The following is a 55035-nucleotide window of genomic DNA, read 5'->3' as shown; positions in this document are numbered from 1 at the left end:
TGCGTCCACCTCGGTCATCCAGATCATCCCGCGCACCCGGCGCGGGGTGGAGCTGTTCCTGCTCCTGATCGCCGTCGGGATCTCGGTCGGCGCCTATGTGAACATCGGCATCACCGCCCAGGGCGGTGTCCCGGCCAGCACCGGTTGGTACGCCGCCGGGATCGGCCTGCTCGCGTTGATCGCCCACCTCGTGCTGCGCTTCCGGGCGCCGTACGCGGACCCGGTGATCCTGCCGTGCGCAGTCCTGCTGAACGGGCTCGGCGTGGCGATGATTCACCGGATCGACCTCGGGCTGACCTCGATCGGCCGGACCAAGGGCGTTCCGTTCGCACCACAGCAGATCACCTGGACGGCGGTCGGCGTGCTGCTGTTCGTCGCAGTGATCATCGTGATCCGCGACCACCGCCGGCTGCAGGCCTTCACCTACACCCTCGGCCTGGTCGGCCTGGTGCTGCTCATCCTGCCGCTGATCCCGGGCATCGGCGCGAACGTCAACGGCGCCTCGATCTGGATCCGGGTCGCCGGGATGTCGTTCCAGCCGGGTGAGTTCGCCAAGGTCTGCCTGGTCATCTTCTTCGCCGGCTACCTGGTCGTGAAGCGCGACGTGCTCACCCTGGCCGGCCGCCGGTTCCTCGGTCTCGACCTGCCGCGGGCCCGCGACCTCGGGCCGATCCTGATCGCCTGGCTGGTCAGCCTGGGCGTCCTGGTCTTCGAGAGCGACCTCGGTTCCTCGCTGCTGTTCTTCGGCCTGTTCCTGTTCCTGCTGTACGTCGCGACCGAGCGGGCCGGCTGGCTGATCATCGGCGGCCTGCTGTTCGTGGCCGGCGCGTACTTCGCCTACCAGACCTTCGGGCACGTCACCAAGCGGATCAACGACTGGCTGGACCCGTTCTCGATCGACGGCGGCCAGATCGCGGTCGGCCTGATGGGCCAGGCCTGGGGCGGCGTCCTCGGCCGCGGCCTCGGTCAGGGCCAGCCGCACCTGACCCTGTACGCGAACAGCGACATGATCATCTCCTCGATGGCCGAGGAGCTCGGCCTGACCGGACTGATCGCGATCCTGCTCGTCTACACGCTGATCATCGAGCGCGGTCTGCGGACCGCGCTCGGCTGCCGGGACATCTTCGGCAAGCTGGTCGCGACCGGTCTGGCGATGTCGTTCTCGCTGCAGGTCTTCGTGATCGTCGGTGGCGTCACCGGCCTGATCCCGCTGACCGGTCTGGCCACCCCGTTCATGGCCCTGGGCGGTACGTCGCTGGTCGCGAACTGGGCGATCATCGCCCTGCTGCTGCGGATCAGCGACCAGGCCCGCCGCCCCCAGACTCCAGCCGCCCCAGTGTCCGACGAAACGATCGCGATGGCGGTGCAGAAGCAGTGAATGCGGCAATCCGAAAACTAGCGGTGGCAGCGATGGTGCTGATGCTCGCCCTGATGGCGAACTCGACGTACCTGCAGGCCTTCCGGTCCAACGAGCTCAACGGCCGCAACGACAACAAGCGGGTCCGGGACTCCCAGTTCTCGGTCGACCGCGGCCCGATCCTGATCGGGAACACCGCGATCGCGTCGAGCAAGCCGTCCGACGACCGGTTCAAGTACCAGCGCACCTACGCCAACGGACCGGTCTACGCCCCGGTCACCGGGTACTACTCCTACCTGTTCGGCCGGGCCGGCATCGAGCTCAACCAGAACTCGGAGCTGAACGGTTCGGACCCGTCGCTGGCGTTCCGCCGGATCATCGACGTGATCAGCAACCGTCCGCAGCAGGGCGCCAGCGTGAGTCTGACGCTGAACGCGGCTGCCCAGCAGGCGGCGTACAAGGGACTGGCCGGCAAGACCGGTGCCGTGGTCGCGATCGAGCCGAAGACCGGCAAGGTCCTGGCGCTGGCGACCACGCCGTCGTACGACCCGAACCAGCTGGCCGGGCACGACCTGAGCAAGGTCTCGGAGACCTGGAAGAAGCTCAGCGACGATCCCGCCAAGCCGACTCTGAACCGGGCTGCCCGCGAGACCTACCCGCCCGGCTCGACGTTCAAGCTCGTCACCGCCGCGGCCGCGCTCTCCAGCGGCAAGTACACGCCGGAGACCAAGGTCAACTCACCGGCCGAGCTGCCGCTCCCGCAGACCACTACCCCGTTGGTGAACGAGGACCGGAAGAACTGCGGCGGCAGCAACAACGCGACCCTGACGATCGCGCTGCGCTACTCGTGCAACACCGCCTTCGGCAGCGTCGGCCTCGACATCGGCGCGGACGCACTGCGCGAGCAGGCCGCGAAGTTCGGCTTCGGCGAGCGTCAGCTGCCGGAGCTGTCCGGCGTCGCCAGCGCGTTCCCCGGCGACCCGAACCCGCCGCAGACCGCGCAGTCCGCGATCGGCCAGTTCGACGTCCGCGCGACGCCGCTGCAGATGGCGATGGTCGCCGCCGGGATCGCGAACAAGGGCGAGGTGATGAAGCCCTACCTGGTCCAGAGTGTGAAGACCGCGAACCTGAAGACGGTCTCCGAGACCAAGCCGGAGTCGCTGCACCAGGCCGTGACGCCGGAGGTCGCCGCGCAGCTGACCGGCATGATGATCGACGTCGTCAAGAACGGCACCGGTAAGAAGGGCCAGATCGACGGCATCGAGGTCGCCGGCAAGACCGGTACGGCGCAGACCTCGCCCGAGCGCCCGCCGTTCGCCTGGTTCACGGCGTTCGCACCGGCCAACGACCCGCAGATCGCGGTCGCGGTGATGATCGAGTCGGCCGACGTCGCGCGCAACGACATCGCCGGTGGCGCGCTGGCCGCACCGATCTCGAAAGCGGTGATGGAGGCGGTGCTCCAGCGATGAGCACCATACGGAATGATGCGTGCACAGAGCGTCTTTCCAACGGGGATCCACTGGTGGCGGCCGCTACCGTGGGCAAATTGAGTGTGTTTCCGGACAGGTTGGAAGGCTGAGGTCATGACATCGCAGGCACGTCTCGTCGGCGGCCGGTACGAAGAAGGCGAACCGCTCGGCCGCGGCGGCATGGCCGAAGTGCGCCGGGGGATCGACAACCGGCTCGGCCGAGCCGTCGCGATCAAACGGCTGCGGGTCGACCTGGCCAGCGACTCGACCTTCCAGGCGAGATTCCGGCGGGAGGCCCAGTCGGCCGCCTCGCTGAACCACCCGACCATCGTCTCGGTCTACGACACCGGCGAGGAGCCGGACCCGAACGGTTCCGGCATCACCATCCCGTACATCGTGATGGAGCTGGTGACCGGCAAGACCCTGCGTGACCTGATCCGCGAGGGCCGCAAGATCATGCCCGAGCGCGCCCTGGAGATCACCTCCGGTGTGCTCGAGGCGCTCGACTACAGCCACCGGGCCGGCATCGTGCACCGCGACATCAAACCCGGCAACGTGATGCTGACCCCCCAGGGTCAGGTCAAGGTGATGGACTTCGGTATCGCCCGCGCGGTCGCCGACACGACGTCGGACATGACCCAGACCGCGGCCGTCATCGGTACGGCGCAGTACCTGTCGCCCGAGCAGGCCCGCGGTGAGACCGTGGACGCCCGCTCCGACCTGTACTCGACCGGCTGCCTGCTCTACGAACTGCTCGTCGGCCGGCCGCCGTTCGTCGGTGAGTCGCCGGTGTCGGTGGCCTACCAGCACGTCCGGGAGCAGCCGCTGCCGCCGTCGTCGTTCGACCCCGACATCCCGCCGGAGGTCGACGCCGTCGTCCTCAAGGCGCTGGTGAAGAACCGCGACGAGCGCTACCAGAGCGCGAACGAGATGCGTCAGGACCTGCACCGCGTGCTCGCCGGCCAGCAGGTGACCGCGCCGATGGCCGCGGTCGCCGAGACCCGCGCGATGGCTCCGACCAGGGTCGCGCCGGCCGCGGCGACCCAGGCGTTCCGGCAGACCAGCGACGACCTGCTGCCGCCCGGTGGTGGTGACGACGAGGTCGCGGACGCCCGGGCCCGCCGCAACCGCGGGCTGGCCTACTTCCTGCTCGGCCTGGCGATCGTCGCGATCGCGATCGGTGGCTACGCGCTGATCAACCACCAGAACAAGCAGAACGACAACCCCGGCGCCGGCTCATCCAACACCCCGGCGGCGAACAAGGTCGCCGTACCGGACGTCAGCGGGCTGACCACCGCGCAGGCCACCGCGAAGCTGGCGGAGGTCAAGTTGGTGTTCGCGCAGGGTGACTCGGTCCCCAGCTCGACCGTCGACAAGGGCAAGGCCATCTCGTCCACGCCGGCCGCCGGTGTGGAGGCCGAAGAGGGCTCGACCGTCACGGTGGTGTTCTCCACCGGTGCGCAGTCCTTCGCGGTGCCGGACGTGATCGGTTTGTCCGAGGGCAAGGCCCGCTCCAAGATCGAGAGCGCGCCCGGTGATCTCAAGGTCGCGGACAAGAATGTCGAGCAGGACTCCGACAAGCCGGCCGGCACCGTGCTCGACATCAGCCCGGACCCGGGCAAGCGGTACGCATCCGGTACGACGTTCACGCTGACCGTGTCCAGCGGCAAGGTGATGGTCGAGGTACCGAACCTGCTGACCGCGTCGGCTGACGACGCGATCGCCCAACTGAAGGCCAAAGGCTTCGTCCCCGGCCAGAAGTACGGCGAGGACCCGAACTCGCCCGACGGCACCGTGCTCGCGCAGAGCGTCGAGGGTGGCAAGACGGCACCGAAGGGCAGCACGATCACGCTGACCATCAACCGGCTGCCCGAGGGTGACCCGAGCGGTGATCCCAGCGGCGACCCGTCCGGTGACCCGAGCAACCCGACGAACACGCCGATCATCGGCGGCTGACCCAGCCCGGAACATGACGAAGGCCTCGCCACTACGGCGAGGCCTTCGGTCTGTTCGGGGTCAGCTGACGAGCGGGGCCATGCCGGCCGAGCGCTCGACCGCCTCGGGGTCGCCGCACATCTCAAGCCAGTTGGCGAGCATCCGGTGGCCGCCCTCGGTGAGCACGGACTCCGGGTGGAACTGGACGCCCTCGACCGGCAGGTCGCGGTGCCGGGCGGCCATGATCACACCGGCCTCGGTCCGAGCGGTCACCTGCAGCTCATCGGGCACGGTGTCCTGCTCGATGGCCAGCGAGTGGTACCGGGTCGCGGTGAACGGCGACGGCAGCCCGCTCAGCACGCCGGCGCCCTCGTGGAACACCTGGCTGGTCTTGCCGTGCAGCAGCTCATCCGCGCGGCCGACGACACCGCCGTACGCGACGCCGATCGCCTGCAGCCCGAGGCAGACGCCGAAGATCGGCACCTGGCCGCCGGCCTCCTTGACGATGTCCACACAGGCACCGGCCTCTTCCGGGGTCCCGGGACCGGGGGAGAGCAGCACCCCGTCGTACGCCGTGACCTGGTCAGGGGTGACCTCGTCGTTGCGCAGCACAATGGTCTCGGCCTGCAACTGCTGCAGGTACTGCACGAGGTTGTAGACGAACGAGTCGTAGTTGTCGACGACGAGGATCCGCGGCATGCGGTCCATTCTGACAGGCTCAGCGGCCGCCCGTGGCCGTCGGGCTCACGGTCGGTGTCCGGTCGAACCCGGGCACGGCCGCGCTCTGCAGGTCCAGGGTGCCTTCGTAGGCCGGCATCGCGATCGCCGACTCGGACTTCACGTCGTACCCGAGCTGGAACTTCACCACGTAATCCTGCAGGTTCTCGATGTACTTCGAGTCGTCCAGCGCCTGCTGCAGCTTCCGCCGGTCACCGATCGCCGTGATCTTGTACGGCGGGAGATACGGAACGCCGTGGAGGACGACCGAGTTGCCGACGCACTTGATCCCGGTCGTCGAGATGACCCGGTGGTTCTGAATCGAGAGCGCCTCCGCGCCACCGGCCCAGAGCGCGTTCACCACGGCCTGGATGTCCTGCTGGTGGATGACCAGCCAGTCGGCGTCGACATCCGGATTGTCCCGGACCACTTCCTTCGGCGCGTCCTTGAGCGTCACGGTCAGCCCGGGCCCGGTCACCGGCGTGATACCGACCGCGTCGGAGAGGTTCTTGAGCCGCTGGGCCACCTTCGGATCGATCGAACCCTGCTGCGCCTGCAGCTTCTCGATGTCCTGGGTGAGCGTCGCGTGCTGGCGGACCAGGGCCGCGCTGCGGCGGCTCTGCTCCTCCACCAGCCCGGCCAGGGTGGTGTTCCGGCTGGGGCGCAGATCGGTCCCGCGGGCGCTGGTGGCACTGGTCGCGAACAGCAGACCGGCGCACAGCAGGGCCAACGGCACCCCCGCCCGCCACAGCGAAATCCGTTTCAACTTACGCACCAGTCACCTCCAGATCGCTCTCTGCACTACGCTAACCCGGGACCGGACCCGACAGGTCCGTGCCTCCTGGCCCTCAACAGGTGTCGCGGGGCGACGTAGCTTGAACGATAGCGGTGTCCAGGTGCGTGCATCGGGGTGCTTGGTCAGTGGCCTCGATGCGGAGCATCGTGGGCGCTGGACAAGTGCCGCGAGGTGCGTGCCTGGGCGCCGGTAGCGTCAAGTTACGTCGCTCCGTGACACCTAAGTCAGCTTATGCGTCCTTACAAGGAGTTCAGCCGTGCCCGAGTCGAGCAGCCGTAACAAGAAGAAGACCGAGAAGGTCAAGACCGAGAAGACGCCGAAGCAGCCGCGCACGCAGAGCCGGGTGTGGGTGGCTCCGCTGATGCTGGCTTCCTGGCTGCTCGGCCTCGCCTGGCTGGTCGTCTTCTACGTCGCCGGCCAGGACGTGCCGCTGATGAAGGACCTCGGCAACTGGAACCTGCTGGTCGGCATGGGCCTGATCGCGCTGGGCTTCGTCGTCTCCACCCAGTGGGTCTGACCTCCTCCTGAATCACGAACCTCAGCCGGTGACCGAGCGCACCGTGCCGAGGTTCGTGGCGAACTGACTGAACACGGGCGCGAACTGCGCCCAGCTCGGCGGAGTCTCCGGGTTGAACGCGAAGACCTGCTTCGCCCGTACGGCGGGCAGCCGGGCGAACGTCGGGTACTTGGCCGCGTCGGTGAGATACGGCTCGGTGTTGCGCCCGTCGTACAGGATGACGTCGGCGGGGTACTTGTCGGCGAGCTCCCAGGACACGCTCTCCCAGGTCGGCTTGGCCGGGTCGACCTTGGGGACGACGAACCCGACGCCGAGCTTCTGCAACTGGGACAGCCCCATGAACGCGGCCGGGTTGCCGAAGTAGAGGCCGTCGGCACCCCCGGACAGGAACAGGACCTTGAGTCCCTTCTGCCGCGTGGCCTGGTCGGTGACCGCCTTCGACGCGGCGTCGAACTCCTCCTTGGCCTTGACCACCGGCGCGGCCTTCAGGTCGGCGCCGAGCGCGGCCGCGAGCGCGGCGTACCGGTCGATCACGGTGTCGACGGAGTGCAGCTGGTGCTCGATGCCGAGCGACGGGCAGATCGCCGCGATCGCGGCGGACGATTCCTTCGGCACGTACCAGAGCTCCGTCTTGAGGTAGGTCGGCGCGATCAGCAGGTCGGGCTTCAGCGCGGCGAACTTCTCCAGGCCGAACTCGCCGTACGTCTCGCTGATCGAGGTCACCTTGGTGACGTCGACGTCGCCGGCCAGGTCGGAGGCGGTGCCGTCGGGCTTCTTGGACTGGCCGAACGTGCCGACCGGGCGCAGGCCGAGGTCCCACAACGCGGCGGCGGACGAGAGCTGGGCGACCAGCGCCGCCGGGCGGGACGGCCGGGTGATCTTCACCCCGCGGTCGTCGGTGAACTCCCACGGGCCGGTCGCCGCCGGCGGCTGGTCCTTCGAGTTCGAGCAGGCGGTGAGCACGACGGCTCCCGCTCCGAGCAACAGGCTGCGCCGGGAAAGCGCCATCGGGCCACTCCTTCACAGGGGAAAATAAGGCAAGCCTTACCTTAGATCACATCCGTTTGTCGGAGTTATCCACACCCGTATCCCCAGCTGTGCACACCGTTTTGGCCGACTTATCCCCAGGTTGAACCCAGGTTTTCCACCGTTTCCACCGCAAACTGGCCGAAATCTGTGGATAAAACGCGTTTGGGCGTCGACTGTTTCCACACCGTTCATCTCGATCTGGCGCTCTACGTACAGCTATGCGTATAGTTGTACTTATGCCGAACAAGACGATCTATGTGTCGGACGACGACCTGGCGCTCTACAAGCGCGCGCAGGAACTGGCCGGCAACCTGTCCTCGGCGATCTCGATCGCCCTGCGCAAGTACGTCGAGCTGGAGGAAGGCCGGCTCGCGGGGTACGACGAGATCACCGTCCGGGTCGGTCGCGGCTCCGGACGTAAACAACGGTTCTCCGGAGTGCTGCTCGCCGAGGGTGGCCGATCCAGCAGTTCCGGTTACGAGGCCTTCAAGGTGTACCGCAGCCGGACCGGAAAGTTCGTGCTGCACGCCGATCGCAGTGCGCAGTACACGCAGAGCGGTGACGACGAGAAGTACCTGACCGGCTGGCGCTCCTGGGTCGGCAACTGGAGCACCGACCAGTCCTGGAGCATGGCCCAGGGCGAAGCAACCCTCGAGGTCGTCGACACCGTCGAGGAGCTACGAGACCTGATCCCCGAGGACCTCTACGCGCTGGTCGAGATGGCCGCCGACCAGCCCGCGGTGGAGGACCTCGACATCTAGTCCCCACACCCCCACGCCGATACCTCCCCGGTAGCTCGGCTGATCCCGCACACCCTCTTTCACCCACACCACACCCAGGGCGGCGCCAGCCTGCCCGGAAACAGGAACAGTCATGCCCGCAGCGATCGAAGCCCTCGGACTGCACAAGTCCTACGGCGACAAGCTCGTCCTCGACGGTATCGACCTGACCGTTGCCCAAGGCACCATCTTCGCCCTGCTCGGGCCGAACGGCGCCGGCAAGACGACGGCGGTCCAGATCCTGTCCACCCTGATCACCGCCGACGCCGGCCAGATCCGGGTGGCCGGACACGACCTGTACGCCGATGCGGACGCCGTCCGCGCCGCGATCGGGGTCACCGGCCAGTTCTCCGCGGTCGACGGTCTGCTGACCGGCCGGGAGAACCTGATCATGATGGCCGACCTGTACCACCTCGGCCGCGTGGCCGGGCGGGAGCGGGCGGACCAGCTGCTCGAGCAGTTCGACCTGGTCGACGCCGGATCGAAGCTCGCGATGACGTACTCCGGCGGCATGAAGCGCCGGCTCGACCTGGCGATGACGCTGGTCGGCCGTCCGCAGATCATCTTCCTCGACGAGCCGACCACGGGTCTCGATCCGCGCAGCCGGCACAGCATGTGGACGATGATCCGGGAGCTCGTCGCCGGTGGCGTCACCGTCATGCTCACCACGCAGTACCTGGAAGAGGCCGACCAGCTGGCCGACAGGATCGCCGTACTGGATCACGGTCGCCTGGTCGCGCAGGGAACGCCGGAGGAGCTCAAGCGGCTCGTGCCCGGCGGACACGTCCAGCTCCGGTTCAACTCGCCGGACGACTTCACTCGCGCTGGTCAGGCGCTGCCGACCGCGCTACCCAACCAGGACGCGCTGACGCTGCAGGTGCCGAACGACGGCAGCGTGCACGCGCTGCGCGATCTGCTGGCCCGGATCGAGAACGCCGCGGTCGACGTCAGCGAACTCACCGTCCACACCCCCGACCTCGACGACGTGTTCTTCGCCGTCACCCACTCCGAAGAGAAGGTAGCCCGCTGATGAGCACCACGTCGTACGCCCTGGCCGACACCGGCACCATGCTGCGCCGCAACCTGCGGCACTCGCTGCGCTATCCGTCGCTCGCGATCGGTGCCGTCGGAATGCCGATCATCATGCTGCTGCTGTTCGGACTCGTCTTCGGCGACACCTTCTCGGCCGGGATCGGCGGTGGCGGGTTCGACTACCTCAACTTCCTCACGCCGGGTCTGCTGCTGATGTCGATCGCGTCCGGGACGATGTCACCTGCGATCGGCGCGGCTGTGGACATGACCGAGGGCATCGTCGCCCGCTTCCGCACGATGGCGATCTACCGGCCGTCCGTGCTGGCCGGGCACGTGCTGGGCAACGTCGTACTGACCACCATCAGCCTGGCCTTCGTGATCGGCTTCGCGATCCTGATCGGGTTCCGCCCGAACGCCTCGCTGGTGGACTGGCTGCTGGCCGCCGGGTTGCTGATCCTGGTGACCATCGCGCTCACCTGGTTCGCGATCGCGCTCGGCCTGATCAGCAAGACCGCCGAGGGTGCGAGCAACATCGTGCTGCCGATCAGCTTCGTGCTGCCCTTCCTCAGCAACACCTTCCTGCCGCTGGAGTCGATGCCGAGTGGCATCCGGTGGTTCGCCGAGTACCAGCCGTTCACACCGATCATCGAGACGCTGCGGCACCTGCTCGTCGGTGCGCCGGCCTCCGCGGGCTCGGGCTGGCTCGCGATCGCGTGGTGTGTCGCGATCACGATCGTCGGCTACTTCTGGGCGCAGAAGAGCTACAACAAGGGCACGGCGGCCTGAGGTCAGGAGGGTGCGCCGAGTTGGTTGGCCCGGGTGCGGACGTGGGCGGGGACCAGCAGGTCGCAGTCGGAGTTGGTGATCGGCTCGTCGGCGACGACCCGGAGCGGGACGACGCCGGTCCAGTGCGGCAGGTCCACGTCCTCGGGTTCGTCGTTCGCCTCACCGGAGCGCGTCTTCACGGACGCTTCGGTGAGGTCGAGCGCGAGGACCGACGTCTTGGCCAGCTCCTTGCGGTTCGGCGCCCTCGTGCCGGAGGAGCGGCCAGGGACCAGGTGGTCGACGATCCGGTTCAGGCCGTGCAGCTTCTCGTCAGGGTCGGTGATCAGCCGCGGTACGCCGAAGATCACCGCCGACCGGTAGTTGACCGAGTGATGGAACGCGGAGCGGGCGAGCACCAGCCCGTCCGCATGAGTGACCGTCACGCACACCGTCTGGTCGGGCGCGGCAACCACGCTGCGCGCCGCCACTGAGCCGTGCAGGTACAACGTCCCATCCGGTCCGCGGTCGAGGTCCACGCCGTACGCGGTCGGTAGGACCAGCGGTACGCCGTCGACCACGACTCCGAGGTGGCAGAACATCCCCTCGGCCAGCACGTCGTACAGGGCCTCTCGCTCCGTCGCGGCACGCTCCTTGCTCCGGCGCAGTGAGGTGCGGGCAGTCGGCTGCAGCGGCGTCGTCGTGGTCATGTGTCCAGCGTGACGGCCGGAGTGGCATGCTGGCACGGTCCATTCCCGCGCGAATCGAGTAGTCCATTCGTGGAGAGTTCACTCCCGCTCGTCATCGACCGCAGTGCTGGAGCGGCGCTGCATCTGCAGCTGGCCGAGCAGTTTCGGGCGGCGGTGGTGGACGGCCGCCTGCAGGCTGGGCACCGGCTGCCGTCGACGCGGGAGTTGGCGCGACAGCTCTCGGTGTCGCGGGCGGTGGCGCAGTCGGCGTACGACCAACTGCATGCGGAGGGCTGGATCGAGGGGCGGACCGGGGCGGGCACCTTCGTCACGGATGTCGCGCCACTGCGGCCGGCCGAGCCTCGCCGTACGACGGTCCGCCCGGCGCCTTCCTCTGAGCTGCTCACGCTGCGTCCCGGCATCCCGTTCATCGACCCGACGCCGGATCCGGGTTGGCGGCGCGCCTGGCGTGACGTCTCCGCCCAGTCGCCACCTCGTGGGTACGACGATGCTGCCGGCCTCCCCGCATTACGGAGCGCGCTGGCCGAGCATGTGGGCCGGGTGCGCGGGATCGCGTGCGGACCGGAGAACATCCTGATCACGAACGGAACCGTGCACGGGTTGCGGCTGCTGCTCGCGGTGACGCGGCAGCCGGGGGACCGGATCGCGATCGAGGACCCGGGGTATCTGAACGCGGTCGCCGCCGCGGAAGACCACCGGCTCGAGATCGTCGACGTACCGGTCGATCGGGACGGGCTGCAGGTGTCGGCGCTCACCGACGATCTGCCCGCGGTCTATGTGACGCCGTCGCACCAGTATCCGCTCGGCGGCCGACTACCCGTTGCCCGACGCAACGAGTTGATCCGGTGGGCACGCCGTACCGGCGCGATGCTGATCGAGGACGACTACGACAGCGAGTTCCGCTTCGACGTCGCCCCACTGCCGGCGCTCGCGCAGCTCGACCTGGATCGCGTCGTCCACCTCGGCACGCTCTCCAAGACACTCAGCCCGGCACTCCGCCTCGGCTGGCTCGTCGCCTCCGAAACCACCGTCGACCGCCTCGCCACCTTCCGCGCGAACTCCGGCGACTGGCCCGGCTGGCCGATGCAGGCCGCCCTCCTCGCCATGCTCCGCGACGGCTACCTCGACCACGCCATCCGCAAACACAGACGCCGGTACGCCGAACGCCGTACCCGCATGTGTTCCGCCCTCGAGCCGTACGGCCGAGTCATCGGCCAAGACGCCGGTCTGCACATCACGCTGCTCCTGCCCCACCACGTCGACGACCGCAAAGTCTCTGCCCAGGCTCGCGAAGCCGGTGTCGCCGTAGCGCCGCTCTCCGACTACCGCCGCTCCGTCCCAGGCCCGCCCGGCCTCGTCATCGGCTACGCCACCCCCACCACCGAAGACCTCCACAAAGCCCTCTCGATCCTGACCGAAGTCCTCAACCGCTAGCGTCCGAAAACACGCCGACCACGTACTGCAAACCTTCGGACGCTAACGGCTTGTGGTGCCCCTGCGACCTGTCACTCTCACTGCATGAATCGACGCCCAGCACTCGCGCTCATCGCGCTCACTGTTCCCCTCTTGATGCCTCAGGCCGCTCACGCCGCAGTTGCGGAGCCGTGTCTGCAGCACCCGTTGCCGACGATCGCCGGGCTGCAGTGGCAGCACCCGGACGCGGCCGCACCGGCTGGGCGTTTCCTGGTGGGGCGCGGCTTCCGGGCCGGTGTAGGTGACACGCTGGTGCGCTGGCACGACGGCGTACCCGCCGAGGTCGGTATCACCGATCCTGACGGGCTGACCGTCGACGATGTGAGTGACGACGGTCAGATCGTGTTCAATCGGCTGTCCCCGTCGATCAGCTTCCGCTACCGCGACGGCTCCGCGGAACAGCTCCCGGTCGCCTCCGGGTGGGCGATCGCGCAGGCCGGCAAGATCGACAACGCACACGGCGTGATCATCGGCCGCGTCCTCGACGCCGGCCAGTCGACGCAGCGCGCGGTCAAGTGGACCGCAACGAACCAGGTCCAACTGCTCGCCGCCCCGGCCGGGTTCACGGAGTCGATCGCCTCCGACATCGCCGACGACGGCACGATCGTCGGCTCGGTGATCAACCCCGCGGCGAACCCCGAGGACCCCTCAGACATTCGCGCGGCCTACTGGCGCCCGGACGGCACCGTCGTCGTACTGCCGAAAGCATCCACCGCCACCAGCACCAACGCGACCTCCATCAGCAACGGCGTCATCTACGGCCTCCAGGACAGCCAGCCCGTCAGCTGGCCGCTTGGCTCCACCGAACCCCCGGCACCGACCCCAGCACCCCCGATCGACACCAACGCCAACGGCACCGCCCTCTACCCCGACCGAGTCGTCCAGCCCGCCAAGGGCGAGCGCCTCCTCGAAACCAAAGACGACACCATGCCCGGCAGCAACCACGCCCTAGGCCTCACCACCGACGACCAGGTCCTCGGCTGGATCGACGACGCCAACCTAACGCCCACCCGCTGGGACTGCAGCTAGGACCTACGCCGACCGAGCTCCCCGGAACTGGTCGAGATTGAGCTCGACCTCCATCCCGTTGAGGACGGCCACAATCCGGGGCTGCTCGGCCCCCGTCGCGTGCAAGTAGTCGGCCAGCGTGGACAGCAGCATGTCGTGATGCCGCTCCAGACGGGAAACCACCGCCTGGCCGACACCAAGCTTCGCCGCCAACTGAACCTGCGTCAGATCGCTGGCCCGCCGGATCATCGCGAGGTTCTCGGCGTACAGCCGATCCATCTCGCGCATCTCGTCCCGGATCTTGGCGACATCTGCCGCGATCTCCGGATCGGCGAGCACCTCGTTCAGATAGTCGTTGCCACGCTCAAAGCCAGCTGGGGCAGTCTCGTCGGTCATGCCTGTCCCCTCATCTTTTCTCGTTTCCATTGGTCGATGAGCCCATCGGCTCGTGCCCCGACGGAGTTGTAGAACACATCGCCGATCCGGGCCTTGTCACCTGCGAACACCGCAACGACCACCGTGTCCGAACCTGGTGGGAACCAGCAGATGAGGCGGATGGCGATGCCTGCGTGATACGGATGTGACACTCTCCAGAGCGGGTAGCGTTTGGACTGCCGAACCCACCGAAGTGCCGCTGTTTCGGTGTCGGGGGTGGGCACTTCCTCGAGTTCTTGGAGAACAGCGAGCTCTGCGGAGACCAGACGGACTGCCTGTTTCGCACGTTCATCCCCCTTCGCCGCTCGAGCCTTAAGGTCACGGAACCATATGCCGAAATCGGCCGGCCAATCGATCTGCACCGGCCTACTATGACAGGAATACCATATGGTGACCAAATCATATCGGTAACGCCTGTGGATAACCAGGGACTCCCTGAATCGTTACTCGCACACTATGGGTCGGCCACCCGACCAGGTGAGTTGGGTGATGTGCATGCTGCGGTCCAGCAGAGCCAGTCGCGGAAGGGGGAAGCGTCGATGGAGCCGCCCTCGTCCGCTTGGCTGATCAGGGGACTTGGAGATTTGTCGACATAGGGACCTTCGGGTTCGCGGCGGCGGCGACTCCGTGTCACTTGCTTTCGTAGAACCGCAGGTAGTCGAACGTCGCCACCGGCGGCGGGTTCGCGCCGGTGAACTCGCCGTGGGCGAAGAGACCGAGCTTCGCCGGCGCCGACAGCACCCACGACGCACCCCAGGTCCAGTGCTTGCCGTCAACGCTCGTGCCCGCCTGGTAGACGTGCTCACCAGCCGCGTTCTTGTGGTACGCCAGCCGCATCCACTGCGTCGGCGCCGACCGCCCGATCGCGGCACCGCCGTAGCTCGTCGCACCGTCCGACGCCCGCGCCACCAACTCACGCCCGTACTCGATCTGCCGCGTCTTCCAGATCGCCACGTTCCCGAGCCGCGCGAAGTCGTTGTCGTTCAGGTACGCGATCATCCCGGCCTGCTGGTAATTGCGAACATCCCCTGACCCCGTATCGAGGTGCAGCTTCGTCTCCGCGATCCACCTGTCCCCAGCAGGCGTGTTGTGGAACAGCAACCCCGCGTTGTTTCCAGAGCCGACCAGGTCCGCGTTCTCCAGCGGCCACGACAACTTGCCATCGGCAACGACTGTCTTCGCATCCGGACGCACCCATGACCAGTCCGCACCCAGCGGCCCATCAAAGTCATCCCGAGCCAGCAGCTTCCCGGTCTCCGGTACGGCGGCCAACCGTCGTACCGGCGTTGCCACCGAACGCACGGTCAGGTTGTCGATCTCGGCCGAACCAAGCCACCGCACTGGCGCTGCACTCAGCTTCAACCCCGGTACGACGAGCTGTGCCTCGGCGTACACGTCTCCGAGCCCGGCGTCGTTCACCCGCGCGGTCACCGTGGAGCCCGACACCTGGACGACCAGCTTGTTCCATTGCGAGCGGTCGAAGTCGGCCGGCAACGCAGCAGACGCCGTACGACGTCCTGCCACGACCGTCACCTTGCCCTGAGCCACGGTTGCCACAACCTGGTGACCACCGAGCGCCGTGCTGAACGAGGAGCCCAACCGAACGTCAGCCTCCACCCGCACCGAACCAGCCGCAGCGGACTTGCGGGTCTGCGCGACTCCGGAGATGGCAGCGGTCGGACCACCGAGCGCATCGCCTGGGCGCCTCGACGCCAGCGACAGACCGCCGGCCGGGTCAGTCGAGTTGATATCCAAACCCGATCCGGTGACAGGTGCCGGGACCGGAGCCTCGGACGGACCAGCACCCGCGCGAGTCCGCGGCCAGCCGTCGATCCAGTCGATGGTGTCGATCAGCATCGGCCGCCGGTTAATCCCGAACGGGTCGGTCAGCCAGGCCTGGTTGCGATCGATGGCGTGGTAGACGATGTGGTCCTGACCGGCCGCGTCGGTGATGAACGCGTGGTGACCAGGGCCGATCCACTTGTTGCCGTTCTGCGTGATGACCGTCGTACCGCCCACCCGCGACTCCGTCATCGCGACCCCGTCGGCATCCAGGAAAGGCCCGCGAGGGGAGCGAGACCGGCCGGCGAAGACCGAGTAGCCGGTAGTCGGGCCGGCGCAGCAGTTCATCGACGACGCCATCAGGTAGTAGTAGCCATCGCGGTAGACGACGTACGAGCCTTCGTAGCGGTCGCCGATCGTCACCTGCGTTGGTTCTCCGACCGCGTGCATTCCGTCCGCGGACAGTTCGGTGACCGAGATGCCGCCATAGAAGCCGCCGTAGTACATGTACCGCTTGCCGTCGGCCGCGGTCAGGAGCGCCGGGTCGATGGTGTTGTACCAGCCACCGTTCCCGTCCGACTTCGGCGTGACCACTGGACCGTCACCAGCGGTCCACGGCCCGGCCGGCGTCGGCGCAGTGGCCACGCCGATCGCGAAGTCGCTGCCGGGGTTGGCCTGAGTGTCCGTGACGGTGAAGTACATGACGTACTTGCCGTCGAAGTACCGGATGTCCGGTGCCCAGAAGAACGAGCCCGGTGCCGCCCAGGACGGCTTGGTCTGGTCGTTGAAGACCGTGCCCAGGTACTCCCAGGAGCTGAAGTCCTTGGTCCGGGCCATGTGCATCAGCCCGAACGGGCCGTTGGCAACGAGTGGGTCCGAGGTGGCGTAGGCGTACCAGTAGCCGTCCCGGCCCTGGATGATCGACGGATCGGCGAAGGTGTCGGCGAAGCTCGACGAGATCGCGTTGGTGGTGGTCGGCGCGGGCGGCGCCGCGCTGGCGGCCGTCGTACCGGCTGCTACCGCGGCGACAGCGAGTGCTGCCGCCAGAAGGCGTTTGGGAGGCACGGGCAGGGTCCCCTCTCGGATCACACGGTGAGCTGAATCAGATGCCACGAAGCCGGTGGCAGCGTGGCCGTGCAGACGCCGTCGACGATCTCGGTCCCCTCGATCACCCGGGGTACCACCCGGTCCGGATCGTCGGCCGTGTTCACGGCAGTGCGGTCGTCGTCGTACAGGGCGAGATGCTGAGCGACCTTCAGGCTGCCGACCGGGATCTCCAGGTCGACCTTGTCGGTCTCGCTCCGGTTCACCACGAAGATGGCGATCTCGCCGGTCTTCTCGTCGTACGTCGCTGTGCTCCAGAGCGCGGGGACGCGCCCGAACGCGGTCGTGTCGATCTCGGGTCCGTCGCTGATCGCGGTCTGCAGCACGGTCGGACCGGCGTACTTCGCGGTCAGAGCGAACGGGTGGAAGATGCTCTGCCGCCAGGAGCGGCCGCCGGCCTCGGTGCGGATCGGGCCGATCACGTTGACCAGTTGCGCAAGGCAAGCGATCTTCACCCGGTCCGCGTGCCGGAGCAGCGTGATCAGCAGGCTGCCGACCACGACCGCGTCGTCGACCGTGTAGGTGTCCTCGATCAGCGGGCCGACCTCCCGGATGCCGAGGCCGAGCTCACCGGGGAAGTCCTGCTGGCGCCAGACGTTCCACTCGTCGAAGGAGAGCGTGATCTCCTTCTGGCTGCGCTTGAGCGCCTTGACGTGGTCGGTGGTCGCGATCACCGACGAGATCATCCGGTCCATGTCCTCGGCCGCGGCCAGGAAGGTGGTCTGGTCGCCATCGCGGGGTTCGTAGTACGCGTGCAGGCTGATGTGGTCGACCAGCTCGTAGGTGCGCTCGAGGACGATCCGCTCCCATTCGCCGAACGTCGGCATCCCGGAGTTGCTGGACCCACAGGCGACCAGCTCGAGATCAGGGTCGACGCGGCGCATCGCGTTCGCGGTCTCCTCGGCCAGTCGCGCGTACTCGTCGGCGGTCTTGTGACCGATCTGCCAGGGGCCGTCCATCTCGTTGCCCAAGCACCAGACCTTGATCCCGTACGGCGCCTCGTGGCCGTTGGCGACCCGGCGGTCGGGGAGCTCGGTCCCGGCCGGCAGGTTGGTGTACGACAGCAGCTCGACGGCCTCCTTGATGCCGCGGGTACCGAGGTTGACCGCCCAGACGGGCTCGACCTCGGCCTTGCGGGCCCAGGCGACGAACTCGTCGGTGCCGAACTGGTTCGGCTCGATCGCCCGCCAGGCCAGGTCCAGCCGGCGCGGCCGCTGGTCCTTGGGACCGACGCCGTCCTCCCAGTCGTAGTTCGAGACGAAGTTGCCGCCGGGATAGCGAACGGCGGTCACGCCGAGCTCGCGGACCAGATCGAGCACGTCACCGCGGAACCCGTCCGCGTCGGCGGCCGGGTGACCGGGCTCGTAGATCCCGGTGTACACACAGCGGCCCATGTGTTCGACGAACGACCCGAACAACCGCCGGTCCACCGCGCCGACGACGAACGCCGGATCCACCACCAGCCGGGCCATGAAACCTCCAGTCAAGAGAGCATTACAACGTTTACCGTGGATTCTTACAACGATTGACATCCGCGGTAAAGGGCTCACCGTGCGCGAGCGTGGCACACTCGGGCGACAGGTCGGTGACAGGAGGTTCGGATGGCGACCAGGCTGAGCGATGTGGCGGCGCGGGCCGGTGTGTCGGTGAAGACGGTGTCGAACGTGATCAACGACTACCCGCACATCACCGCGCACACCCGGGCCAAGGTCGAGGCCGCGATCGCCGACCTGGACTACAAGCCGAACGTGAGCGCCCGGTCGCTGCGCAAGGGCCGCTCCGACTTCATCGCGCTGGCGATCCCGGAGATGGCGTCGCCGTACTTCGCCGAGCTCGGCGCCGCCTTCTCCCGGGCTGCCAAGAAGCGCGGGATCACCGTGCTGATCGAGCAGACCGAGGGCGAGCCGGCCGCCGAGCAGATGGTCCTGGACGGGATGCGCGGTCAGCTGATCGACGGCATCGTCTTCTCCCCGATCACCAGTACGCCGGCCAAGATCGGTGCCGCGGTGGGCAGCGGGAAGCCGCTCATCCTGCTCGGCGAGCGGACGACCGGCGGCACGTTCGATCACGTCGCCGTCGACTCGGTCCAAGCGGCGTACGACGCGACCACCCATCTCATCTCGCTCGGCCGAACGCGGATCGCGGCCATCGGAGTCGGTGGCGGCGGTGCCTCGGGGACAGGCGCCGTACGACGTCGTGGTTATCGGAAGGCTTTGAAGGCGGCCGGGCTCACACACGACCCGGCGCTTGAGCTGGCCGGCACCGGCTATCACCGGCTGGACGGTGCGGCCGCGATGCGCCAACTGCTGGAGCTGCCCGAGCCACCGGACGCTGTGTTCTGCTTCAACGACCTGCTGGCGCTCGGCGCCCTGCGCACGCTAGCCGACGCAGGTCTGTCGGTGCCGGACGATGTGGCCGTCGTGGGCTTCGACGACATCGAGGACGGCCGGTACCACTCGCCGTCCCTGACCACGATCTCGCCGAACAAGGAGTGGCTGGCCGACCAGACCGTCTCCCTACTGCTCGAGCGGATCGGCGGGAGCGGTGAGGCTGCACGTCGCAACCTCACCGTCCCTTACACACTTGAGATTCGCGAGTCGACTGCCGGTTAGAAGGCTGACGAACAGGTTGTGAGGTTCGCCGTCACGCTCGCGCCGCGGGCGACGGTGACCTGACGGGTCTCCAGCACCTGGCCGGTCGGGCGCTCACAGGTCAGCGTCCACGACTCGGTGCCGCCACCGTTCTGGATGGTGATCGGCCGCGTGGACGGGTTGGTGTGCCACGTGTAGGTCCCAGCCGCGGGCACCGTCATCGTGGTTTCGAGCGTGTCGGGCAGCAGCGTGCCGTTCCACGTCTTGGTGGTGAAGGACTTCTTCAACCGCAGTACGGCGCCGGCCGGGCCGGTGCCGGTGACGACCGAGTGCCGGGCCGGGTTGATGGTGGACTCGGCCGCGAGCAGGTACGCCTCACGGTTCCCCTTGCCCGCCGTACTGCCGGAGCCGTAGTACATGTTCACGACATTCGAGTACGCCGGGTGGAAGCTGCTCGCGCCGTGCTCGAAGGTGAACCCGAGCCCGCCGGTCGCATAGTACGACCAGTCCTCGGTGGTGCCGGTGGTGTCGTACAGCTCGTACGCCTTTTGGCTGGTGTAGCCGTTCTGCGCGGCCAACTGGTCACCGAGCGCCTTGTAGATCGTCTCGTCCGGAGTGTTCGCCGCACTGGCGTAGCCCGGCTCACGCAACACCAGGTTGGAGTAGGTGTGGTTGGTGATCAGCGTGGTGACCTGGTTCGCGGACACCAGCGCCTGGATGTTGCGGGTCTCCGGTTCACTGAACGCGCTCGCACCGCGGTAGGTCTCCGAGGTCAGGCTGGTCGACGCGCCTGGACCACCCCAGAAGCCCGAGTAGTTCCGGTTCGGGTCGGTACCGCGGGACTGGTTGGACGACTGCGCGCACTGGCCGGCGGTCGGGATCTGCCCGTTGGTGATCCGGCAGTTCTTCCGCTTCATCTCGTAGCCGAGGGTCCGGCTCAGGTTGAAGCCGTCCGGGTTCACCACCGGAACGATGATCACCTTGGACTTCTCCAGGATGTTCGTGATCCGGGTGTCGGTGCCGTCGTTCTTCAACAGGTCATAGGCGAACTCGATGGTCAGCTCACCCGACGGCCACTCGCGCGCGTGGTGCAGACCCATCTGCAGGAACACCGGCTTGCCGCTGCTGACCGCGACGTCGTGGGAGATCTCCAGACCCTGGACGCTGCGGCCCTCGAGCGACTTCTCCTTGAGGGTGATCAGCTTCGCCTTGGTCGGGTACTGCTGCGCCAGGCTCGCCAGGTCGTTGGTGAAGTCGGCCAACTGCCGGTACGCCGTTCTACCACTGGGCAAAGTGGCCAGGACGGCTTTGTTCTTCACCGCCTTGGCGTACTCGGCGTCAGCCTTCTCGCGCTCCCGGTCGGCGCCTTCCAGGTCGTCCTCCAGGACCGACCAAGTGAACCCGGCCAGCGTCAGCAGCCGGAGATCACTCTTGCCATAGGCAACAATGTCGGTGTACGTCGGACCGGCCGACTCGGCCAGGTCGAGATCGAGGCTGGTCAGTCGCTTACGGTCGGACTGCGTCGGGGTGTTGACCCGGAGCAGCTGGATCAGCTCGTCGTTCTGCTCTGCCACGGCCTTGCGGTCCGGTGGCGCCGAGGCCTGCACGGCGGCAGGCAGTTGGCTCCCGGCACCGACGGCGAGGACGGCCGCCAGTGCGAGGGGAACGAGTCGAGTCCATCGGGCGGGACGGAACACGATGACCTCCAGTAGTTGAGGCATTGCATGCGGTAACTGGAGGGTAGAGGTCACACGGGGTGAGCGGAAGCGATTCCCCGCGCGGCGAGGGCTAACCTTCGCCCCACCTCCCCGCAACGTCCGAACGACCGGAGAGCCCGCCTCCGCTTTTTCGGACGTTAGCCCCGGCTCCCCGCTAACGTCCGAAGACATGCAGTACGTCGTCAGCGTGTCTTCGGACGTTACGCCGGCCTCCCGTTACGTCCGAAGAAGTGCAGTACCTCGTCAGCGTGTCTTCGGACGCAAACCCCCGGCTCCCCGTTACGTCCGAAGGATCGGAGGGCCCGTCTCCGGGTTTTCGGACGTTATGGCGTGGTGGAGTCGGGTGCGTGGGGTTTGCGGGGAGTTGCTGCCGCTATAGGGCAGTAGATCCACGCAAAGGTGGGGCGTGGGTGGGGGATCGCCCGCACTGAGCCTTCGGGTTGCGCGTCGCGGTGGCTGGGGTGGGTGGCGAGGCCCGGCGGTCGGCGTACCGGTTGTTTGAGGTACTGGGTTGTGGCTGGGGTTCATGCGGGGGTTGCCTGTTGGGTGACTGGGGAGTTTTTTGTGCCGGTGGGGGCTGCTGGGCTCCCCACTCCACCCGCACTGCGGCAGCAACCACGGCGGCGGGGCACCGGACCAGACCTCGGCGCGGCTGGCGGCAACCACAGCCCGGAACCTCAAACAACCGGTGCGCCGATCGCCGGGCCTCGCCATCCCCCTCGGCCCAAGACGGCCCCAGCCACCCTCCCACTGTCAATCGGCCGCAGTGGCGCTCGACCACGGCGGACGGATCCCGGCCGCATCCGAGCGACGCAGTACCGGGACCCCATTGAAAGCGACGCGATTAGGACAGTCCGGCGAGTTGCTCGGCCAGGCCGCGGGTGGCCGAGTGCGAACCGGCGACTAGGCGCAGTACGGCGTTTCGCAGCGGGCGGACGGGTCGGGGGACGTTGGCGAGTCGGGTTAGACGGTGGGCGAGGGCGATGACGCGGACCGCCTGCGCGCGGCTCTCTTCGGCGTACTGGTCGAGGGCACTGTCGTCGCCGGTTTTGAGGGCGAGGGAGAGGGCATTGGCCAGAGCGATGGCGTCGCGGAGACCGAGGTTCATGCCTTGGCCGCCAGCCGGGCTGTGGGTGTGCGCGGCGTCGCCGGCGAGCAGGACGCGACCGGCTCGGTAGGTGTCGGCGACCCGCTCGTGGATGCGGAACCGGGATCCCCAGACGACCTCGGTCACCTTCGGCGCGCCGGCATGCGGACCGCGCTCGCTGAGGAGGTGCTGGGCGTAGGCCAGGTCCGGATGTTCCGGAGCGTCGGCCACCTCGGCGACCAGCCGGAACGAACCATCCGCGAACGGCGCGACCACGAGCAGCCCGGCCGAACCGAAGTACAGGGCGACCTCGTCGGCACTCAGCCCGCCATCGACGCGGATGTCGACGAGGCTGCAGGACAGCGAGAGAGTGTCGCCGGGCATCTTCATCCCGGCGAGCTCGCGGACCGTGCTGTGCATGCCATCAGCAGCGACGACGTACTGGGCGTCGATCACTTCACCGGAGTCGAGCGTGACGTGCGCGCCCTCGGCATCCTGGGTCAGCCCGACGGCTGACCGCGGCCGCAGCACCTCACCGCCCAACTCGATCAGCCGGTCGAGGAGGACCTGCTCGGTCACCGGTTGCGGAATCATCAGCGTGAACTGATACTCGGACGGCAGTTCGCGCATGCTGACCGGCACGAGCATCCGGTCGCCCTCGCGAATCGCGAAGTCCTGCAGCGGCAGACCGAGCTCGATCAGGCGCTTGCTGACGCCGATCTGCTCCAGCACCTCCAGAGTCCGAGCGTGGACGACCGCGGCCCGCGAGGTATTCGCCCCGGCGGCCAGCTTGTCGACGATCACCACGCTGTGCCCGTCCTGCCGGAGCGCGGCGGCCGCCGCGAGCCCGACCGGTCCGGCACCCACCACCACGATATCGACGTTCATCGCTGCCTCCAGATTTGTCAACGCTTGTTGATTTCTAGGATAACACGGAAGTCAACGGGTGTTGGCATATGCTGCAGCCATGGCGGAGCGGAAGTCGGAGCGGACCCGGGCAGCGATCCTGACGGCGGCGCGGGAGCGGTTCGGCGCCGACGGGTACGAGCGCGCGACGGTCCGGTCGATCGCGGCGGACGCGGCGATCGACCCGGCGATGGTGATCCGGTACTTCGGTAGCAAGGAGAAGCTGTTCGCGGAGGCGGTCGAGTTCGACATCCGGCTGCCCGACCTGAGCGACGTACCGGCTGCCGACGTGGGGACGACGCTGGTCCGGCATCTGTTCGTCCGGTGGGAGAGCGACGACACGCTGCGGGTGCTGCTCCGGACCGCAGCGACCAACGAGACGGCGGCCGAGCGGATGCGCACGGTCTTCGCCAGTCAGCTCGCTCCGACACTGAGCCGCCTTGCGGTCGATCAGCCCGAGCTACGCGCCGGACTGGTCGCGACACAGGCTCTGGGGTTCGCGTTGTGCCGCTACATCCTCCAGTTCCCGCCGGTGACCGCGCTGTCGGCCGACGAGGCTGTTGCGATCCTCGCACCGACCATCACGCACTACCTGACGGGTCCGCTCAGCTGAGCCAGGCGCTGACGGCGGGCAGCGTCTCCGCGAGAGACGGCAGGTGCGGGTGCCACTTGGTCTCCCACTCCAGCGAGAGCGGGTAGTCGGTGCCCTCGAGCGCGCGGAGCAGATCCTGGATCGGGAAGTCGCCGTCCTCGATCGCCACCGGCCGGTAGTTCTGCTTCGAGTCGCTCTGCTTGATCTGGACGAACTCCAGCCACGGCTGCAGCAGCGCGAACGACTCGGCCGGCGTCTCGCCGTGTGACCAGGTGTGCGCGCTGTCCCAGATCACCCGCACGTTGTGCCCGGCGACGTTCGAGTCGATGAGCGTCAGCAGGGCCGCCATCTTCTGGCCGGCCGAGTGCGAGTCGTGCGTCTCCAGCAGGATGCGGGACTCCTTGGGCGCGGTCGCGATCCGGTCGAGGGCGCGGAACTCGCCCGGGCTCGGAGCGTCCGTCGTACCGGGGTCGTCACCGGGGAAGACGCGGACCCCACGGGCGCCGAGGTCGGCGGCGAGCTCGAGGTGCGCCTCGAGCGGCTGCTCCTCGACCGCGCAGAGATTCACGTAGCTGCTGAGCGCGAGGATCTCCAGACCGACGTCCTCGATCCGGCTGCGCAGTTCCTGGCGCTCGGCCGCGGTCAGGTCGACATGGGTGAACTCGTCCGGTGCGGTGCGCAGTTCGAGCCCGTTCACATCGTTGCCCTGGGCAAGTTCCAGGACCTCGTCCAAGGGTGCTCCGTGGCACCCGAGGGTCGAGAAGGCAATCGGCACGATCAGGTCCAGCGACGGCGCGGATGGGTCCGCGGCCCGGCCGGGTGCTCCGGCTCGGCGGGCTGTTCCGGCTGGTACGACGGGTACTCCGGCTCCGGCTGCTGTCCGTAGGACTCGGTGCCGTAGCTGTAGCCGCTCTCGTACGAAGTGGCCGGCTCGGTGTACTCGGACTCGCTGTACGAGCTCGGGGTGTACGAGTCGTACGACGAGCTCGACGGCGCCGCCGGGTCGTAGGCGCTGCTCGTGTAGTCCGAGTTGTACCCGTACTGCTGGTTGGCGTCGTAGCTGGTCTCGCTCGTGTACTCCGAGGTGTACGACGACGTGTAGTCCGTGGCCGGCGTCTCGTAGGACGAGTAGCTGGTCGGCTCGTACGACGCGGCCGGGTACTCGGGGGTGCTGTAGGAGGTCTCCGGCGTGTACGACGGTTCCGGTCCGTACTCGGGGACCGAGGGGAGCGGCTTCGACGGCGTCAGGAAGTCGTCCTGCTGCGACAGCACCGGCGCCGGCTCGTAGTACCCGGCGGCGGGCGTCTCGAACACCGACGGGCTGTCCACCGCAACCCGAGCGGCCCGGCGGCCTACGCGCGCAACAGGCGCGGGCTCAGGCTCGGGTGCGGGCTCGACCGACGGTGAAGCCGTCGAGGTCAGGTAGTCAGAGGTGGTCTCGTACGACGTGTAGGGCTCGGAGTAGCTGCTCGCCCACGACGGCTCCGGGTCGGCCTGCTGCTCGGGCTGGTACGCGTACGGGTCCGGCTGGATGCTGGGCTGCGCGGGCTCCTGGCTCATCCAGCGGCTCTTGGCCGCGGCCAGCGGGTCCTCTTCGCCCAGGAACTCGCTCCAGGACGGCTTGAGCGGCTGGTACGCCGTCTGCTCGGCCGTGTGGCTGTCGTCCTGCCAGGTCGAGACTGCGTCGAACTGCTGAGTGGAAGGACCGGCGTCGACCTGCGGCTCGTTGGCCTGCCAGTTCTCGGCGACCGGGGCGAAGGGGCTCCACTTGGGCGCCTCCTCGGCCGGCTCGCTCGCACCGAACGGGCTTCCACCGGGGGCCGCCGCACCATCACCGGGGAAGGCGCTGGCAGCTGCCGCGAACGGGCTGGCCGGCGGGGCAGCCTCGGCTGCCGGGGCGAACGGGCTGCCTGCTGCGGCCGCTGCGGCACCGCCGCCGGCCAGCTGCAGCTCCGGCTGCCGCTCCAGGCGCCGGGTCGGCGACGAGGCCAGACCGGCCTGCGCCGAAGCGGCGATCGGCTCGGCGATGGCCGGCTGCTCGTCGGTGTCGTCGTTCGCATACGTCGGTACGGCGGTCAGCTTCGGCTCGCGCTGGTCCCACCAGGGGGTCCACTCGCGCTCGGTCTGCATCGCGGTGATCTTGCGGATCACCAGGGTCGCGGCCACTGCCGACACCGCGGTCAGCAGCAGGGACGCCGTACCGGCGAGAGCGATTCCGCGCAGCGATCCGACCGTGGCTTCCATCCACATCAGGAAGCGGCGGACCACCACGTCGAAGGTGAGCGCGCCGATCCAGGCGACCCACCAGAAGGAGGTCAGGGACGGCGTCCGGAACCGGCGCAGGTCGTCGGCGTAGACCGGCGTCTTCGGATCGCTGGCGAGCCAGACGTCGTCGACGATCTGCTTGGGGTACCAGAGGTTGGGGCCGGGGACGAACCAGCTGGCCAGCACCCAGCCGTGGCTGCGGCGGTGGTCGGCCTGGCAGAAGACCTCGGAGTTGACCCGGGCGCGCCACAGCCAGATCACGAAGACCACGGCGGCGGCGACGGAGATGACGACGTTGGGGATCGCGGTGAACTTCGCGATCGCGTCGGCACGATTGAGATCCGCGTCGTCGACGTTCGGCATGCCACCGAGGTAGCGGTGGACCACGGAATACGTGTTCCAGTCCGACCAGGTGGACAGCAGGTGCGTGACAGTCGACGCTCCCAGCAGTCCGATCGCGATCTTGCCGACCGTACCTACCTGCTGGAACTCTTCAGTCGCGTGCGGCTGCCACTCATCTTCGGGGTTCTGCACAGATGACAGAACTGTGGGTTGCGGGTGGCTCACGTCGTGCGTCCCTCGCGTTGCCGGAACTCCGTCTGTTAGTCGGTTCGGCCAGAACCTGCCCCCGCATGACCGAGCCACATTGATACCACGAAGTAGGTACGCCAAGGGAGCCGGTCCCAGCACGGAGGGTATCGACTTAACGTGTTCTTTTCGTACGGCCATCACCACTTGTAACGACGGATCCGACGGTGTGTAACGGTTTGGTTTACCGCGCAGGAGGTTGGTCAGTTCGCCGGTGGAAGTCTGAAGGCTTGTTGTCCCTGGTCAGACGCCCACCAAGGCACCCAGGGACGATTCGCCTGCAGGTCGTCGATGTGCGCGATCAGCTGAACGGCGAGCACGGCCGCCGCCGAGGTGGAGACCGCCGAGATCGTGGACAAGATCACGTTGGTCCGCAGGTCCCCGACCGAGTTCGTACCACCGAGGACACCGCGCTGGACGATGTTCCCGGAGACCAGGCCGACCACCCACGTCAGCCACCACACCCACACCAGCCGCGTCCCGGGCAGATCACGCAGTGCCTCGGTCTGCGGCGGAGTCCGCGGGTCGCTGGCCGCGACGATGTCGTCGACCACCTGCTTGGGGTACCAGAGGTTCACCACCGGGCAGATCCAGCTGCCGAGCACCCAGCCCCGGGTGAACCGATGCTCGCCCCGGCAGAACATCTCCGCGTTCCACCGCACCCGCCACAGCCACACGATGAACACTGCCGCCGCGGCGAACAGCGCGATCGCCGAGACGATCCCGAGCGACCCGGAGAACAGGTCCGCCTCCGCGAGCCGATCCGGATCATCGGCGTACCGCTCGACCGTCCGATAGGAGTACCAGTCGGACCAGGTGGTCGCCCACGTGGTGACCGTGACGACACAGATCAGTACGGAGGAGGCCAGGCCCATCGTCCGCTCGGAACTGAACCATCGGTCCAGCGGCGGTTGCGGCGGCCGGCTCGGCATGGCACCAGATGTAGCACAACACCGCGTGACCGGGCGAGGACATCAAGTCGTCGTACGGCGGTGTCGGCCCGTCGCCGTACTAGGTTCGCGGGCATGAGTTCGGAGCGCACAGCCAACCCGTACGGCGTCTTTCTCGGCCGGATCTCGACACCTACGAAGCCGTGGCTGACGCTGGTGGTGTTCGTCGTGACGCTGGCCTGCGGGGTGGCTCAACTGGTGCACCGATCCCTGTACGACGCGGTTGTGCGCGACGCGGTCCGGATCGACGACGGCCAGTGGTACCGGCTGCTCACCGCCATGTTCTTCCAGGACGGCTGGGCGGTCGGACTGATCTCCAACCTGATCGGCCTGGCGGTGCTCGGCACGATCGCGGAGCGGGTGTTCGGGCGCGGTCGCTGGCTGGTCCTGTACTTCGTCTGCGGCTGGTTCGGCCAACTGATGAGCTACCTCTGGCTGAGCCCCGTGGGCGCGGGGAACTCGATGTGCATCGCGGGACTGCTGGGAGGCCTCGCCGCTGTCGCACTGCGTCCGCCGGCTGGGGTCCCCGTCCATCCGCGCGTTCGGATGGTGGCGATCGCGATCCCGGTCCTCGCCGTGGTCGACACGGTGATCCACGACAACCATGGTTTGCCCGCTCTGCTCGGCTTGGTCTTGGGCTTTCTGCTGGGTCTGCCGCGCCGGGAAATGTCGGTGGCGCCGTAGAGGATGGGTGTCATGCGCTGGTGTGTGGTTGATTCGCCGATCGGTGAGCTGTCGCTTGCCGTGGATGACACCGGGTTATGCCGGGTGTCGTTTCAGCGGCTTGACCACCCGGCTCAGAGCGATCCGCTGTTGGAGCGGACGGCTGAGCAGTTGGCCGCGTACTTCGCCGGCGAGCTGCAGGAGTTCGACCTGCCGCTGTCGGTGCGCAGCGGGACGCAGTTCGAGCGAGCGGTGTGGACGCAACTGTCCCGGATTCCGTACGGCGAGATGCAGACGTATGGCGACGTCGCGAAGATCGTCGCCGATGACGTGGGGGCTTCGCGCGCGGTCGGGACGGCGTGCAACCGCAATCCACTGCCGATCGTGGTGCCTTGTCACCGCGTCGTCGGGGCCGGCGGGAAGATGGTCGGTTTCGGGGGCGGGATCCCGACCAAACGGCATCTGCTGGAGCTCGAAGCCCGGGTCAGCTTCGAGACCCTCTGGTCGTGACTGCACACGCAGCGAAACCTGACGAAGATCTGACACCGACATAGCCTCGATCGGCGCGCCTCGTTGGACAGAGCAGGACTACGGTTGCTATCAGCGATCGGTTGGTCACGTTTGAAGTGGTCGATTGGTCGCGCCCTCCACCTGCCCTGGGAAGACGCCCACATGACGAAGACCCGCACCACCATCCACCCCCACCCCGACCTGAGCGCGCTGATGGACAAGAGCGCCGAAGAGTGGTCCGCCCCTGAGATCCAGGACGCCGCACGGGCGGCGATGCAGACCCATGCGCCGGACCGCGAGCCGATCACCCGCACCAAGCGGTTCGGCATCCTGCCTTGGGCGCATCGCAACCACGCGCTCTGCACCCACTGCGGCGGCACCTACCCCTGCATCACCCACCGGTACGCGACCCAGCTGCTCTCCGCCGGCCGCTACACGATCGCCACCGGCCACGAAGAGTCTGAGCCGCAACCGCACTGACAGCTCCACACACGAAGGGCCGCTACCCCAGTAGGGAAGCGGCCCTTCGTGATTGCGGTACTGAATCAGGAATCGGACGGCTTGGTGTCCGTCGACTTCCTGGGGGTGGTGGCCTTCTTCGCGGTGCCGTTGGACGCGGCCTTGACCTCGTCCTCCACCTTGGCCTCGTCGGCCTTGGGGGTCTCCGCCTTCGGAGCCTCCGGCTTCGGCGTCTCCGTCTTAGGAGCCGTGTGGCCGTTCGAAGTCTCCGGACGCGGGGCCGCCGCCGAGCTGTAGTCGCGACCGCTGGTCGGCGTCGACTGCCAGGCCGGCTCCGGCGGGGTCAGCAGCTTCTTGACGGCTGCGGCTGCGAGCGCGCCGAAGCCGAGCAGCAGCACCGCCGTACGGAGCTTGTGGCTCTTCTTCGGTGCGTCGATCTCACCGCGCAGCGCGGCCTTGGTGGCCTTGCCCCGGCGCGAGCTCTCCTCGATCACCGGCTCGGCTGCGGCAGCCAGCGACGCGAGCGCCGCGGAAACCTTCGGCAGCACGTCGTCGTTGAACCGCTCACGGGCCTTCTCGGCGGCCTGCTCGGTGGCAGGTCCCACCTTGGACAGGGCGTCGTCGATCCGCGGCCCGGCCTTCTCGACCGCGACGTGGGCCAGGTGCGCGCCCCGCTCGACAGCCTTCTCCGCGTACGGCGACACCTTCTCCCGTGCGGTGCCCACGGCCGGACCGAACTTCTCCGACGCCGTTTCGGCGAACGGCCGGACCCGATCCTTGGCGATCTCGATCCGGCCCTTGGACTTCCTCAAACCCACAGTGCCCTCCATGGACGCAACTGATACCGCTCTGGACAAATCCGGTCTCATCTGCATCGTAGCCGTACCCACCTGTCAAACCCCCGGTACCGCGGATTCTTGCCCGGACGTGACAGGATCGATGGCGTCAGATGTAACTACCGAGGAGCGACTCCCGTGGCCGAAGAGCTGTACGCAACCCTGCAGACGACGATGGGTGACGTCGTCATCCGGTTGTTCCCGAACCAGGCACCGAAGACCGTGGAGAACTTTGTCGGTCTGGCCGAGGGCACCAAGGAGTGGACCGACGCCCAGACCGGGCAGCCGAGCCACGAGAAGTTCTACGACGGCCTGGGCTTCCACCGCGTCATCAAGGGCTTCATGATCCAGGGCGGCTGCCCGCTCGGCACCGGCACCGGTACGCCCGGCTACTCGTTCGACGACGAGATCCACCCGGAGCTGCAGTTCGACCGTCCGTACCTGCTCGCGATGGCGAACGCCGGCATCCAGTTCGGCAAGGGCACCAACGGCTCGCAGTTCTTCGTGACCGTGACGCCGACGCCGCACCTGAACCGCAAGCACACGATCTTCGGCGAGGTCGCCGACGACGCGTCGCGCAAGGTCATCGACGAGATCGCGGTGGTTCCGACCGCGGCCGCCGACCGGCCGATCGAGCCGGTCGTGATCAACCACGTGGTCATCGAGCGCAAGAACGCCTGATCCACCCCGCGGGACCGGTCAGCGGACCGGTCCCGCCGCCTGTTCCCGGAGGACCACCGCGTGACCGAACCGCCTGCCGGCCCTGTCTGCTACCGGCACCCGAACCGGCCCGCCGGCGTCCGGTGCCAGCGCTGCGACCGCCCGATCTGCCCGGACTGCATGAACAGCGCCGCGGTCGGCTTCCAGTGCCCGAGCTGCTTCAACGAAGGCGTTCGGTCGATCCCGCGCGCCCGCACCTCGCTGGGCGGTATCCAGCGCGGTAACCCGCAGGTCATCACGATGACCGTGCTGGCGATCAACGTGCTCGTGTTCATCGCGGTCCGGGTCGGCAGCCCGCAACTGCTGAGCGATCTGGTGATGGTCCCGGTCCTGACCGAGTCCGAGCCGTGGCGCCTGCTCACGTCGGCCTTCACCCACGTGCAGATCTTCCACATCTTCTCCAACCTGTTCATGCTGTGGCAGATCGGTCCGCCGCTGGAGCAGATGCTCGGCCGCCTGCGCTTCACGATCCTCTATCTGCTGTCCGCCCTCGGCGGCAGCGTCGCGGTCTGGATCCTCAGCGCCCCCGGTACGGCGACGCTCGGTGCCTCCGGCGCGGTCCTCGGCCTGGTCGGCGCCCTGCTGGTCGTCAGCCGCGCCCGCAACCTCGACGTCACCTGGATCCTCGGCTACGTCGCAGTCACCGCCGTCCTCTCCTTCCTGATCCCGAACATCTCCTGGGAAGGTCACCTCGGCGGGTTCATCACCGGCGCCGCGGTCGCCTGGCTCTTCCTCCAGGACACCGAACGCCGCCGCAAGAAAGCCCGCCGCTAGCGCGCAGTGTGATCGGTACGCCGGAGTTCTCGGCGTGGTCGACCCGTGCAGCAGCGCGGGGGCCGTCGTACGAGCGTGGGGTGGATGCTCGCCCCGACCGGACCGAGCCCCTCCCCAAACCGGTTCGGGGAGGACGGGCAGCGTCCGCGAAGGGGCTATGGGGAGGACCCGCCCCCCGAATCAGTCCTGAAACCTCCCCAAACCCGCTCGAGCCCGGCCCACATCCTCCCCAAACCGGTTCAGGTCCGGCCCCGGGCCGTTTCAACGGATATCCGTTGAGGTTGCTGGTTCTCCCCTCAAAATCTGGGCAGAGAAGGGTCAACTTGAGGGGAGATCCGTTCAATTGGCGACCAGCGTTACTGGGTGACAGTGGGGTGAACGGGCGGGAAATGAAAACGGGCTAGGCCACAATTGGCGCTCGGTTGGGTCAAGAACCGTGACATCTTCCGGCCGAGCCGTGTCCTATAGAGGCACGTCCCGACGGGGGACCCAGGCGGTTAGGACTGTTCGATGAGCCCACGCGCAGTGAACAAGCGCGCCCGGCCCGGTAACGAACCGGCGCCGGCGTCAGCGGAGGCTGCTTCAGCGAAGGCTGCTTCAGCGAAGGCTGCTTCAGCGAAGGATGAGGCAGCTGTCTCCGAACTCATGCCAGAGGTACCGCTCATGCAGAGCCGCGTCGTAGGCCTGCTGCACGGTGCCACCTCCCGCCACGGCCTCCAGCAGGAGCAGGTGGGAGGCCTCGGGAGCGTGCATGCCGGTGATGAGTCCGTCGACGACGGCAGCGGGGTGGCCGGGTCCGAGGACGAGGTCGGTCCAGCCGCGCGCGGCGACGACTGAGCCGTCGGCTGCGACCGCTGACTCGATCGCGCGGACCGCAGTGGTTCCCACTGCCACGATGCGACCGCCGTTGCCCTTCACCCAGTTCACCAGTCGCGCGGTGTGCTCGGGTACGTCGTACCGCTCGGGCAACGGCGGTTCGTGGCTCTCCAGCGAGGAGACGCCGCAGTGCAGCGTGATCGGCGCGATCAGCACACCCTGAGCGGCTAGCCGGCTCACCAGCTCGAAACTGAACGGCCTCGCCGCACTGGGCATCTCGGCGCTGCCAGGGTCACGTGCGAAGACAGTCTGGTACGACGCGATCGGCCAGCGCTTGTTCACGTAGCTATAGGTGATCGCACGCCCATGCCGTTGCAGGTAGCCGACCATGTCGGTCACCGGGGGCTTGGCTCGCCACAGGCGGTTGGAGTCCGACTGGTAGGGAGCCAGCAGCGTGAGGATGCCGCGTGGCAGCTCCACCTGGTCGCCCGACGTACCGCCGAACATCGGTGCGCCACCGTTGCGCAGCTCGACCACCCAGTTGCCGTCGTCGAGTGCAGTGGAGAAGTGCACGACCACAGGTGCCACCCCGGCGCCCGTGATCCAGGTGCCGTCCACTGCGGCCGCCAGCGTGCCAGATGTGTTCACCAGCAGGAGATCGCCGGGCCGGAGGTGGTCACCGATCCGGTCGAAGCGGGTGTGCGTGATGGTCGACCCCTCCGCGACCAGCAGCTTCACCTGATCCCGTGCGAGTCCACGCGCTTCCGGTGGTTCGGTGGCGTTCAGCGAGTCAGGTAAGACGAATCTCGTCTGGGGATGCACTGTCACGAGGCCACCGCCGGTGCGAACTCGGCCGCGCGGTAGCGACCACTCGCCGGCCGCTGGTCCAGCAACGCCAGAAACGCCGGTACGACGGTCGCCGGCTCGGGCCGGTCCGAGATGTCCTCACCGGGGAAGGCGGCCTGATGCATCGCCGTACGGAGATCGCCCGGGTCAACGGCGTACACGGCCAGTGCCTTGTGCTCTTCGCCGAGAACTCGGGATACGTGGTCGAGTGCGGCCTTGGCCGAGCCATAACCACCCCAGCCTTCGTAGGCCTCGGCTGCTGCATCGGAACTGATGTTGACCACCACTCCGGCCGCCGAGGTGAGCTGCGGGAGCAGAGCCTGCGTCAGAGCGAGTGGTGCGACCACGTTGACCTCATAGACGCGGCGCAGCTCGTCAAGGTCGGCAGAGCCCAACGTCTGCAGGGGACTGGGCCCGAGGTAGCTCGCGTTGTTGATCAGCAGGTCGAGCCGGCCGAGCTCGGCAATCGCGTCAGTCAGATCAGTGCGGTGCTGAGGATCGGTCACGTCGCCGGCAAGCGGTACGACGTCGGTCCGGTCGGCGAGGGCGTCGGCCGCGTCCTTGAGCGCGTCGGCACCACGAGCGTCGATGACCAGCGTCCAGCCCCGATCGGCCAGACCGTGTGCGAGCGCGAGTCCGAGGCCGGCGGAGGCGCCGGTGATGAGTGCAACAGGACGGTTGGCGGGTTCAGGAGTCATGCCCGCAACTGTCATACTTCAAGTTAACTTGAGGTCAAGAGGATCCCAGGATTGAGCACCCGCGCCGGATCCAGGACGCCCTTGACCGCCTGCAGCACCTCGACCGCCAGCGGGCCGATCTCCATGGCGTAGGCCTCCCGGTGATCCGTCCCGACACCGTGGTGGTGGCTGATCGTCCCACCGGCTTTCGCGATCGCAGCGTTCGCTGCGAGTTTCGCCTTGTGCCACTGGTCGATCGGCTCATCGTTCTGCGCGCAGATGATCGTGAAGTACAGCGAGGCGCCGGTCTCGTACACATGTGAGACGTGACAGAGCACCAGCGGCGGAGTGCCTTGATCGCTGAGCGCCTTCACCAGTGCGTCGGTCACTGCAGCCTTCAGCGCGGGAATGCGCGACCAGAACGCTGCAGTCTCAAGCGTCTCGACCAGTGCGCCTTCGTCGAGCAACGGATCCCGCAGGTACGGCGCTTTGTACCGGCCGACCCGCCAAGCCTCACCGACCTCCTCACCGAGGTTCTGACCACCAGCCGCGGCCAGGACGTCACCAGTCGCCTGCTTGTACGGACCATCGAAGCCGATGATCGCCAGTGCGCCGCCGGGACCACCCGGGTTGTTCACCGCGGTCTCAGCCTCGTCCGACAACCGGAGCACGGTTGGCAACGGCCCGTCCTGCGCCAATCGCCGTACGGCGGTCAGTCCTTCGTCGAAGGTGTCGAACCGCCAGCCCTCGAAATGCCGCTCGGTCGGACGCGGGCGGACCCGGACCACCACTGAGGTGATGATGCCGAAGGCTCCTTCGGACCCGAGCACGAGCTGGCGCAGATCCGGCCCGGCGGCCGACATCGGCGCCCGGCCGAGCTCGACCGTCCCGCGCGGCGTCGCCAGCGTCAGCCCGACCACCATCTGGTCGAACCGGCCGTAGCCCGCGGACGACTGCCCGCTGGACCGAGCGGCGGCGTACCCGCCGATGCTTGCGCCCTCGTAGGACTGCGGGAAGTGTCCGAGCGTGTAGCCGTGCTTCGCGAGCAGCGCCTCGGCCGCGGGACCACGCACACCGGCCTGCAGCGTCGCCGTCCGCGAGATGTCGTCGATCTCGAGCAGCTGATCCAGCCGGCCGAGATCCACCGTCGCGAACCGCCGGGACGCCGCGAGCCCGCCGACGACCGACGTACCGCCTGAGTAGGGGACGACGGCCAGTTCGTGCTCGGCACACGCGGCCAGTAGCGCCAGCACCTCGTCATGGTCGGCCGGGAAGACGACGGCGTCGGGCATGTCCGAGGTGTCGCCGGCGCGATGCCGCAGCAGGTCAGGAGTCGAGTAACCGCGAGTGTGCGCCCAGCGGGCATCCAGCTCGGTCGACACATGCTCAGCACCGACGACACCGGCCAGGACGGCCACCTGCTCGGCCGACAGCCCCGGGCGATCGGTCGGAGCGACCGGGCCGGACTCAGGCCGCCGTACACCGAGGTGGTGCAGCGCGGCCAGCGCCGGAGCCGGCACCTCGACCGAGACCTCAGGGTCGCCCCACCGTCCAGGCGTGAGTTGCACCACCGGCAGGTCTGATTCGGTCATGTGGGCTCCTCATCACTCGCCTGCCGGGGTAGCGTCCTGGGCAGATGAAACCCCTGATTCCACCTGCCCAGGACTGTCCCCGGGCGTCGAGTCGCTGATACACTCTGACGTGTGATGTCTCAGCGTAGCAGCGAATCAGGGTCCGAGACCAGTAGTCGTCCCACGCCGGCCAATGCGATCGGCGAGGAGCGGATCCTGGACGCGGCGTACGAGCTGTTGCTCGCGATCGGGATGCGCCGGATGACGATGGCCGACATCGCCCGGCACGCGGAGGTCTCCCGCGCGACGCTGTACCGGCGCTGGCCGAACGTGCAGGCCGTGGTCGCCGCCCTGATGACCCGGGAGTGGACCACCGCGCTGATGTCGGCCTTCTCACCGGACGCCGCCGACGGCCGGACCCGCCTGGTCGAGGGCGTGGTCGAGGTGGTCGCGCACACCCGGACGCACCCGCTGATGCGGAAGATCATCGAGCTCGACCCCGAGTTCCTCACGCCGTACCTGCTGGAGCGCCGCGGCAGCAGCACGGTCGCGCACCTGGCGCTGGTCGAGGCGGGGATCAAGGCCGGTCAGGAGGACGGCTCGATCCAGGACGGCGACTACGTCTGGCTGGCCCGGCAGATCATCCTGGTGTCGCTCGCCTCGGCCGTGTCCGGTCCGGTGATGGCCTCGAAGGAGGAGTACCCGAAGCTCGACGAGCAGCTCCGCGACATGCTGAACAAGTACCTCAGGCCATGATCTCCTCCATTGGCAACGCGAGCCTGAATGCGGCCCGCCGGACCCGCGAGCTCGACTGGCTGGAGACGACCGGCAAGGTCGACGTCCTGGTCATCGGCGGTGGCGTGACCGGCGCCGGAGTCGCGCTGGACGCGGCCGCTCGCGGCCTGACCGTTGCCTTGGTGGAGAAGCACGACTTGGCCTTCGGGACCAGCCGCTGGAGCTCGAAGCTCGTGCACGGCGGCCTGCGCTACCTGGCCTCCGGCCACGTCGGCATCGCCTACGAGAGCGCCGTCGAGCGCGGCATCCTGATGAAGACGACCGCGCCGCACCTCGTGCACCCGGTTCCGCAGCTCGCACCTTGGTTGCCGCAGGCAAAGGCTTCGCAGGCAGCGCTGGTGCGTGGCGCGTTCCTCGGTGGCGACCTCCTGCGCACGTTCGCACGGACCAGCGACGACTACCTGCCGCACTCGCGCCGAGTCAGCTCGGCCGAGGTCATGCGGTACGCACCGACGCTTCGGCCCGAGGGTCTGCGCGGCGGCTTCCTCACCTGGGACGGCCAGCTGTACGACGATGCCCGGCTGGTGATCGCGATCGCGCGGACGGCCGCCCAGTACGGCGCTCGCGTGCTGACCCGGGTCGCGGCCACCGAGGTGACCGGCCAAGGCGCCGTACTGGTCGACCAGCTGACCGGAAACCGTCTGAACGTCGATGCGACGGTGGTCGTCAACGCCGCCGGGATCTGGGCCGGCCAGATCACCGACGGCATCAAGCTCCGGCCCAGCCGAGGAAGCCACCTGGTTTTTCCACAGGCTGCCTTCGGTGGACTGTCCGCCGTACTGACCGTGCCGGTGCCGGGCGAGCTGCGCCGAGCGGTGATGGCGATCCCCGCGCCGGACGAGCGCGTGTACGTCGGTCTGACCGACGAGGACGCGCCTGGCCCGGTGAGCGACGTACCGCAGGCGACCGAGGCCGAGATCGACTTCCTGCTCGACACCATCAACCGTGCGGTTCAGCTGCCGCTCACCCGGGCCGATCTGCTCGGCACGTACGCCGGACTGCGGCCGCTGCTCGACACTGGGCACGACAACAAGACGGCGGACATCTCCCGGCGACATGCGGTGATCACCGGGCCGGACGGGTTGGTGACGATCGTCGGCGGCAAGCTGACCACCTACCGGCGGATGGCGCAGGACGCACTCGACACCGCGCTCGACCAGTCGGATCTGGACCCGCAGCGTCCCTGTCTGACCCACCGGATCCCGCTGGTCGGTGCGGCCGACCGGGTCCGGCTCGCTGCCGTGGCCGCGCCGCCACGGTTCGTCCAGCGGTACGGCGTCGAGGCACCGACCGTCCTCGAGGGCGGTTCGACGGACCCGATCGCGGCCGGTCTCAGGACGACGTACGCGGAGCTGCTGTTCGCGGTGCGGCACGAGGGCGCGCTCGACGAGGACGATGTCCTCGACCGGCGAACCCGGATCGGGCTGTCCGCCGCAGACCGTGAGCTGGCTCTCCCCGCCGTCCGGGAGGCGTTCGCGGCGGTCTGAGCGCTCCCCTCTGCGGCTACCGTTGCTGAGGGGAGGATGACGATGACACAGCCGTACCCCTATCCGGGGCCGCCTCGGTACGGGCCGTACCAGATCGTGCCGCCGCGCTACCGGCGGCTGCGCACGCCTGCCATCGTCGCGATCGCGCTGATGGGGCTGACCGCTGTGCTCACCGCACTCCAGTCGGTCCTGATGTGGCGGTCCTACGACGAGGTCAAGAACTTCATCTTCCTGAACCTCACCGAGGAAGAGTTCGACACCAGTGTGCGCACGATCGCCGGCGGCGGCTGGGTCGTCCAGATCCTCGGCTATCTGATGTTCGGGACGTGCATCGCCTATCTGCTCTGGCTCTGGTACGCCCGGGAGAACACCGACTTCCTGAACTCGGCTTTCGCCCCGCGACCGCCGGCGAACCCGCTGCCACCAGGCAAGGGTCTGCACCGGCACAACGCCGGCTGGCTGATCGGAGCGTGGTTCTGCCCGGTCCTTCAGTTCTGGTATCCGCTACAGCTCGTCGAGGACGTCGTCGTCGCCAGCGAACCGCTGGAGCAACCAGGTGCTGCCCGCAGCCAACGGATTCGTGCGCTGCTCTACGCGTGGTGGGCCAGCTGGTGCGGCTACTGGGTGATCGTGATGACTGGTCTGCTGGCCGCGCTCGTCGCCACCATCGTCTTCTTCGTCAAGTTGGTGCAGTCGACCGACGATGCGGATCAGAGTGTCTCGTTCTACGGTCTGCAGGACGTGATGGTGCAGGTCGCCCTCTGGGTCGACATCGGCTTCACGGTGGCTGCACTGCTGATGGTCGTAGCCACGGCGGCCTCAGCCCTGTTGATGCTCCAGATCGGTCAGTGGCAGCAGCAGCGCGCCACGCCGCCGCCCTTCGTCCCCATCCAGGACTACCGACCGCCATCGTTCCCGTCGTACCGGCCGCTGTCGTAGAGCACGACCGCGGTCGCGTCGTCGTACCGTTTCCAGCGGACTGCGGTGGCGGCCGCGTCGTACGCGCGGACTCGACGGATCAGCGCCGCCGGTCCTTCGGTGGTGAGCACAGTCATCAGGTCGGACCAGCTGTGCCCGTACTGCTCGACGTACCGGGAAGCACCATCACTCAGTACGCCGATCGCCGCGACCTCGCCGCGGTCCGTCGTACCGGTGACTGCTTGGTACGCCGCCTCGGGGTTGGTGCTCGCCACCCAGAAGCCGTCGGGGGGCGTTGCGGAGCCGGCGGACGCTCTCGACTGTTCGCTCGGGCAGGTGCTCGAGCCGGTCGTCGCTGTGGACAGTCACGCCTCCGTCGGGGGCGCGGTAGACGACAGGTGAGTCGGCGAGCACCAGATGCTCGACCCGGTCCGGCCAGACGCGCACCATGGCGACTGTGGACGACGGACTGTCCCGATTGGTGAGGTCACAGGTGTCCGTGTGCTCTGCGCACACTGCAGCGATCGCCTCAGCCAGTACGTCGGGCAGTGGCGCGGTCGACGCGGTCAGTAGAGGCGGAGCGACGTACCGGGCGATTCGACCGACCAGCCAGGCCACTGTGTGCTGGCAACCGGAGTCCACGCCGGGGAACGGAGTGGCGCCGTCGAGCACCACTGCGAAGTCAGGACCGGTCAGGACCAGGTCTTCGTTCACTGCGGGCGGTCGGCGATCCGGTGCGGGCTGGCAGCTCGAGCGGATCTCCACGCGCTCAGTCTGCCCGGGGTGCGGCCCAACTGTCGGCGAGGGACTGCTCCAGCGCGATCTTCGGCGACCAGCCGAGCCGCTCACCGATCAGTCCGATGTCGGCCTGCTGCCACGGCGCACCCAGTACGCCGTCCTGCATCGGGTCGTCGACGATCCGGGCCGGCTGGCCGCTCAGCTCGAACAGCTGACCGGCCACGTCGCGGGCCAGCGTCGCCCGGCCGGTACCGACGTTCAGGACGGCCGGCAGCTTGGCGTCCGTCAGCGCGACCGCGAGGACCGCCTCCGCCACGTCGCGGACGTCGATGAAGTCCCGCCAGACGTCGAGGGACCCGACATCGATCTGCTGCCGGTCACGGAGGTCCTCGATCACCCGGCCGGTCACCGTCGTCGCCGGCGCTCCAGGCCCGTGCACGTCGAAGACCCGCAGTACGACGGCATCGGCGCCGTTGCGCTGGGCCCGGACGGTGAGCTCGGAACCAGCCAGCTTGGTCAGCCCGTACGGTCCGGTCGGCCGGAGCGCAGCCCCCTCGGTCTGACTCGCGCCGTGCGGACCACCGCCGTACTCGGCCGCCGAACCGAGCTGCACGAACCGCGCATGCCCGGCATTGTCGCGAGTCGCGGCCAGCAACGCCTCGACCGCGGTGACGTTCGCGGCGACCAGGCCGGCCGCGTCACCCTCGGTCGCACCGACCGCGTTGATCACCACCGTCGGCTTGTAGAGGCCGATCTGGGTCTCCAGCGCGTACGAATGCATCGTCGCCAGGTCGCAGCGCAGGTGTGGTTCACCCCGATTCCGGCTCAGTCCGCGGTACTCGACGCCCCGATCGGCGAGCAGCGCACAGATCCGGGCACCAAGGAATCCACTGGCGCCGAACACCATCACCCGCTCTGATCCGCTCACTCCTCCATCGTGCGGCCCGTAGTTGTCGGTCCGCTGAACGTTCTCCGGCGGCACCATCACAACCTGACTCGTAAGCATTACAACTGACTGTCGGCTCCGGATGGGAGGGTGAGGTCATGAGTAGGCGTAGTGGGGTGCCCACGGAGTCGACGGTGCGCGAGTGGGACGATCCGGAGCCGTCGGGCGAGACCTATCGGCGGGTGCAGTACATCGACACGGACCTGACCGAGGTGGAGAACCGCGGTGGGGTGTTCGAGGAGTGCACGTTCCGCGGGGTGCGGTTCAACGCGTCGACGCACACCGACGCCGCGTTCGTGAACTGCACCTTCGTCCGCTGCTCTCTGTTCGACACCACGTTCACCGGGTGCAAGCTGGTCGGCAGCTTCTTCGACGACTGCACCTACAACCTGCTGAAGGTCTCCGGCGGCGACTGGTCGTTCACCGGCCTGCCCGGCGCGGACCTGCGCGGGACCGAGTTCCACGGCACGAAGCTGCGCGAGGCGGATCTGACCGGTGTCCGCGCCGCCAAAGCGGTCCTGCGGGATGTGGATCTGTCCGGGGCATCGCTCCAGCGGGCCGACTTCACCGGGGCCGATCTCCGCGGCTCGGACCTTTCGACGCTCGACCCGCTGACCGTCGTACTGCGCGATGCGCGGATCGATTTAACCCAGGCGATGGTGGTGGCGACCGCTCTGGGGCTGGATGTCCGACCCTAGCCTGTGGATAACTTTACGTAGTTGAGCCGTCATCCCCCGGGTTACCCACAAGCTGTGGATAACCTTCCGGATAACTTCCTACTTCGTCAGCTCAGCGGACCCGCACCATCGGGCGCAGTCCGTTGGACGGTTTCGCGGCGACCGGCGCCGGGCGGAGGTGCCGCGCGGGGGTCCGGGGCCGTACGACGACCATGGCCGCGTGCTCGACGACGTACGGGCTGGGCACCAGATGACTGCGCCGCGCGATGGACTGTACTCCGACCACCACCCCGACGCCGCAGAAGGCACCCGCCGTGTTGGCGATCAAATCATGCAACTGACAGGACCGGCCGAGCTGGGGGATCAGCGCCTGGACCGCCTCGACCGAGGCCGACAGCCCGATCCCGGCGGCGATGCCGTCTCCCGGCCGGCCGCTCGCCAGCGCCAGCAGCCCGGCGGCCGGGATGAACAGCAGCACGTTGAGCAGACCCTGCTCCGAGGTCAGCCCGCCGGTCGTCGCCAGGTGCGTGCCGCACTGGCCGACCACCGAGCTGATCCGGTGCGGCGTCGGGCTCAGCGTCGCCGCCAGCACGAGCGCGAAGGCCGCCGGCATCCCGAACGCCGCGAGGCGAGGGGCCCAGGCCCCCGGCCGCCGCAGCGACGAGAGTGCGACCGGCAGTGCCATGCCGGTCAGCACGAGCCAGGTGTCGAGTAGATGTGGGATGCCGCGATAAGTCTCGAGCACTCGTCGGACCCTCCCGTGGTCGACCGCCTGCCTCGATCTCTTCCTCTCTTCGACGATCTGCCGTCGCGTGCACCAACCACCAGGCTTGTCCGGACATCTGCACGCAGCCGCAAACAACCCGTGACAAACCGAGCACAAACTGTCACAGCATATAGGTGCTCAAGGCAACGATCTTTTGCGATGCGGATCCACCGATCGGTGGAGGTGCCAACCGGGCACGGCATCGACAGTGGAGACATGTCGATCAATCTCGAAGACCCCCGGACCACCGCCGCCTGGCGCAGCGTCACCCTGCTGATCGCGGCCTATCTCGCCGTCAGCGTGCTGACGCTCGCGGGCATCGTCGCCCTTCGCAACAACACCGCGGCAGTGAACACCGCGGTCTGGACGCGCGGCACGATCGTCGTCGCGAGCGCCGTACTGACCCTGTCCTTCGCCCGCCGCGCCGCCCGCGGCTCGGCGCGCGCCTTTCTCCGGCTGCGGCTCGTCTCCGCGATCATGCTGGTCGCGATCGTGGTCATCGACGTCCTGCCGGGCACCTTCCCGGTCTGGATGAAGGTCGAGCAGGCGATCTGCGGACTGCTCCTGCTCGGCGTGGTGCTGCTGGTCAACGGCAAGCACCTGCGCTCGGTGTTCACTGGAGCGTGAGGAGGCGCGCATGAGCGAGCGGGTATGGCCGATCCGCCTGACCGTGGTGCCGTACGTCCTGCTCGCCGTCCTGGCGGCCGTCACGGTGCTGATCAGGCAGTCCGACTCGCGACCGTTCGGCGCCGACCTGGCCCTCTGTACGGCGACCGCGGTGTGGATGCTGTTCGGCTTCACGCTGCGTCCCGCCTGGCGGGAGCGGCCGGTCGCGATGGGCGTGTTCCTGGCGGGGTTCGTCGTACTGATGGGCTGGCTGGTGCTGCGGGACCCGTGGTTCGGGTTCCTCACACCCGCGGGGTACTTCTACGCTTTTGGGTTGCTGCCGTGGCCGTGGCGGCTGGCCGCGATCACCGCGGTGGGCGTGGTGGCGGCCACCGCGCAGGCCTACGGCATCCCGAAGGACTCCTGGTACGGCTGGCTCACGTACGCCGCGGTCGTCGCCGTGAACGTGCTGGCGATGTGCCTGGCCGCGTGGCTGGAGTGGCAGCGCGCCGTGCTGCAGCACCAACTGGGGGTCCGCGACGAGCGCGAACGCATGGCCCGCGAGATCCACGACACCCTCGCCCAGGGTCTGACCGGCATCATCACCCAGCTCCAAGCGGCCGAGCACGCAGACGACCGCCAACGCCATCTGGACGCCGCCATGAGCCTGGCGCGCGAGAGCCTCACCGAAGCCCGCCGCTCAGTGAACGCCCTCCGTCCCGAGCCGCTGCAGACCGCATCGCTGGCCGACGCCCTCGAAACCATCCCGCGCCGCTGGTCCGGCCTCACCACGATCCCCGCCGACTTCGCAGTCACCGGTATCCCGCTCCCACTGCCGGAGCCTCTCGAAGCGACGCTGCTCCGAGCTGCCCAGGAGTCCCTCGCCAACATCGCCAAACACGCGGCCGCCACCCGCGTCGGCGTCACCCTTTCCTACCTGGACGCCCAGGTTGCCCTGGACGTCCGCGACGACGGCACCGGCTTCACCACTGCACCCACTGAGGGCGGCTTCGGCCTCACGGCCATGCGTCAACGCGTGGAGTCACTCGCCGGAACCCTCGCCATCGAGAGCGAACCGGGGACCGGGACCACGATCGCCGTCAACCTGCCGATCCGAGGAGCCACTGCATGATCCGGTTGCTGATCGTCGACGACCATCCGGTCGTCCGCGACGGGCTGAGCGGGATGTTCGCCGCCGATCCGGAGTTCGAGGTGGTGGGTGAGGCGGGCGACGGCGCGGAGGCGATCCAGTTGGCCGAGGTGTTCCGGCCGGACGTGATCCTGATGGACCTGCAGATGCCCGGTGTCGGCGGGCTGGACGCGATCCGGCAGCTCGCCGACCGCGGCAGCACCGCCCGCGTGCTGGTGCTCACCACCTACGACACGGACACTCACGTCGTACCGGCTCTCGATGCCGGGGCCACCGGCTACCTGCTCAAGGACGCACCTCGCGCGGACCTCCTGCGCGCAGTCCGCGCCGCCGCGGCCGGCCGCTCCACGCTCGCGCCCGCCGTCGCCGACATCCTCGCCCACCACGCACCTGCCCTGCTGACGCCCCGCGAGCTGGACGTCCTGCGACTGGTCGCCGCCGGCAACACCAATCGCGAGAGCGCCGCTCACCTGTTCATCAGCGAGGCCACGGTCAAGACCCACCTGATCAACATCTACGCCAAACTCGGCGCCCCCGACCGGGCCTCCGCCGTCGCCGAGGCGTTTCGTCGCGGCCTGCTCTAGCGCTTCACCGCTGCTTCGGCACGTCCGTCGGAACACACGGCCCGAACGACCCGGTCTTGGGGGCCGCGAACAGCAGCCGCTCCCGCGGTCCGAACCCTTCGCCTTCCAGCAACAGCGTCGCCCCTCGGTAGTCGGCAGGTCGGAGCACCAGGGTCCCGATCTGCCCGGTCGTTGCGTCATTGAGCCACTTGACCTGGAATCTGGATCCCGATGATTCCCCGGACGGGGTCCGCCGACAGAACTTGCCCTTGGGGATGAAGTCCACCACGGCAGGGATACCGGCCGCCCGCAGTCGCTTCTGCAGTCCTTTGTCGTCCTCGACCCGGTAGATCGTCACCCGCACGGTGCCGTCGGGCTGCGTGACGACGGCATACGCGGGAGAGGTCGTGTGCTCACCACCGAGCATCGGTACGGCGACCGCCGTACCGGCCGCGAGGGTCAGGCAGGCGGCGATCCCGACCAGGAGCCGCTTCGGGCGCTTGCGGCGGATGTCGACCGGCCGCTCGGCGACGACCGTGCGGAGCTCGGCCAGGAGCTTGTCTTCGAAGGTGTTCATGGGGTCATCTCCGGGTGAGTCGGTACCAAGTGGAGTGACTGCGACCTGAGCCGGCCGCGCGCCCGATGCAGGCGGACGCGCAACGTCGGGAGGCGGATGCCGAGCACCCGCGCAGCATCCGCCAGCGGGAGCCCGTCCAGCGCGACCAACTCCAGCGCGGCGCGTTCGCCGTCCGGCAGCTCGCCCATCGCCTGCAGCAACGCCCGAGCCGACGCTTCGGCGTCGATCCGCTCCTCCAGCCGAGTGACGTCGTCCGCGGTGAGTAGCCGCCGACCCGAGACCCGCTGATTGGCCCGCAGCTCCCGTGCCTGCCGGCGCTTCTCCGCCGACACCACGTTCCGCGCGATCCCGTAGAGCCAGCCGGTCGGCGTACCGAGGTTCGCGCGGTACCCGCTCGCCGCGTCGATCGCGGCGAGGAACACGTCCGCGGTCAGATCAGCCGCCAGGTACGGGTCATCCACCCGCCGGGCCACGAACCGCTGGATCCGCTCGATGTGTTCGCGGTAGAACCCCTCGAACACTTCGGGATCTCGCCCGATCTCGGCTATCTCGGTCACGTCCGTCCTTCCGTCGCAGTCGGAAGTACTTGGTCCGAGCGTGGTCCGACGTTACGTCCCGATCAGGTCGGGCGGTGCTCCTCGACCGCCGCGGCCGCCCGCTCGTCCCCGTCCGCCCGCAACCCCGCGATCACCCCGTCGACATCCGCGGCCGACCGGTTCTGCGACAACTTCACCTTCGCCTCGACCCGCGTGATGGCGAGCTCCACGCCCACGATCGCCCGGAGCTGCCCGTTCACGAACTTCTCCGGCGCGTCCTCAACCGACCACGGCTCGCTCCGCGACCCCTCGTGCAGACCGGTCAACCGCCGTACCAGCTCGCCCACCCACTCCGGGTCGTCGTGCACGGTCAGCTCGCCGTACACATGCGCCGTGACGTAGTTCCACGTCGGTACGACGCGCCCGTGCTCCCGTTTGGCGGCGTACCAGCTCGGCGTCACATACGAGTCGACCCCGTGCATGATCACCAGCGCCTCACCCCTGGCGGGCCGTTGCCACTGTTCGTTGTTCCGCGCCAGATGCCCCTGCAGCACCCTCCGCTCGGCGTCGTACACAAACGGCAGCATCGTCGCCACCAGCCCGCCGTCCGTCATCGTCACCAGATCCGCCGCCCCATGCCGCGTCAGTAATTCCTCGACCACAGCCTCATCAGCAGCAAAATGCGCAGGCACATACATCCGAACTCCCACCGTCGACTGCCAACCACCCTGCCGCTCGGTATGTCGTGGCGGCCAGGTCCAATCCGGTCCACCTTCCCCACCCAACCGGCCTACGCTCGACTCAAAGGAGCCGGTGGCAACCACATGATGGTGGTCGGCTCCTCGGGGTCGGGCGCGTGCGGGACGACCACGATCTGGTGCTCGTCCTCGTAGAGGACGCGGCCGGGGTCGGCCGACTCGTAGCGCTCGCACGGGAGGTTGTGGGCGACGAGGATCGCGAGGTACTGCGGGATCGGGTCGAAGAGGTGTGTAGCCGTCAGGCGGAACCAGGCTGCCGCCAATAGATTGTCCGCGTAAACAGCCGGGTCGACAGTCGACGGGTCCGTGTACGTGGCGTCGTACCAGGCGTTCGCCGTACGGCGGAAGTCCTCCTCCTCGGCGGTGAGGAGTCCGCGGTGGCCGAGCGAGTTGACGAGACCGAAGATGCCGATCCGCCGACCGCGCCGATCGGGGACCGGACTTTGGTAGCGCACGAAGGTCATCCCCTGATTGTGCGTGAGACGCTGGGGGAGTGGAGACGCGCCTGGACACTGCCCGGATCCGTGCGGCCCGCGATGTCATCGACCCGGTGTTTCTCGATACGCCTTTCTACGAGTGCGAGGCGCTTCCGTTCGACGGCCGGGTGAGCATCAAGCTCGAGACGGCGAACCCGGTGCGCAGCTTCAAAGGACGCGGCACCGAACTGGTCGTTGACGGGCTTGAGGGGAACGCCGCGGTCTGCGCCAGCGCCGGCAATCTCGGTCAGGCCCTCGCGTGGTCGGGCCGTAAGCGTGGTCTCGACATCACCGTCGTCGCTTCGCGCTTCGCGACGCCGGCCAAGCTCGAGCGCATCCGCGCCCTCGGCGCCACCCTGGAGTTGGTCGACGGCGACCACGAACTGGCTCGCGACCGCGCCGCGGAGATCGCCCGGACTACCGGCGTCCGGCTCGTCGAGGACAGCCTCGACCTCGAGACCTGCGAGGGCGCAGCCACCATCGGCCTGGAGCTGCTCTCGTCGGGAGTCGCCTTCGACACTGTGCTGATCGCGCTGGGTGGAGGTGCGATGGCGACCGGAATCGGCCACGTACTGAAGGAGCTCGCGCCGTCCGTCGACGTCGTCTGCGTGCAGCCCGCCGGTGCTCCCGCCATGACGCTGTCCTGGCACGAACGCCGCGTCATCACGACCGAGTCCACCAACACGATCGCCGACGGTGTGGCCGGCCGACGCCCGATCCCCGAGGTCCTGACCGACCTCCTCCAGGTCGCGGACGACGCCGTACTGGTTCAAGAGTCGTCCATCATCACCGGCGTCCGCCTGCTCGCCACCCACGCCGGCCTCGTCGCCGAACCCTCCGCCGCTCTAGGCCTGGCGGCGCTCCTCGAGAACCCCACCCGCTTCGCCGACCGCCACGTCGTCACGATCATCTGCGGCAGCAACGTGAACCCACCCGACCACCACCGCTGGCTTCAACCCCCAGCCGACCGGTAGCTCATCAATGGCTCGCCAATCGTGCGCGCGCGGACGGCAGGCGTTTGCCCTTCCTGCGCGAACAGTTCGTCCCGATGGTCGTGGTACCCCAGCCACGTCCGCACCACCTACCGCACCCTCGGCCATTTCAACGGACCTCCCCTGAAATGGCTCCTTCTCCCCTCAAATTTTGGACAGAGAACGAGCAAATCGAGGGGATCTCCCCTCAAATGCCCGGAGGAGAAGCACAGAGAGGCGACGGTGGTGCGGCGGAGTCCGTCGATCGCCACGACCCCGCCCGCAGGGCACCAACGAGTTGGAATTCACCTGCCCCGTAGGCGTTCGCAGGCCTAAGGTCGTTCAATGCATTCAGCCCTCCCGCGCAGCATCGTCAGCCTGCTCGATTCGCCGAGGTCACTGTCCGGGCTAGCCGACGAGCTCGACGTCACCGATGCCCGCGTGCTCTGGTACCTGACAAAGCTTGCTGCCGCCGGCCTGGTTACCGAATCCGACGGCCGCTGGTTCCGAACCCAGCAGGGCATCGACTATCTGGCAAGCCCGCAACCCACCACTGACGACTACACGGTCCTGCCCGGGCGCACGACGTACGACTATCAACAGGCCTTCGCGGATGCCGAGGCCGGCATGTTCGGCCCTACCTATGTGCAGGGCAGCGGCGAGCACGGCGGCCGCGTCGCGTACGCCAGGGCCGTCGAGTTTCACCAACGCCTGCAAGACCTCATCGCCGAGTACTTCGCCCCGGAATCCATCGACCGGGCGGCGACTCCCAAGTACGGCTTCCACTGGGTCCTGACCCCCACCGACCTGCACCCGCTGAACGACGGCCAATGACCACCATCTACCTGATCGTCGGTCTCCCCGGCGCCGGGAAAACCACCCACGCCAAACACCTCGAGCGGACCGCGCCGGCCCTGCGCCTCACTCCCGACGAGTGGCAGATCGCGCTCTTCGACGGCGACAACCCGCCGGACAAACGCGACCTCGTCGAAGGCAAGCTCATCGAGCTAGGCCTCCGAGCCGCCCAGCTAGGCACCAACGTGGTCTTCGACTTCGGCTTCTGGGGCACCGACGAACGCTCCGCCCTCCGCTCGATCGCCACCACCCTCGGCGTCGACAGCCAGGTCGTCTATCTCCCCATCACCCCCGAAGAACAGCGCCACCGCGTCCTCCGCCGCTTCACCACGACCCCCCACCAAACCTTCCCCATCACCGACGCCGAACTCACCCAATGGCGAGCCCAGTTCCAACCTCCCACCCCCACAGAACTAGCCGGCCGCCCCATCCCACCACCCCCATCGCCCCACCCCACCTGGTCCCACTGGGCCACCCACCGCTGGCCCTCCCTCCCCAACCAGTACGGATCCTGAGCGGGTCCACTAACGACTGCACGTAGTCCGCTACGCCGGACCCCGCCTCCGCGTGCTCTCGCCCGCAAGCCCAGTCGCAGACCCATACCTGCAGTCCTTAGTGCATCGGTTGTGGCAGGCCACACTTCCGCCACCCTCGAACACCATGCGGGCAGGGATCAAACAGGACGCGCGCCCGGACAGCCCGCGTGATGATGGTGCGATGCCTCAACAACACTCACGCCCCGTGCCGGGCGGTCGGGCCTTCTACAACACCGAACGCCTCTGGGAGTTGGCAGCAGGCCTTCCCATCGAGCCCGTCCTGATCGACAACATCAAGGAGTTCGACGAGAACTGCTGGTTCGGCGACGGCCCCGTCACCTGCCGCATGGTCGCCCAGCACGCCGATCGCATCCAGAAAGCAGACCTCAGCTACCCCGTCATCCTCTCCGCCGACGGCCGCCTCATGGACGGCGGCCACCGCATCGCCAAGGCCTGGCTCAGCGGCTCCACCACTATCAACACAGTCCGCTTCCCCACCGACCCCGAACCGGACTACATCAAGCAAGAAGCCGACTAACACGACAGAGACGAACCGCCGCAGACCTGCCGAAATCCCGTGGCCGTGAGCTGGCCGAGGTTGCTAGGTTCCCGTGCGTGACCAGTCGAAGCAACGACGACCTCATCGAGGCGGCCGTGGCCGTGCTGAATCCCCACCTGGTCGGTGATCGACTCTTCGGCGACGTGGCGTCGGCACTCATCACCGACGCCGGCAACGTGTACGTCGGTGTCTGTATCGACACCACTTCCGGTACGGGATTCTGTGCCGAGCACGCTGCCATCGCCGCAATGGTGACCGCCCGCGAGTACAAGATCGCGAAGATCGTGGCCGTCTGGCGAGGCGAGGACGAAGGCAAGGTGCACGTCGTACCACCCTGCGGCCGCTGCCGAGAGTTCATCCACCAGATAGACCCGGCAAACCTCGATGCCGAAGTGATCCTAGGACGGAACCGAACCTCAAGCCTCCGCGAACTTCTCCCCGCCACCGAATGGTCGGCCCCGCTGGACTGAGCGCTCGCGACCTCATGACGAGTGACCTGATCCCTGTCCACCCGCCGCGGAGGACGATTCACAAAACGCTTGTACGCCGACATTCCTCCGCGCTTATGGTCTCGGTGTGCACTGGATCCACGAGCGGCGGCTTCGGTGGCTCTTCGACTTCATTGATCCGGAGTCGGCCGGACGGAGGACCGCAAAGCTGCGCTACAACCGGTACATCGCCGAGTGGGGCGAAGCACTCGATCGCAGCAACGCCATGTGGTGGTCCAACGGAAAGAGCTTCGACTTCTCGGCGACGCCCGCTCTCAAGGCGGCGTTCGACCGGCACAACGCTGCGCAACGGGATGCACTCGACAACACCTTCTCTGGCGTTCTGCGGAGGTTCGTCGAGGCTTCGTGGCATGCCGACCGAATGGCGACCTTCGAGCTGCTCGCGCCGTATGCGGTGCTGTTCCTGCGGTGGGAGGCCGCCTATCCCGTGGAGTGGCGGGAGGCTGCTCCCTGGTCTCCCTGGGGTACCAAGCAGCAGATCCTTCGAAGCTTCATCCGGGCCGGCGTGCCGGCGTCGAATCGCGCTCACCTCGTCGAGCTCGTTACCCACGCGGTGTCGAGACGCCACCGATGCGAGGACCGCTGGTACGCAGCCCTGGCGCGACGCGTTGACGGTCCGGAGCTTCGAGCTGCGCTCGACGGATGCCGGACGTCAGCTGATGGAGCAGTGCGCCTCAGGGCGGCGTACGTGCTCACCGTCCTGGACGACACCGAGATGGCGGTAACCCTCGCAAGCTGGCGCCGCTGGCTCGCAGAAAACACCGAACTCGCGTAGCCAGCAACACCCACCACCCGCACTCCCCGCGCGGGAAAGGTAGATCCCAACCGCGGCGCCCAGCCACCAGAGGCCGATGCGAAGCGAGGCCGAAGGGGGTGCGGGTGGCGAAGCCCCCGCTCGCGGCGAGCGAAGCGAAGCCGCACAAATGACGAAGGCGAGGAGGTTCGCGCTTTCCGCGAACACACCTCGCCTATCGCCTTCGTGGAGACGAGGGGACTTGAACCCCTAACCCCTGCCTTGCAAAGGCAGTGCTCTGCCAGTTGAGCTACGCCCCCGTGGTGGGGTGGTCAGCGACCCGGGGTGACCGGGTCGACGGCCTCGGCCCAGAGGTCCTTGTCGGCGCGGGACTGCTGGGTCTTCTTGTAAGCGAAGTATCCACCGATGCCGGCCAGGAGCACCAGCAGGATCTTTCTCAGCACCGCGGGACTCCTCGGATCGGGGGTTTCACGATCTGGTGGGCCTAACTGGATTTGAACCAGTGACCTCTGCCTTATCAGGGCAGCGCTCTAACCAACTGAGCTATAGGCCCGTATCTACGGGGTCGAACCTGGGAGAGATTACCGCACCAGGTGCCTGTCTCCCAAACCGGTTCCGGCCGGACCCCAACAGGCCCGGCCGGGAGGTCTCAGTCCTCCGACGCGAGCGTGACTTCGAGGCCGCCCAGGAGCGTGGCGGCGATGTTGTAGAGGAAGGATCCGAGGGTGGCCAGGGCCGTGATGATCAGCACATCGGCGCAGGCGAGGAGGGTGGTGAAACCCATTACCTTGCCGGTGTTGATGTAGTTCTCGATCCGGAACGGCTCGGTGTTCGGGTTGCCGAGCACCTCGGTGACGGTGCTGTTGATGTTGTCGAAGACACCGGCGGCACCGATCGCGGACCAGACGATGAAGACTGCGACCCAGGTCACGATGCCGAAGGCGATCGAGAGCAGGAACGCCGTCTTCATCACCGACCACGGGTCGATCCGCGACATCCGCAGGCGGGCCTTGCGGGTCTGCGAGCGGCCGGAGAGCTTGCCGTCGCCGAGCTCCACGCTTTCGCTGTCGGACTTGCCGGTGACAGCGGCTGCCTTGTCCATGACGGCCTGGCGGGCCGCACTGACCTTGTCACCGAAGGTCTCGGTCTTCTCGGCAGTCTTCCCGGTCAGCCCGTACGACGATCCGCCGGCTGCTGGTGTGGTCGTTCCCGCGGGGGACCACGGTTCCGGGCGGCCCGGCGTACTGGGTGCTGGGGTGGGTCGGGTCGTGCCGGGCTGGCCCGCCGGGCGGACCGGCGGTTGCTGCGCGGGGCGGACCGGGGCACCGGCGGTGCCCGGCCGCTGCTGCTGCGGGCGGAGCTCTGCGGCCGGACGCTGCCCGTTCGGGGTGGCGCCGCCGGAGCGACCGTTGGAGGCCGGAGTGGCCGGAGTGGACTGCTTCCCGCTCGGCGCGGGGCGCTGAGACTTGGAGCTGTCCGCACCTTCGGGCCAGGTCGGCCTCGCGCGGTTGGTCATCAGTTACCCTCCTGGCCGGCTTCGTCGTCTTCGACGGTAGCCGGGCCGTTCACATCCGTCGAACGCTCGTCGGTAGTAGTGACGCTCCCAGACGGGGTTTCGGTTGTCGAAGCGTCCACATCCTGGGCATCCGTGGACACGACGGCACCCTCGGCACCCTCGACAGCCTCCGCGTCGTCCACGCCTTCGACGGTCAGATCGGTGTTCCGGGCGATCGCGACGACCGCGTCGGACTCGCCGACACCGGCGAACCGGACGCCCATCGTGTCCCGGCCCTTGACCGGCACACTGTCGACCCGGCTGCGCACGACCTGACCGCTGGCCTTGATCGCCAGCACCTGGTCCTCGTCGACCACGACGATCGCGCCGACCAGCGAACCGCGCTCGTCGTTCAGCTTGACCGCCTTGATGCCGAGTCCGCCGCGACCCTGCTGCCGGTACTCCGACACCTTCGACCGCTTGGCGTACCCGGCGTCGGTGACGGTGAAGACGAACTGCGCGTCCTCCTCCGAGCCGGCCCGGATGACCGCCATCGACAACAACTCGTCGCCGTCGCGGAACTTCATGCCGGTGACGCCGGAGGTGGCCCGGCCCATCGGGCGGAGCTGCTCGTCGTTCGCGGTGAACCGGATCGACTGGCCCTTCTTGGAGACCAGCATCAGGTCGTCTTCGGCCGACGCCATCTCGGCGCCGATCAGCTCGTCGTCATCGTCGCGGAAGTTGACCGCGATGATGCCGCTCTGCCGGGCCGAGTCGTAGTCGGTCAGCGCCGTCTTCTTCACCAGACCACGCTTGGTGGCCAGCAACAGGTACGGCTCCTGCTCGTAGTCGCGCAGCGTCAGGACCTGCGCGATCTCCTCGTCCGGCTGGAACGAGAGCAGGCCGGCGACGTGCGAACCCTTGGCGTCGCGCGCCGACTCGGGCAGCTGCCACACCTTGGCCCGGTAGACCCGGCCCTTGGTGGTGAAGAACAGCATCCAGTGGTGGTTCGTGGTGGTGAAGAAGTGGCCGATCTCGTCCTCGGCCCGCATCGTCGCGCCGCGAACACCCTTACCGCCGCGGTTCTGAGTGCGGTAGAGGTCGGTCTTGGTGCGCTTGGCGTACCCACCGCGGCTGATCGTGACGACCACGTCCTCGTCCGGCACCAGGTCCTGGACGGACAGGTCGCCGTCGGCGGCGATGATCTCGGTACGGCGGTCGTCGCCGAACTTCTCGACGATCTCGGCCAGCTCGTCGCGGACGATGTTCCGCTGCCGGACCGGGTCGGCCAGGATGTCCTCGAGGTCGGCGATGATCGCCTCGAGCTCGTTCAGCCGGTCGACGATCTTCTGCCGCTCCAGGGCGGCCAGCCGGCGCAGCTGCATGTCGAGGATCGCCTGGGCCTGGATCTCGTCGATCTCCAGCAGGCTGATCAGGCCTTGGCGCGCCTCTTCCACGTCCGGGCTGCGGCGGATGAGTGCGATGACCTCGTCCAACGCGTCCAGCGCCTTCACGTAACCACGGAAGATGTGTGCGTTCTTCTCGGCCTCGCGCAGGCGGTAGCGCGTCCGGCGCTGGATGACCTCGATCTGGTGGTCGATCCAGTGCGTGATGAACAGGTCCAGGCTGAGCGTGCGCGGGACACCGTCGACGAGCGCGAGCATGTTGCAGCCGAAGGTGTCCTGCAGCTGCGTGTGCTTGTAGAGGTTGTTCAGTACGACGCGCGGCTGGGCGTCACGCTTGAGCACGATCACCAGGCGCTGACCGGTTCGCGACGAGGTGTCGTCACGGATGTCGGCGATCCCGGTCATCTTGCCGGTGTTCACCAGCTCGGCGATCTTCTGCGCCAGGTTGTCCGGGTTGACCATGTACGGCAGCTGGCTGACGACCAGGCTGGTCCGGCCCTTGGCGTCTTCCTCGATGTCGACGACCGCACGCATCGTGACCGACCCACGGCCGGTGCGGTAGGCGTCGTCGATGCCCTTGTAGCCGACGATCAGGGCGCCGTTCGGGAAGTCCGGGCCCTTGATGTTCTCCATGCACGCCGCCAGGACCTCTTCCTGGGTGGCGTCCGGGTGCTCCAGGCACCACTGCGCGGCGGCAGCGACCTCGCGCAGGTTGTGCGGCGGGATCTGCGTCGCCATGCCGACCGCGATACCGGCCGAGCCGTTCACCAGCAGGTTCGGGAAGCGGCTGGGCAGGATCACCGGCTCCTGCGAGCGACCGTCGTAGTTGGGGCGGAAGTCGACCGTCTCCTGGTCGATGTCGCGCACCATCTCCATCGCCAGCGGGGCGAGCCGGCACTCGGTGTACCGCATCGCGGCGGCCGGGTCGTTACCCGGGGAACCGAAGTTGCCCTGGCCCTGGATCATCGGCGCGCGCATCACCCACGGCTGCGCCAGCCGGACCAGGGTGTCATAGATCGCCGAGTCGCCGTGCGGGTGGTACTGACCCATCACGTCACCGACGATGCGCGAGCACTTGGAGAAACCGCGGTCGGGCCGGTAGCCGCCGTCGTACATGGCGTAGAGGATGCGCCGGTGCACCGGCTTCAGGCCGTCGCGCACCTCGGGCAGCGCGCGGCCGACGATGACGGCCATCGCGTAGTCGAGGTACGACTGCTGCATTTCCGTCTGCAGATCGAGTGGCTCGATCCGGTCGTGTCCAGGAGAAACTGGGGTCTCGGTCATCTGATGCTCGTCCCGTTCGTGTCAGACGTCGTACGTCGCTGAAGTCGGCGCTGGAGTGGTAGCGGGGGGGGAGGGGGGGGGGGAGGCCGAGGAAAGACGGGGGGGCGGGGCAATGGGGTGGCGGGGGGGATGTTCCGGTCGGCTACCGCGCTCCCCGTCGCCTATGGCTGACGGGCTGTGGTTGCGGTGCGGGGAAGAC

General features: G+C 68.0%; 57 protein-coding genes and 2 tRNA genes (1 of these 59 only partly in view). 29 read left to right on the top strand and 30 right to left on the bottom strand.

The genetic code is table 11. The annotated features are described in order from the left end of the window. The 3 genes from ACFVWG_RS16750 to pknB all read left to right on the top strand — a co-directional run. Positions 1–1378: the 3' portion of an FtsW/RodA/SpoVE family cell cycle protein gene (locus tag ACFVWG_RS16750; RefSeq protein WP_391544383.1), read on the top strand. 8 nt of this gene lie to the left of the window's left edge; only the last 1378 of its 1386 coding nucleotides appear in the window; its start codon lies off the left edge, out of view; it ends in the stop codon at positions 1376–1378. Next, positions 1375–2826 carry a peptidoglycan D,D-transpeptidase FtsI family protein gene (locus ACFVWG_RS16745; RefSeq protein WP_391544175.1) on the top strand — a complete coding sequence of 484 codons (1452 nt, stop codon included), beginning with the start codon at positions 1375–1377 and terminating at the stop codon, positions 2824–2826. The genes ACFVWG_RS16750 and ACFVWG_RS16745 overlap by 4 nt, the downstream gene beginning before the upstream one ends. Before the next feature lie 114 nt (positions 2827–2940). After that, positions 2941–4782, top strand: coding sequence for a Stk1 family PASTA domain-containing Ser/Thr kinase (gene pknB / locus ACFVWG_RS16740; protein WP_391544174.1), 1842 nt, complete (start codon positions 2941–2943; stop codon positions 4780–4782). Between the two features lie 60 nt (positions 4783–4842). On the opposite strand, the gene ACFVWG_RS16735 is transcribed toward pknB, so the two are convergent. Both ACFVWG_RS16735 and ACFVWG_RS16730 read right to left on the bottom strand, forming a co-directional pair. Next, on the bottom strand, positions 4843–5460 hold the full coding sequence (locus ACFVWG_RS16735; protein WP_391544173.1) for an aminodeoxychorismate/anthranilate synthase component II: 618 nt from the start codon (positions 5458–5460) through the stop codon (positions 4843–4845). 19 nt (positions 5461–5479) lie between these two features. Beyond that, positions 5480–6253: a DUF881 domain-containing protein gene (locus tag ACFVWG_RS16730; RefSeq protein ID WP_391544172.1), complete on the bottom strand. Its 774-nt coding sequence runs from the start codon at positions 6251–6253 to the stop codon at positions 5480–5482. Between the two features lie 277 nt (positions 6254–6530). Between ACFVWG_RS16730 and ACFVWG_RS16725 the strand changes: the two genes are divergently transcribed. Further along, entirely contained in the window at positions 6531–6791 is a 261-nt protein-coding gene (locus tag ACFVWG_RS16725) for a cell division protein CrgA (protein ID WP_391544171.1), read from the top strand. A 21-nt stretch (positions 6792–6812) separates the two neighbouring features. Here the strand turns inward: ACFVWG_RS16725 and ACFVWG_RS16720 are convergent, their stop codons facing one another. Continuing rightward, entirely contained in the window at positions 6813–7799 is a 987-nt protein-coding gene (locus tag ACFVWG_RS16720; protein ID WP_391544170.1) for an ABC transporter substrate-binding protein, read from the bottom strand. 257 nt (positions 7800–8056) lie between these two features. Here ACFVWG_RS16720 and ACFVWG_RS16715 point away from each other — a divergent pair, with 257 nt between their 5' ends. The 3 genes from ACFVWG_RS16715 (at position 8057) to ACFVWG_RS16705 (ending at position 10417) form a co-directional block, all read left to right on the top strand. Beyond that, entirely contained in the window at positions 8057–8581 is a 525-nt protein-coding gene (locus ACFVWG_RS16715; protein ID WP_391544169.1) for an EXLDI protein, read from the top strand. Between the two features lie 112 nt (positions 8582–8693). Then, the gene (locus ACFVWG_RS16710; protein ID WP_391544168.1) at positions 8694–9629 is read left to right on the top strand and encodes an ATP-binding cassette domain-containing protein; all 936 of its coding nucleotides are present in this window, start codon (positions 8694–8696) and stop codon (positions 9627–9629) included. Continuing rightward, on the top strand, positions 9629–10417 hold the full coding sequence (locus ACFVWG_RS16705; RefSeq protein ID WP_391544167.1) for an ABC transporter permease: 789 nt from the start codon (positions 9629–9631) through the stop codon (positions 10415–10417). The genes ACFVWG_RS16710 and ACFVWG_RS16705 overlap by 1 nt, the downstream gene beginning before the upstream one ends. A 2-nt stretch (positions 10418–10419) precedes the next feature. On the opposite strand, the gene ACFVWG_RS16700 is transcribed toward ACFVWG_RS16705, so the two are convergent. Next, complete coding sequence (locus tag ACFVWG_RS16700; RefSeq protein ID WP_391544166.1) at positions 10420–11103, bottom strand: pyridoxamine 5'-phosphate oxidase family protein; 684 nt, start codon at positions 11101–11103, stop codon at positions 10420–10422. A gap of 69 nt (positions 11104–11172) precedes the next feature. Here ACFVWG_RS16700 and ACFVWG_RS16695 point away from each other — a divergent pair, with 69 nt between their 5' ends. Beyond that, positions 11173–12537: a PLP-dependent aminotransferase family protein gene (locus tag ACFVWG_RS16695; protein WP_391544165.1), complete on the top strand. Its 1365-nt coding sequence runs from the start codon at positions 11173–11175 to the stop codon at positions 12535–12537. Positions 12538–12621: 84 nt separating this feature from the next. Then, on the top strand, positions 12622–13605 hold the full coding sequence (locus tag ACFVWG_RS16690) for a hypothetical protein (RefSeq protein ID WP_391544164.1): 984 nt from the start codon (positions 12622–12624) through the stop codon (positions 13603–13605). A 3-nt stretch (positions 13606–13608) separates the two neighbouring features. Here the strand turns inward: ACFVWG_RS16690 and ACFVWG_RS16685 are convergent, their stop codons facing one another. The 4 genes from ACFVWG_RS16685 to ACFVWG_RS16670 form a co-directional block, all read right to left on the bottom strand. Next, positions 13609–13980 carry a helix-turn-helix domain-containing protein gene (locus tag ACFVWG_RS16685; protein ID WP_391544163.1) on the bottom strand — a complete coding sequence of 124 codons (372 nt, stop codon included), beginning with the start codon at positions 13978–13980 and terminating at the stop codon, positions 13609–13611. Next, positions 13977–14381: a hypothetical protein gene (locus ACFVWG_RS16680; protein ID WP_391544162.1), complete on the bottom strand. Its 405-nt coding sequence runs from the start codon at positions 14379–14381 to the stop codon at positions 13977–13979. Before ACFVWG_RS16680 ends, ACFVWG_RS16685 begins: the two co-directional genes overlap by 4 nt. 268 nt (positions 14382–14649) lie before the next feature. Continuing rightward, entirely contained in the window at positions 14650–16866 is a 2217-nt protein-coding gene (locus tag ACFVWG_RS16675) for a family 43 glycosylhydrolase (protein WP_391544161.1), read from the bottom strand. A gap of 20 nt (positions 16867–16886) precedes the next feature. Next, positions 16887–18377 (bottom strand): alpha-N-arabinofuranosidase, encoded by a 1491-nt coding sequence (locus ACFVWG_RS16670; protein ID WP_391544160.1) that lies wholly within the window; start codon positions 18375–18377, stop codon positions 16887–16889. A 129-nt stretch (positions 18378–18506) separates the two neighbouring features. Here ACFVWG_RS16670 and ACFVWG_RS16665 point away from each other — a divergent pair, with 129 nt between their 5' ends. After that, a complete protein-coding gene (locus ACFVWG_RS16665; protein WP_391544159.1) occupies positions 18507–19517 on the top strand; it encodes a LacI family DNA-binding transcriptional regulator in 1011 nt (336 codons plus the stop codon). On the opposite strand, the gene ACFVWG_RS16660 is transcribed toward ACFVWG_RS16665, so the two are convergent. Beyond that, positions 19514–21217: a M14 family metallopeptidase gene (locus ACFVWG_RS16660; RefSeq protein ID WP_391544158.1), complete on the bottom strand. Its 1704-nt coding sequence runs from the start codon at positions 21215–21217 to the stop codon at positions 19514–19516. The two genes, ACFVWG_RS16665 and ACFVWG_RS16660, sit on opposite strands and share 4 nt — an antisense overlap. 841 nt (positions 21218–22058) lie before the next feature. Continuing rightward, positions 22059–23189 carry an FAD-dependent oxidoreductase gene (locus ACFVWG_RS16655; protein WP_391544157.1) on the bottom strand — a complete coding sequence of 377 codons (1131 nt, stop codon included), beginning with the start codon at positions 23187–23189 and terminating at the stop codon, positions 22059–22061. A gap of 79 nt (positions 23190–23268) precedes the next feature. Here ACFVWG_RS16655 and ACFVWG_RS16650 point away from each other — a divergent pair, with 79 nt between their 5' ends. Further along, positions 23269–23820 carry a TetR family transcriptional regulator gene (locus ACFVWG_RS16650; RefSeq protein WP_391544156.1) on the top strand — a complete coding sequence of 184 codons (552 nt, stop codon included), beginning with the start codon at positions 23269–23271 and terminating at the stop codon, positions 23818–23820. Here ACFVWG_RS16650 and ACFVWG_RS16645 read toward each other — a convergent pair. The 3 genes from ACFVWG_RS16645 to ACFVWG_RS16635 all read right to left on the bottom strand — a co-directional run bounded on the left by ACFVWG_RS16645 (position 23813) and on the right by ACFVWG_RS16635 (position 27584). Further along, positions 23813–24532 carry a sugar phosphate isomerase/epimerase family protein gene (locus ACFVWG_RS16645; protein ID WP_391544155.1) on the bottom strand — a complete coding sequence of 240 codons (720 nt, stop codon included), beginning with the start codon at positions 24530–24532 and terminating at the stop codon, positions 23813–23815. The two genes, ACFVWG_RS16650 and ACFVWG_RS16645, sit on opposite strands and share 8 nt — an antisense overlap. A 44-nt stretch (positions 24533–24576) precedes the next feature. Beyond that, positions 24577–26598: a DUF4328 domain-containing protein gene (locus ACFVWG_RS16640; protein WP_391544154.1), complete on the bottom strand. Its 2022-nt coding sequence runs from the start codon at positions 26596–26598 to the stop codon at positions 24577–24579. 257 nt (positions 26599–26855) lie between these two features. Next, on the bottom strand, positions 26856–27584 hold the full coding sequence (locus ACFVWG_RS16635; protein WP_391544153.1) for a DUF4328 domain-containing protein: 729 nt from the start codon (positions 27582–27584) through the stop codon (positions 26856–26858). Between the two features lie 93 nt (positions 27585–27677). Between ACFVWG_RS16635 and ACFVWG_RS16630 the strand changes: the two genes are divergently transcribed. The 3 genes from ACFVWG_RS16630 to ACFVWG_RS16620 all read left to right on the top strand — a co-directional run bounded on the left by ACFVWG_RS16630 (position 27678) and on the right by ACFVWG_RS16620 (position 29255). Continuing rightward, entirely contained in the window at positions 27678–28286 is a 609-nt protein-coding gene (locus ACFVWG_RS16630) for a rhomboid family intramembrane serine protease (protein ID WP_391544152.1), read from the top strand. Between the two features lie 12 nt (positions 28287–28298). Then, a complete protein-coding gene (locus tag ACFVWG_RS16625; protein WP_391544151.1) occupies positions 28299–28775 on the top strand; it encodes a methylated-DNA--[protein]-cysteine S-methyltransferase in 477 nt (158 codons plus the stop codon). A 162-nt stretch (positions 28776–28937) separates the two neighbouring features. After that, positions 28938–29255 (top strand): hypothetical protein, encoded by a 318-nt coding sequence (locus ACFVWG_RS16620; protein WP_391544150.1) that lies wholly within the window; start codon positions 28938–28940, stop codon positions 29253–29255. A gap of 65 nt (positions 29256–29320) precedes the next feature. Here the strand turns inward: ACFVWG_RS16620 and ACFVWG_RS16615 are convergent, their stop codons facing one another. Beyond that, complete coding sequence (locus ACFVWG_RS16615) at positions 29321–30052, bottom strand: DUF5324 family protein (RefSeq protein WP_391544149.1); 732 nt, start codon at positions 30050–30052, stop codon at positions 29321–29323. Between the two features lie 156 nt (positions 30053–30208). Here ACFVWG_RS16615 and ACFVWG_RS16610 point away from each other — a divergent pair, with 156 nt between their 5' ends. Both ACFVWG_RS16610 and ACFVWG_RS16605 read left to right on the top strand, forming a co-directional pair. Beyond that, complete coding sequence (locus ACFVWG_RS16610) at positions 30209–30751, top strand: peptidylprolyl isomerase (protein ID WP_391544148.1); 543 nt, start codon at positions 30209–30211, stop codon at positions 30749–30751. A 60-nt stretch (positions 30752–30811) separates the two neighbouring features. Next, on the top strand, positions 30812–31564 hold the full coding sequence (locus ACFVWG_RS16605) for a rhomboid family intramembrane serine protease (RefSeq protein WP_391544147.1): 753 nt from the start codon (positions 30812–30814) through the stop codon (positions 31562–31564). A gap of 612 nt (positions 31565–32176) precedes the next feature. On the opposite strand, the gene ACFVWG_RS16600 is transcribed toward ACFVWG_RS16605, so the two are convergent. The 3 genes from ACFVWG_RS16600 to ACFVWG_RS16590 are packed head-to-tail and all read right to left on the bottom strand — an operon-like array spanning position 32177 to position 35495. After that, positions 32177–33208, bottom strand: coding sequence for an S-adenosylmethionine:tRNA ribosyltransferase-isomerase (locus ACFVWG_RS16600; protein WP_391544146.1), 1032 nt, complete (start codon positions 33206–33208; stop codon positions 32177–32179). After that, the gene (locus ACFVWG_RS16595; RefSeq protein WP_391544145.1) at positions 33205–33924 is read right to left on the bottom strand and encodes an SDR family NAD(P)-dependent oxidoreductase; all 720 of its coding nucleotides are present in this window, start codon (positions 33922–33924) and stop codon (positions 33205–33207) included. The genes ACFVWG_RS16600 and ACFVWG_RS16595 overlap by 4 nt, the downstream gene beginning before the upstream one ends. A 23-nt stretch (positions 33925–33947) precedes the next feature. Further along, complete coding sequence (locus tag ACFVWG_RS16590) at positions 33948–35495, bottom strand: FAD-binding oxidoreductase (protein WP_391544144.1); 1548 nt, start codon at positions 35493–35495, stop codon at positions 33948–33950. A gap of 114 nt (positions 35496–35609) precedes the next feature. Between ACFVWG_RS16590 and ACFVWG_RS16585 the strand changes: the two genes are divergently transcribed. The 3 genes from ACFVWG_RS16585 to ACFVWG_RS16575 are packed head-to-tail and all read left to right on the top strand — an operon-like array spanning position 35610 to position 38695. Further along, positions 35610–36230: a TetR/AcrR family transcriptional regulator gene (locus ACFVWG_RS16585; protein WP_391544143.1), complete on the top strand. Its 621-nt coding sequence runs from the start codon at positions 35610–35612 to the stop codon at positions 36228–36230. After that, a complete protein-coding gene (locus ACFVWG_RS16580) occupies positions 36227–37756 on the top strand; it encodes a glycerol-3-phosphate dehydrogenase/oxidase (RefSeq protein ID WP_391544142.1) in 1530 nt (509 codons plus the stop codon). The genes ACFVWG_RS16585 and ACFVWG_RS16580 overlap by 4 nt, the downstream gene beginning before the upstream one ends. Positions 37757–37798: 42 nt before the next feature. After that, on the top strand, positions 37799–38695 hold the full coding sequence (locus ACFVWG_RS16575; protein WP_391544141.1) for a DUF4328 domain-containing protein: 897 nt from the start codon (positions 37799–37801) through the stop codon (positions 38693–38695). On the opposite strand, the gene ACFVWG_RS16570 is transcribed toward ACFVWG_RS16575, so the two are convergent. The 3 genes from ACFVWG_RS16570 to ACFVWG_RS16560 are packed head-to-tail and all read right to left on the bottom strand — an operon-like array spanning position 38653 to position 40340. Then, positions 38653–38949 (bottom strand): hypothetical protein, encoded by a 297-nt coding sequence (locus ACFVWG_RS16570; RefSeq protein ID WP_391544140.1) that lies wholly within the window; start codon positions 38947–38949, stop codon positions 38653–38655. The genes ACFVWG_RS16575 and ACFVWG_RS16570 overlap by 43 nt on opposite strands. After that, the gene (locus tag ACFVWG_RS16565; protein WP_391544139.1) at positions 38861–39439 is read right to left on the bottom strand and encodes a protein phosphatase 2C domain-containing protein; all 579 of its coding nucleotides are present in this window, start codon (positions 39437–39439) and stop codon (positions 38861–38863) included. Before ACFVWG_RS16565 ends, ACFVWG_RS16570 begins: the two co-directional genes overlap by 89 nt. A 4-nt stretch (positions 39440–39443) precedes the next feature. Continuing rightward, positions 39444–40340, bottom strand: a complete 897-nt coding sequence (locus ACFVWG_RS16560) for an NAD-dependent epimerase/dehydratase family protein (protein ID WP_391544138.1) — start codon at positions 40338–40340, stop codon at positions 39444–39446. A gap of 116 nt (positions 40341–40456) precedes the next feature. Between ACFVWG_RS16560 and ACFVWG_RS16555 the strand changes: the two genes are divergently transcribed. Further along, positions 40457–41056: a pentapeptide repeat-containing protein gene (locus ACFVWG_RS16555; protein ID WP_391544137.1), complete on the top strand. Its 600-nt coding sequence runs from the start codon at positions 40457–40459 to the stop codon at positions 41054–41056. Between the two features lie 91 nt (positions 41057–41147). Here ACFVWG_RS16555 and ACFVWG_RS16550 read toward each other — a convergent pair whose 3' ends face one another. Then, positions 41148–41780 (bottom strand): VanZ family protein, encoded by a 633-nt coding sequence (locus tag ACFVWG_RS16550; RefSeq protein WP_391544136.1) that lies wholly within the window; start codon positions 41778–41780, stop codon positions 41148–41150. Between the two features lie 237 nt (positions 41781–42017). Between ACFVWG_RS16550 and ACFVWG_RS16545 the strand changes: the two genes are divergently transcribed. From ACFVWG_RS16545 to ACFVWG_RS16535, 3 genes are read left to right on the top strand one after another with little or no spacing between them, the layout of a single operon-like run. After that, entirely contained in the window at positions 42018–42428 is a 411-nt protein-coding gene (locus tag ACFVWG_RS16545) for a hypothetical protein (RefSeq protein WP_391544135.1), read from the top strand. A 10-nt stretch (positions 42429–42438) separates the two neighbouring features. Beyond that, positions 42439–43539, top strand: coding sequence for a sensor histidine kinase (locus ACFVWG_RS16540; RefSeq protein WP_391544134.1), 1101 nt, complete (start codon positions 42439–42441; stop codon positions 43537–43539). After that, positions 43536–44141, top strand: a complete 606-nt coding sequence (locus ACFVWG_RS16535) for a response regulator (protein ID WP_391544133.1) — start codon at positions 43536–43538, stop codon at positions 44139–44141. Before ACFVWG_RS16540 ends, ACFVWG_RS16535 begins: the two co-directional genes overlap by 4 nt. 4 nt (positions 44142–44145) lie before the next feature. Here the strand turns inward: ACFVWG_RS16535 and ACFVWG_RS16530 are convergent, their stop codons facing one another. From ACFVWG_RS16530 to ACFVWG_RS16515, 4 genes are all read right to left on the bottom strand, one after another. Then, complete coding sequence (locus tag ACFVWG_RS16530) at positions 44146–44697, bottom strand: hypothetical protein (RefSeq protein ID WP_391544132.1); 552 nt, start codon at positions 44695–44697, stop codon at positions 44146–44148. Beyond that, positions 44694–45254, bottom strand: a complete 561-nt coding sequence (locus ACFVWG_RS16525; RefSeq protein ID WP_391544131.1) for an RNA polymerase sigma factor — start codon at positions 45252–45254, stop codon at positions 44694–44696. The genes ACFVWG_RS16530 and ACFVWG_RS16525 overlap by 4 nt, the downstream gene beginning before the upstream one ends. 62 nt (positions 45255–45316) lie before the next feature. After that, a complete protein-coding gene (locus ACFVWG_RS16520) occupies positions 45317–45931 on the bottom strand; it encodes an FMN-binding negative transcriptional regulator (protein WP_391544130.1) in 615 nt (204 codons plus the stop codon). A 92-nt stretch (positions 45932–46023) separates the two neighbouring features. Next, complete coding sequence (locus ACFVWG_RS16515) at positions 46024–46455, bottom strand: hypothetical protein (protein ID WP_391544129.1); 432 nt, start codon at positions 46453–46455, stop codon at positions 46024–46026. Between the two features lie 29 nt (positions 46456–46484). Between ACFVWG_RS16515 and ACFVWG_RS16510 the strand changes: the two genes are divergently transcribed. The 6 genes from ACFVWG_RS16510 (at position 46485) to ACFVWG_RS16485 (ending at position 50672) form a co-directional block, all read left to right on the top strand. Further along, the gene (locus ACFVWG_RS16510; protein WP_391544128.1) at positions 46485–47441 is read left to right on the top strand and encodes a threonine/serine dehydratase; all 957 of its coding nucleotides are present in this window, start codon (positions 46485–46487) and stop codon (positions 47439–47441) included. Positions 47442–47783: 342 nt separating this feature from the next. Beyond that, on the top strand, positions 47784–48272 hold the full coding sequence (locus ACFVWG_RS16505; RefSeq protein ID WP_391544127.1) for a hypothetical protein: 489 nt from the start codon (positions 47784–47786) through the stop codon (positions 48270–48272). Then, positions 48269–48808, top strand: a complete 540-nt coding sequence (locus ACFVWG_RS16500) for an AAA family ATPase (protein ID WP_391544126.1) — start codon at positions 48269–48271, stop codon at positions 48806–48808. The genes ACFVWG_RS16505 and ACFVWG_RS16500 overlap by 4 nt, the downstream gene beginning before the upstream one ends. Before the next feature lie 145 nt (positions 48809–48953). After that, positions 48954–49367, top strand: a complete 414-nt coding sequence (locus ACFVWG_RS16495; protein ID WP_391544125.1) for a hypothetical protein — start codon at positions 48954–48956, stop codon at positions 49365–49367. Positions 49368–49444: 77 nt separating this feature from the next. Next, positions 49445–49858, top strand: a complete 414-nt coding sequence (locus ACFVWG_RS16490; RefSeq protein WP_391544124.1) for a cytidine deaminase family protein — start codon at positions 49445–49447, stop codon at positions 49856–49858. A 106-nt stretch (positions 49859–49964) separates the two neighbouring features. Then, positions 49965–50672, top strand: coding sequence for a hypothetical protein (locus ACFVWG_RS16485; RefSeq protein WP_391544123.1), 708 nt, complete (start codon positions 49965–49967; stop codon positions 50670–50672). Between the two features lie 205 nt (positions 50673–50877). On the opposite strand, the gene ACFVWG_RS16480 is transcribed toward ACFVWG_RS16485, so the two are convergent. The 5 genes from ACFVWG_RS16480 to gyrA all read right to left on the bottom strand — a co-directional run bounded on the left by ACFVWG_RS16480 (position 50878) and on the right by gyrA (position 54836). After that, positions 50878–50950 (bottom strand) — tRNA-Ala (locus ACFVWG_RS16480). 12 nt (positions 50951–50962) lie between these two features. Then, a complete protein-coding gene (locus ACFVWG_RS16475; protein WP_238176512.1) occupies positions 50963–51094 on the bottom strand; it encodes a DLW-39 family protein in 132 nt (43 codons plus the stop codon). A 33-nt stretch (positions 51095–51127) separates the two neighbouring features. Next, positions 51128–51204 (bottom strand) — tRNA-Ile (locus ACFVWG_RS16470). Positions 51205–51300: 96 nt separating this feature from the next. Next, a complete protein-coding gene (locus ACFVWG_RS16465; RefSeq protein ID WP_391544122.1) occupies positions 51301–52167 on the bottom strand; it encodes a DUF3566 domain-containing protein in 867 nt (288 codons plus the stop codon). Then, complete coding sequence (gene gyrA / locus ACFVWG_RS16460; protein WP_391544121.1) at positions 52167–54836, bottom strand: DNA gyrase subunit A; 2670 nt, start codon at positions 54834–54836, stop codon at positions 52167–52169. The genes ACFVWG_RS16465 and gyrA overlap by 1 nt, the downstream gene beginning before the upstream one ends. Between the last annotated feature and the right edge of the window lie 199 nt (positions 54837–55035).

Origin of the sequence: Kribbella sp. NPDC058245 (assembly GCF_042882005.1) — a bacterium.
Taxonomy (GTDB): domain Bacteria; phylum Actinomycetota; class Actinomycetes; order Propionibacteriales; family Kribbellaceae; genus Kribbella.
This window is presented reverse-complemented; position numbering and strand designations above follow the sequence as displayed.

Bases quoted from the DNA above. Each gene is read 5' to 3' on its own strand.
- ACFVWG_RS16545 (WP_391544135.1), top strand. From the start codon at position 42,018: ATGTCGATCAATCTCGAAGACCCCCGGACCACCGCCGCCTGGCGCAGC.
- ACFVWG_RS16495 (WP_391544125.1), top strand. From the start codon at position 48,954: ATGCGGGCAGGGATCAAACAGGACGCGCGCCCGGACAGCCCGCGTGAT.
- ACFVWG_RS16540 (WP_391544134.1), top strand. From the start codon at position 42,439: ATGAGCGAGCGGGTATGGCCGATCCGCCTGACCGTGGTGCCGTACGTC.
- ACFVWG_RS16650 (WP_391544156.1), top strand. From the start codon at position 23,269: ATGGCGGAGCGGAAGTCGGAGCGGACCCGGGCAGCGATCCTGACGGCG.
- gyrA (WP_391544121.1), bottom strand. From the start codon at position 54,836: ATGACCGAGACCCCAGTTTCTCCTGGACACGACCGGATCGAGCCACTC.
- ACFVWG_RS16705 (WP_391544167.1), top strand. From the start codon at position 9,629: ATGAGCACCACGTCGTACGCCCTGGCCGACACCGGCACCATGCTGCGC.
- ACFVWG_RS16625 (WP_391544151.1), top strand. From the start codon at position 28,299: ATGCGCTGGTGTGTGGTTGATTCGCCGATCGGTGAGCTGTCGCTTGCC.
- pknB (WP_391544174.1), top strand. From the start codon at position 2,941: ATGACATCGCAGGCACGTCTCGTCGGCGGCCGGTACGAAGAAGGCGAA.
- ACFVWG_RS16665 (WP_391544159.1), top strand. From the start codon at position 18,507: ATGGCGACCAGGCTGAGCGATGTGGCGGCGCGGGCCGGTGTGTCGGTG.
- ACFVWG_RS16700 (WP_391544166.1), bottom strand. From the start codon at position 11,103: ATGACCACGACGACGCCGCTGCAGCCGACTGCCCGCACCTCACTGCGC.
- ACFVWG_RS16555 (WP_391544137.1), top strand. From the start codon at position 40,457: ATGAGTAGGCGTAGTGGGGTGCCCACGGAGTCGACGGTGCGCGAGTGG.
- ACFVWG_RS16580 (WP_391544142.1), top strand. From the start codon at position 36,227: ATGATCTCCTCCATTGGCAACGCGAGCCTGAATGCGGCCCGCCGGACC.
- ACFVWG_RS16735 (WP_391544173.1), bottom strand. From the start codon at position 5,460: ATGCCGCGGATCCTCGTCGTCGACAACTACGACTCGTTCGTCTACAAC.
- ACFVWG_RS16590 (WP_391544144.1), bottom strand. From the start codon at position 35,495: ATGACCGAATCAGACCTGCCGGTGGTGCAACTCACGCCTGGACGGTGG.
- ACFVWG_RS16505 (WP_391544127.1), top strand. From the start codon at position 47,784: ATGCATTCAGCCCTCCCGCGCAGCATCGTCAGCCTGCTCGATTCGCCG.
- ACFVWG_RS16585 (WP_391544143.1), top strand. From the start codon at position 35,610: ATGTCTCAGCGTAGCAGCGAATCAGGGTCCGAGACCAGTAGTCGTCCC.
- ACFVWG_RS16515 (WP_391544129.1), bottom strand. From the start codon at position 46,455: ATGACCTTCGTGCGCTACCAAAGTCCGGTCCCCGATCGGCGCGGTCGG.
- ACFVWG_RS16535 (WP_391544133.1), top strand. From the start codon at position 43,536: ATGATCCGGTTGCTGATCGTCGACGACCATCCGGTCGTCCGCGACGGG.
- ACFVWG_RS16660 (WP_391544158.1), bottom strand. From the start codon at position 21,217: ATGCCTCAACTACTGGAGGTCATCGTGTTCCGTCCCGCCCGATGGACT.
- ACFVWG_RS16690 (WP_391544164.1), top strand. From the start codon at position 12,622: ATGAATCGACGCCCAGCACTCGCGCTCATCGCGCTCACTGTTCCCCTC.
- ACFVWG_RS16655 (WP_391544157.1), bottom strand. From the start codon at position 23,189: ATGAACGTCGATATCGTGGTGGTGGGTGCCGGACCGGTCGGGCTCGCG.
- ACFVWG_RS16715 (WP_391544169.1), top strand. From the start codon at position 8,057: ATGCCGAACAAGACGATCTATGTGTCGGACGACGACCTGGCGCTCTAC.
- ACFVWG_RS16685 (WP_391544163.1), bottom strand. From the start codon at position 13,980: ATGACCGACGAGACTGCCCCAGCTGGCTTTGAGCGTGGCAACGACTAT.
- ACFVWG_RS16465 (WP_391544122.1), bottom strand. From the start codon at position 52,167: ATGACCAACCGCGCGAGGCCGACCTGGCCCGAAGGTGCGGACAGCTCC.
- ACFVWG_RS16720 (WP_391544170.1), bottom strand. From the start codon at position 7,799: ATGGCGCTTTCCCGGCGCAGCCTGTTGCTCGGAGCGGGAGCCGTCGTG.
- ACFVWG_RS16670 (WP_391544160.1), bottom strand. From the start codon at position 18,377: ATGGCCCGGCTGGTGGTGGATCCGGCGTTCGTCGTCGGCGCGGTGGAC.
- ACFVWG_RS16635 (WP_391544153.1), bottom strand. From the start codon at position 27,584: ATGCCGAGCCGGCCGCCGCAACCGCCGCTGGACCGATGGTTCAGTTCC.
- ACFVWG_RS16530 (WP_391544132.1), bottom strand. From the start codon at position 44,697: ATGAACACCTTCGAAGACAAGCTCCTGGCCGAGCTCCGCACGGTCGTC.
- ACFVWG_RS16520 (WP_391544130.1), bottom strand. From the start codon at position 45,931: ATGTATGTGCCTGCGCATTTTGCTGCTGATGAGGCTGTGGTCGAGGAA.
- ACFVWG_RS16575 (WP_391544141.1), top strand. From the start codon at position 37,799: ATGACACAGCCGTACCCCTATCCGGGGCCGCCTCGGTACGGGCCGTAC.
- ACFVWG_RS16630 (WP_391544152.1), top strand. From the start codon at position 27,678: ATGAGTTCGGAGCGCACAGCCAACCCGTACGGCGTCTTTCTCGGCCGG.
- ACFVWG_RS16620 (WP_391544150.1), top strand. From the start codon at position 28,938: ATGACGAAGACCCGCACCACCATCCACCCCCACCCCGACCTGAGCGCG.
- ACFVWG_RS16710 (WP_391544168.1), top strand. From the start codon at position 8,694: ATGCCCGCAGCGATCGAAGCCCTCGGACTGCACAAGTCCTACGGCGAC.
- ACFVWG_RS16595 (WP_391544145.1), bottom strand. From the start codon at position 33,924: ATGACTCCTGAACCCGCCAACCGTCCTGTTGCACTCATCACCGGCGCC.
- ACFVWG_RS16500 (WP_391544126.1), top strand. From the start codon at position 48,269: ATGACCACCATCTACCTGATCGTCGGTCTCCCCGGCGCCGGGAAAACC.